Source organism: Bradyrhizobium sp. 45 (assembly GCF_023073155.1).
Classification (GTDB): Bacteria; Pseudomonadota; Alphaproteobacteria; order Rhizobiales; family Xanthobacteraceae; genus Bradyrhizobium; species Bradyrhizobium canariense_D.
Genome location: NZ_JADPIX010000010.1, coordinates 1 through 55,510, shown reverse-complemented (window position 1 = coordinate 55,510; position 55,510 = coordinate 1). Strand labels below are relative to the sequence as shown.

56 protein-coding genes and 3 pseudogenes (1 of these 59 cut by a window edge) are annotated in these 55,510 nt (G+C 62.4%); 34 read left to right on the top strand and 25 right to left on the bottom strand.

Annotated features, from left to right (window positions below):
- Positions 1-91, bottom strand: partial view of a POTRA domain-containing protein gene (locus tag IVB42_RS01880; RefSeq protein ID WP_247384034.1) — the 5' portion only. Its footprint begins 1,706 nt before the window's first position; the window shows 91 of its 1,797 coding nt (coding positions 1-91); its start codon is at positions 89-91; its stop codon lies beyond the left edge, outside the window.
- Between the two features lie 130 nt (positions 92-221).
- Here IVB42_RS01880 and IVB42_RS01875 point away from each other — a divergent pair, with 130 nt between their 5' ends.
- Together IVB42_RS01875 and IVB42_RS01870 are read left to right on the top strand one after the other, a co-directional pair.
- Positions 222-1,508 (top strand): FecR family protein, encoded by a 1,287-nt coding sequence (locus IVB42_RS01875; RefSeq protein WP_247398500.1) that lies wholly within the window; start codon positions 222-224, stop codon positions 1,506-1,508.
- Between the two features lie 59 nt (positions 1,509-1,567).
- Positions 1,568-4,306: an EAL domain-containing protein gene (locus tag IVB42_RS01870; protein WP_247398497.1), complete on the top strand. Its 2,739-nt coding sequence runs from the start codon at positions 1,568-1,570 to the stop codon at positions 4,304-4,306.
- A gap of 388 nt (positions 4,307-4,694) precedes the next feature.
- Here the strand turns inward: IVB42_RS01870 and IVB42_RS01865 are convergent, their stop codons facing one another.
- The 6 genes from IVB42_RS01865 to IVB42_RS01840 form a co-directional block, all read right to left on the bottom strand.
- Complete coding sequence (locus IVB42_RS01865; protein WP_018454881.1) at positions 4,695-5,429, bottom strand: hypothetical protein; 735 nt, start codon at positions 5,427-5,429, stop codon at positions 4,695-4,697.
- Positions 5,426-5,842 carry a phage holin family protein gene (locus IVB42_RS01860; RefSeq protein WP_018454880.1) on the bottom strand — a complete coding sequence of 139 codons (417 nt, stop codon included), beginning with the start codon at positions 5,840-5,842 and terminating at the stop codon, positions 5,426-5,428. Before IVB42_RS01860 ends, IVB42_RS01865 begins: the two co-directional genes overlap by 4 nt.
- Positions 5,839-6,438, bottom strand: a complete 600-nt coding sequence (locus IVB42_RS01855; RefSeq protein ID WP_247296978.1) for a hypothetical protein — start codon at positions 6,436-6,438, stop codon at positions 5,839-5,841. Before IVB42_RS01855 ends, IVB42_RS01860 begins: the two co-directional genes overlap by 4 nt.
- A 92-nt stretch (positions 6,439-6,530) precedes the next feature.
- The gene (locus IVB42_RS01850; protein ID WP_018454878.1) at positions 6,531-7,514 is read right to left on the bottom strand and encodes a DUF3618 domain-containing protein; all 984 of its coding nucleotides are present in this window, start codon (positions 7,512-7,514) and stop codon (positions 6,531-6,533) included.
- Positions 7,515-7,968: 454 nt separating this feature from the next.
- Positions 7,969-8,154, bottom strand: a complete 186-nt coding sequence (locus IVB42_RS01845) for a hypothetical protein (protein ID WP_018454877.1) — start codon at positions 8,152-8,154, stop codon at positions 7,969-7,971.
- A gap of 261 nt (positions 8,155-8,415) precedes the next feature.
- Entirely contained in the window at positions 8,416-8,676 is a 261-nt protein-coding gene (locus IVB42_RS01840; RefSeq protein ID WP_247384045.1) for a hypothetical protein, read from the bottom strand.
- 262 nt (positions 8,677-8,938) lie between these two features.
- Here IVB42_RS01840 and rocF point away from each other — a divergent pair, with 262 nt between their 5' ends.
- The 4 genes and pseudogenes from rocF to IVB42_RS01820 all read left to right on the top strand — a co-directional run bounded on the left by rocF (position 8,939) and on the right by IVB42_RS01820 (position 12,276).
- A complete protein-coding gene (gene rocF, locus IVB42_RS01835) occupies positions 8,939-9,916 on the top strand; it encodes an arginase (RefSeq protein WP_026232832.1) in 978 nt (325 codons plus the stop codon).
- A 161-nt stretch (positions 9,917-10,077) separates the two neighbouring features.
- Positions 10,078-11,348 (top strand): annotated as a pseudogene (soxC, locus tag IVB42_RS01830) (sulfite dehydrogenase).
- On the top strand, positions 11,335-11,877 hold the full coding sequence (locus tag IVB42_RS01825) for a cytochrome c (RefSeq protein WP_247361409.1): 543 nt from the start codon (positions 11,335-11,337) through the stop codon (positions 11,875-11,877). Before soxC ends, IVB42_RS01825 begins: the two are co-directional and overlap by 14 nt.
- 102 nt (positions 11,878-11,979) lie before the next feature.
- A complete protein-coding gene (locus tag IVB42_RS01820; RefSeq protein ID WP_247469649.1) occupies positions 11,980-12,276 on the top strand; it encodes a hypothetical protein in 297 nt (98 codons plus the stop codon).
- Positions 12,277-12,282: 6 nt separating this feature from the next.
- Here the strand turns inward: IVB42_RS01820 and IVB42_RS01815 are convergent, their stop codons facing one another.
- Complete coding sequence (locus IVB42_RS01815) at positions 12,283-13,497, bottom strand: mandelate racemase/muconate lactonizing enzyme family protein (protein ID WP_085350649.1); 1,215 nt, start codon at positions 13,495-13,497, stop codon at positions 12,283-12,285.
- Positions 13,498-13,664: 167 nt separating this feature from the next.
- Here IVB42_RS01815 and IVB42_RS01810 point away from each other — a divergent pair, with 167 nt between their 5' ends.
- Positions 13,665-13,853, top strand: a complete 189-nt coding sequence (locus tag IVB42_RS01810; RefSeq protein WP_247296981.1) for a hypothetical protein — start codon at positions 13,665-13,667, stop codon at positions 13,851-13,853.
- A 152-nt stretch (positions 13,854-14,005) separates the two neighbouring features.
- On the opposite strand, the gene IVB42_RS01805 is transcribed toward IVB42_RS01810, so the two are convergent.
- Positions 14,006-15,292: a divalent metal cation transporter gene (locus tag IVB42_RS01805; protein ID WP_018454868.1), complete on the bottom strand. Its 1,287-nt coding sequence runs from the start codon at positions 15,290-15,292 to the stop codon at positions 14,006-14,008.
- Positions 15,293-15,561: 269 nt separating this feature from the next.
- Complete coding sequence (locus tag IVB42_RS01800; protein WP_018454867.1) at positions 15,562-15,747, bottom strand: hypothetical protein; 186 nt, start codon at positions 15,745-15,747, stop codon at positions 15,562-15,564.
- 250 nt (positions 15,748-15,997) lie between these two features.
- On the opposite strand from IVB42_RS01800, the gene IVB42_RS01795 reads away from it, so the two are divergent.
- The 5 genes from IVB42_RS01795 to IVB42_RS01775 all read left to right on the top strand — a co-directional run bounded on the left by IVB42_RS01795 (position 15,998) and on the right by IVB42_RS01775 (position 18,390).
- Positions 15,998-16,234, top strand: a complete 237-nt coding sequence (locus tag IVB42_RS01795) for a hypothetical protein (RefSeq protein ID WP_204511901.1) — start codon at positions 15,998-16,000, stop codon at positions 16,232-16,234.
- Between the two features lie 450 nt (positions 16,235-16,684).
- On the top strand, positions 16,685-16,876 hold the full coding sequence (locus tag IVB42_RS01790; RefSeq protein WP_247469647.1) for an SANT/Myb-like DNA-binding domain-containing protein: 192 nt from the start codon (positions 16,685-16,687) through the stop codon (positions 16,874-16,876).
- Positions 16,877-16,986: 110 nt separating this feature from the next.
- Entirely contained in the window at positions 16,987-17,163 is a 177-nt protein-coding gene (locus tag IVB42_RS01785) for a hypothetical protein (RefSeq protein WP_198293354.1), read from the top strand.
- Positions 17,164-17,703: 540 nt separating this feature from the next.
- Positions 17,704-17,925 carry a hypothetical protein gene (locus IVB42_RS01780; RefSeq protein WP_247410233.1) on the top strand — a complete coding sequence of 74 codons (222 nt, stop codon included), beginning with the start codon at positions 17,704-17,706 and terminating at the stop codon, positions 17,923-17,925.
- A 195-nt stretch (positions 17,926-18,120) separates the two neighbouring features.
- Positions 18,121-18,390: a hypothetical protein gene (locus IVB42_RS01775; protein WP_247410232.1), complete on the top strand. Its 270-nt coding sequence runs from the start codon at positions 18,121-18,123 to the stop codon at positions 18,388-18,390.
- Here the strand turns inward: IVB42_RS01775 and IVB42_RS01770 are convergent.
- Both IVB42_RS01770 and IVB42_RS01765 read right to left on the bottom strand, forming a co-directional pair.
- On the bottom strand, positions 18,384-18,590 hold the full coding sequence (locus IVB42_RS01770) for a hypothetical protein (protein WP_085361080.1): 207 nt from the start codon (positions 18,588-18,590) through the stop codon (positions 18,384-18,386). The genes IVB42_RS01775 and IVB42_RS01770 overlap by 7 nt on opposite strands.
- Entirely contained in the window at positions 18,587-18,787 is a 201-nt protein-coding gene (locus IVB42_RS01765; protein WP_018454858.1) for a hypothetical protein, read from the bottom strand. The genes IVB42_RS01770 and IVB42_RS01765 overlap by 4 nt, the downstream gene beginning before the upstream one ends.
- 474 nt (positions 18,788-19,261) lie before the next feature.
- On the opposite strand from IVB42_RS01765, the gene IVB42_RS01760 reads away from it, so the two are divergent.
- Both IVB42_RS01760 and IVB42_RS01755 read left to right on the top strand, forming a co-directional pair.
- The gene (locus IVB42_RS01760; protein WP_247361426.1) at positions 19,262-20,038 is read left to right on the top strand and encodes a DUF4261 domain-containing protein; all 777 of its coding nucleotides are present in this window, start codon (positions 19,262-19,264) and stop codon (positions 20,036-20,038) included.
- Positions 20,039-20,421: 383 nt separating this feature from the next.
- Positions 20,422-20,802, top strand: a complete 381-nt coding sequence (locus IVB42_RS01755; protein WP_346015392.1) for a DUF1629 domain-containing protein — start codon at positions 20,422-20,424, stop codon at positions 20,800-20,802.
- 261 nt (positions 20,803-21,063) lie between these two features.
- On the opposite strand, the gene IVB42_RS01750 is transcribed toward IVB42_RS01755, so the two are convergent.
- On the bottom strand, positions 21,064-21,501 hold the full coding sequence (locus IVB42_RS01750; protein ID WP_247361429.1) for a hypothetical protein: 438 nt from the start codon (positions 21,499-21,501) through the stop codon (positions 21,064-21,066).
- Positions 21,502-21,539: 38 nt separating this feature from the next.
- Between IVB42_RS01750 and IVB42_RS01745 the strand changes: the two genes are divergently transcribed.
- The gene (locus IVB42_RS01745; RefSeq protein ID WP_247361431.1) at positions 21,540-21,854 is read left to right on the top strand and encodes a hypothetical protein; all 315 of its coding nucleotides are present in this window, start codon (positions 21,540-21,542) and stop codon (positions 21,852-21,854) included.
- Positions 21,855-22,342: 488 nt separating this feature from the next.
- Here IVB42_RS01745 and IVB42_RS01740 read toward each other — a convergent pair whose 3' ends face one another.
- Positions 22,343-23,461, bottom strand: coding sequence for an acyltransferase (locus tag IVB42_RS01740; RefSeq protein ID WP_247361434.1), 1,119 nt, complete (start codon positions 23,459-23,461; stop codon positions 22,343-22,345).
- 592 nt (positions 23,462-24,053) lie between these two features.
- Here IVB42_RS01740 and IVB42_RS01735 point away from each other — a divergent pair.
- Positions 24,054-24,536: pseudogene (locus IVB42_RS01735) on the top strand (transposase); the annotation flags it as partial.
- A gap of 261 nt (positions 24,537-24,797) precedes the next feature.
- On the opposite strand, the gene IVB42_RS01730 reads toward IVB42_RS01735, so the two are convergent.
- The 3 genes from IVB42_RS01730 to IVB42_RS01720 form a co-directional block, all read right to left on the bottom strand.
- Complete coding sequence (locus IVB42_RS01730; RefSeq protein ID WP_247369599.1) at positions 24,798-26,336, bottom strand: FAD-dependent monooxygenase; 1,539 nt, start codon at positions 26,334-26,336, stop codon at positions 24,798-24,800.
- A gap of 244 nt (positions 26,337-26,580) precedes the next feature.
- A complete protein-coding gene (locus tag IVB42_RS01725) occupies positions 26,581-26,925 on the bottom strand; it encodes a response regulator (protein WP_085384639.1) in 345 nt (114 codons plus the stop codon).
- An 81-nt stretch (positions 26,926-27,006) separates the two neighbouring features.
- Entirely contained in the window at positions 27,007-27,207 is a 201-nt protein-coding gene (locus IVB42_RS01720) for a hypothetical protein (RefSeq protein ID WP_247361438.1), read from the bottom strand.
- Between the two features lie 352 nt (positions 27,208-27,559).
- Between IVB42_RS01720 and IVB42_RS01715 the strand changes: the two genes are divergently transcribed.
- From IVB42_RS01715 to IVB42_RS01695, 5 genes and pseudogenes are all read left to right on the top strand, one after another.
- Complete coding sequence (locus IVB42_RS01715; RefSeq protein WP_085384722.1) at positions 27,560-27,859, top strand: hypothetical protein; 300 nt, start codon at positions 27,560-27,562, stop codon at positions 27,857-27,859.
- Positions 27,860-27,921: 62 nt separating this feature from the next.
- Positions 27,922-28,347 (top strand): annotated as a pseudogene (locus IVB42_RS01710) (GNAT family N-acetyltransferase).
- Positions 28,348-28,581: 234 nt separating this feature from the next.
- Positions 28,582-29,850 (top strand): CoA transferase, encoded by a 1,269-nt coding sequence (locus IVB42_RS01705; RefSeq protein WP_247469644.1) that lies wholly within the window; start codon positions 28,582-28,584, stop codon positions 29,848-29,850.
- Between the two features lie 185 nt (positions 29,851-30,035).
- Complete coding sequence (locus IVB42_RS01700; protein ID WP_247361443.1) at positions 30,036-31,265, top strand: acyl-CoA dehydrogenase family protein; 1,230 nt, start codon at positions 30,036-30,038, stop codon at positions 31,263-31,265.
- 9 nt (positions 31,266-31,274) lie between these two features.
- Positions 31,275-31,820, top strand: coding sequence for a flavin reductase family protein (locus IVB42_RS01695; RefSeq protein ID WP_247361445.1), 546 nt, complete (start codon positions 31,275-31,277; stop codon positions 31,818-31,820).
- Positions 31,821-31,845: 25 nt separating this feature from the next.
- Here the strand turns inward: IVB42_RS01695 and IVB42_RS01690 are convergent, their stop codons facing one another.
- Positions 31,846-32,772, bottom strand: coding sequence for an NAD(P)-dependent oxidoreductase (locus tag IVB42_RS01690; protein WP_247469642.1), 927 nt, complete (start codon positions 32,770-32,772; stop codon positions 31,846-31,848).
- A 177-nt stretch (positions 32,773-32,949) separates the two neighbouring features.
- Here IVB42_RS01690 and IVB42_RS01685 point away from each other — a divergent pair, with 177 nt between their 5' ends.
- From IVB42_RS01685 to IVB42_RS01660, 6 genes are all read left to right on the top strand, one after another.
- Entirely contained in the window at positions 32,950-33,933 is a 984-nt protein-coding gene (locus IVB42_RS01685; RefSeq protein ID WP_027566680.1) for an ABC transporter substrate-binding protein, read from the top strand.
- 78 nt (positions 33,934-34,011) lie between these two features.
- The gene (gene ilvD, locus IVB42_RS01680) at positions 34,012-35,706 is read left to right on the top strand and encodes a dihydroxy-acid dehydratase (RefSeq protein ID WP_247469641.1); all 1,695 of its coding nucleotides are present in this window, start codon (positions 34,012-34,014) and stop codon (positions 35,704-35,706) included.
- Between the two features lie 115 nt (positions 35,707-35,821).
- On the top strand, positions 35,822-36,667 hold the full coding sequence (locus IVB42_RS01675) for an ABC transporter ATP-binding protein (RefSeq protein ID WP_247361452.1): 846 nt from the start codon (positions 35,822-35,824) through the stop codon (positions 36,665-36,667).
- Positions 36,664-37,449, top strand: coding sequence for an ABC transporter permease (locus IVB42_RS01670; RefSeq protein ID WP_247361454.1), 786 nt, complete (start codon positions 36,664-36,666; stop codon positions 37,447-37,449). The genes IVB42_RS01675 and IVB42_RS01670 overlap by 4 nt, the downstream gene beginning before the upstream one ends.
- Positions 37,446-38,213: an ABC transporter permease subunit gene (locus IVB42_RS01665; RefSeq protein ID WP_247361456.1), complete on the top strand. Its 768-nt coding sequence runs from the start codon at positions 37,446-37,448 to the stop codon at positions 38,211-38,213. The genes IVB42_RS01670 and IVB42_RS01665 overlap by 4 nt, the downstream gene beginning before the upstream one ends.
- A gap of 36 nt (positions 38,214-38,249) precedes the next feature.
- The gene (locus tag IVB42_RS01660) at positions 38,250-39,296 is read left to right on the top strand and encodes a peptidase M29 (RefSeq protein WP_247398468.1); all 1,047 of its coding nucleotides are present in this window, start codon (positions 38,250-38,252) and stop codon (positions 39,294-39,296) included.
- Here IVB42_RS01660 and IVB42_RS01655 read toward each other — a convergent pair.
- The 5 genes from IVB42_RS01655 to IVB42_RS01635 are packed head-to-tail and all read right to left on the bottom strand — an operon-like array spanning position 39,293 to position 45,017.
- Entirely contained in the window at positions 39,293-40,285 is a 993-nt protein-coding gene (locus IVB42_RS01655) for a 3-hydroxybutyryl-CoA dehydrogenase (protein ID WP_247469640.1), read from the bottom strand. The genes IVB42_RS01660 and IVB42_RS01655 overlap by 4 nt on opposite strands.
- A 3-nt stretch (positions 40,286-40,288) precedes the next feature.
- Positions 40,289-41,377: an NAD/NADP-dependent octopine/nopaline dehydrogenase family protein gene (locus IVB42_RS01650; RefSeq protein WP_247361463.1), complete on the bottom strand. Its 1,089-nt coding sequence runs from the start codon at positions 41,375-41,377 to the stop codon at positions 40,289-40,291.
- The gene (locus IVB42_RS01645; RefSeq protein ID WP_247469639.1) at positions 41,374-42,897 is read right to left on the bottom strand and encodes a long-chain-fatty-acid--CoA ligase; all 1,524 of its coding nucleotides are present in this window, start codon (positions 42,895-42,897) and stop codon (positions 41,374-41,376) included. Before IVB42_RS01645 ends, IVB42_RS01650 begins: the two co-directional genes overlap by 4 nt.
- A 2-nt stretch (positions 42,898-42,899) precedes the next feature.
- Complete coding sequence (locus IVB42_RS01640) at positions 42,900-44,189, bottom strand: acyl-CoA dehydrogenase family protein (protein WP_247469638.1); 1,290 nt, start codon at positions 44,187-44,189, stop codon at positions 42,900-42,902.
- A 12-nt stretch (positions 44,190-44,201) separates the two neighbouring features.
- Positions 44,202-45,017 carry an alpha/beta hydrolase gene (locus tag IVB42_RS01635; RefSeq protein ID WP_247469637.1) on the bottom strand — a complete coding sequence of 272 codons (816 nt, stop codon included), beginning with the start codon at positions 45,015-45,017 and terminating at the stop codon, positions 44,202-44,204.
- A 196-nt stretch (positions 45,018-45,213) separates the two neighbouring features.
- Between IVB42_RS01635 and IVB42_RS01630 the strand changes: the two genes are divergently transcribed.
- From IVB42_RS01630 to IVB42_RS01615, 4 genes are all read left to right on the top strand, one after another.
- Entirely contained in the window at positions 45,214-45,975 is a 762-nt protein-coding gene (locus IVB42_RS01630) for an SDR family oxidoreductase (protein WP_247469636.1), read from the top strand.
- A gap of 43 nt (positions 45,976-46,018) precedes the next feature.
- A complete protein-coding gene (locus IVB42_RS01625; RefSeq protein ID WP_247452905.1) occupies positions 46,019-46,855 on the top strand; it encodes an enoyl-CoA hydratase family protein in 837 nt (278 codons plus the stop codon).
- A gap of 93 nt (positions 46,856-46,948) precedes the next feature.
- Positions 46,949-49,300: a bifunctional salicylyl-CoA 5-hydroxylase/oxidoreductase gene (locus tag IVB42_RS01620; protein ID WP_247469635.1), complete on the top strand. Its 2,352-nt coding sequence runs from the start codon at positions 46,949-46,951 to the stop codon at positions 49,298-49,300.
- Positions 49,301-49,355: 55 nt separating this feature from the next.
- Complete coding sequence (locus IVB42_RS01615) at positions 49,356-50,606, top strand: flavin-dependent oxidoreductase (RefSeq protein ID WP_247369609.1); 1,251 nt, start codon at positions 49,356-49,358, stop codon at positions 50,604-50,606.
- A gap of 10 nt (positions 50,607-50,616) precedes the next feature.
- Here the strand turns inward: IVB42_RS01615 and IVB42_RS01610 are convergent, their stop codons facing one another.
- Complete coding sequence (locus IVB42_RS01610; protein WP_247361477.1) at positions 50,617-51,072, bottom strand: cupin domain-containing protein; 456 nt, start codon at positions 51,070-51,072, stop codon at positions 50,617-50,619.
- Positions 51,073-51,101: 29 nt separating this feature from the next.
- On the bottom strand, positions 51,102-52,277 hold the full coding sequence (locus IVB42_RS01605; RefSeq protein WP_247384078.1) for an ABC transporter substrate-binding protein: 1,176 nt from the start codon (positions 52,275-52,277) through the stop codon (positions 51,102-51,104).
- 249 nt (positions 52,278-52,526) lie between these two features.
- Between IVB42_RS01605 and IVB42_RS01600 the strand changes: the two genes are divergently transcribed.
- From IVB42_RS01600 to IVB42_RS01590, 3 genes are all read left to right on the top strand, one after another.
- Positions 52,527-53,045 carry a MarR family transcriptional regulator gene (locus IVB42_RS01600; protein ID WP_204511875.1) on the top strand — a complete coding sequence of 173 codons (519 nt, stop codon included), beginning with the start codon at positions 52,527-52,529 and terminating at the stop codon, positions 53,043-53,045.
- Between the two features lie 145 nt (positions 53,046-53,190).
- Positions 53,191-54,882 (top strand): benzoate-CoA ligase family protein, encoded by a 1,692-nt coding sequence (locus IVB42_RS01595; RefSeq protein WP_247335200.1) that lies wholly within the window; start codon positions 53,191-53,193, stop codon positions 54,880-54,882.
- A gap of 12 nt (positions 54,883-54,894) precedes the next feature.
- Entirely contained in the window at positions 54,895-55,359 is a 465-nt protein-coding gene (locus IVB42_RS01590; RefSeq protein WP_247469634.1) for a RidA family protein, read from the top strand.
- The last annotated feature ends 151 nt before the right edge of the window (positions 55,360-55,510 follow it).

Here is a 55,510-nt window from a genome sequence, read left to right as displayed (position 1 = left end):
CGAGATGCCGCTTCCCAACGCGCGCGACTCGCTTGTCCCCGTAGTTTGACGGAGATGCGCCCGTGAAGCGGTAAGGGTTCGTTAGCCACATGATTTTTCATAGTTTTTTATGGTCAACGAATGGTTAACGCGACCGCTCCGGTGGCCGCTTCCTGCTAATCCTATGTTGAGTGATTTCGGATACCCCTCAAGGCCGGCTGTAACGGGGACTGAGGATCGTCATGCTGAGCAAAATTGGAATGCGGTGCGCCTTGGCGGCTGCGCTGATCCTGGGAACGGCCTCCGTCGCATCCGCCGCGGACGAGGGCGTCTGGTCGGTCGGCAAGGCCAGCGGCGAGGTCTGGGTCGCCACCAGCGGCGCGCAGCAGGTTTCGCTGGACCAACAGGAGGCACTCAAGCCCGGCGATACCATTCGCACCGGACGAAATGGCCGCGTGCTGCTCGTCCGCGGCGAGGAAACGATCCTGATCTCTCCCAACTCGGTGGTGGGTTTACCGACCGAGAGCAAGGAAGGCCTTTCCACCACCATCATCCAGCAGGCAGGTTCGATCCTGCTCGAGGTCGAGAAGCGCAAGGTCAAGCATTTCGAGGTCGAGACGCCCTATCTCGCCGCTGTCGTCAAGGGAACGCAGTTCAGCGTTACCGTGAATGCGGGCAGCACCAAAGTCGGCGTGCTCCGCGGCCAGGTCGAGGTCTCCGACTTCAAGACGGGACAGATCGCCCAGCTCCTGCCGGGGCAGGCCGCCACCGTCTTCGAGCATGGCAAGCCCGGCCTTTCTCTCAGCGGCTCCGGGACCTTCAATCCGATCGAGCACGGCAAGCCGCGCGCCTCGAGCATCGAGCGCGTCCCGGTGCCGAAATCAGGCCTGTCGGCCCCGCGCAACGCAGCGAACGGCCATGCGATCCACGCGCTCGGTCCGATCGACAAGGGCGCCAAGGCGGCCGCCGCGCTCAAGCCATCGCAACAGGCGGCCGGAGCTCACGCGCCCAAGGGCGGTGCTGCGAAGGCTGATGCTGCAAAGCCCGGCGTCGTGCGCATCTCGAGTTCGCTGGGGGAGGTCAAGCTGAACGTCCACAAGGTCACGCACGGGCTCGCCCACGGCGGCGGTGCCCCCGAACAGGGGCGCAACGCGCACGCCAGCACCGAGACGGTCTGGGGCGACTCGAAAGCGGGCACAACGGCATCCAACGGCACCGCCCAGACTGCGGTGACCACGAGCAGCGGCGTGACGGCTGGCACCAGTTCGTCGGCTGCGAGCACGACAATAGCCGCCACCACGGCCGGTGCATCCAGCGACGGCTCTGGCGGCGGCAACGGAGACTCCGGTGGCAAGACCAAACCGGACAAGGGCAAATCCGGTAACGGCAATTCCGGCAGTGGGAATTCCGGCAATGGTAACGGCAACAACGGCGCCACCGGTAACGGCCGGGGTAACAACGGCAACGGCAATGGCGGCGGCAACGGCAGCAATGGTCACGGCAATGCCCTTGGCCACAACAAGCACTGAGGCGATGTCTTAGGGGATGAGGGGGCGCACCTGCGGAAGCGGGTGCGCAGGAGGATCGGGTGGGACGCTTTCGGCCGCATATTCTTGTCGTGACAGCGCTGGCGATCGTGCTGTCCACGGGGTGGCATGGTGCGCTTCGCAACGCGCTGACCGACCTGCGGTTCGCCTGGCAATCGCGTGCCGCGACCGGCAATGTCGTCGTGGTGGCCATCGACGCGCCCTCGATCGATCAGATCGGGGTGTGGCCCTGGCCGCGCCGGCTGCACGCGGAACTGTTGCACAGGTTAGAGGCCGCGGGGGCGCAGGACGTCGCTTTCGACGTCGATTTCAGCTCGCCATCCGATCCGGCCTCCGACGAGGCTTTCGTCAAAGCGCTGCGTGAGGCCGGGGGCTCGACCATCCTGCCGTCCTTCAAGCAGCCCGCGCCGAATGGCGGCGCAGCTCACATCAATCGCCCCCTGAAGCCGTTCGGCAACCAGTCGTGGCCGGCGCTGGTCAATGTCGCGATCGAATCCGACGGGCTCGTTCGCCGCTATCCGTTCGGCGAGAAGCTCGGCGAGGCCGTGATGCCGTCGATGGCCGTCGTGCTGGCCGGGCAGGACGCCAATCGGCGGCCGCCTTTCCTGATCGATTTCAGCATTCGGGCGAACTCGGTTCCGAGTGTCTCCTATGTCGACGTGCTCCGCGGCGAAACCGCCGCTCTGGACAAGCTGAGAGACAAGAAGATCATCATTGGAGCGACGGCGCTCGAACTCGGCGACCGCTTCAGCGTTCCGAATGGCCGCATCATCTCCGGACCCATCCTCCAGGCGCTGGCAGCGGAATCGATCCTCCAGAACCGGATGCTGCGCTGGACCTCCGATACCGGGATGATCCTGGGTCTCGCTGGGATCTGCCTGCTGATGGTGTATTCGTGGCGCCGCTTCGGACCGGGAATTCGCGCCGCAATCCTGATCTCGGCCGGGGCGGTTTTCGAGCTGCTGGCGGTCCTCGTGCAAGCAAGATGGCCCTTCATCATCGACACATCGTTGTTCCACATCGCGATTGTGGCTTATCTGACGGCGATCGCACTCGACGAAATCGATTTCCGCGGTCTCTTGGGGCGCATCGCCGAAAGCCGCTTTCATCGTATCGCGATGTCGCTCGGCGATGGCCTCGTTTGCACCGACGAAGGTCAGCTGATCACCGTGTGGAATCCCGGCGCCAGTGCGATCTTCGGCTATATGCCCGCCGAGATCATCGGCCGCCCGTTCGAAACGCTGTGCGCCGTGTCGGTGGACGGTGACGCGAGGCCGTCCATGCGCGACGCCGCGCGCCAGGCCCTCCTGGTCCCTGGCGGGGCGGTCGTCGTCGAGTTCGAAGGGCGGCGCAAGAACGGTGAAACTTTCCCGGTCGAGGCGAGCTTCTCGGGCTGGCAGGGAACGGACGGCTTCCAGTACGGAGCCATCCTGCGCGATATCTCGGTCCGCAAGCGTGAGGCCGAACGCGTCAGATATCTCGCCGAGTACGACGCGCTGACCGGTCTTGCCAACCGCAACACGCTGCATGCAGGGCTGGTCGGCATGATCGCGGATGCGGGGCAGCGCCCTTGCGAGGTCGCGCTGCTCGTGATCGGGCTCGACGGCTTTCAGAGCATCAATGACATGCTGGGTCATTCCGCCGGAGATCTCGTGCTGCAGGCGGTCGCTGGTCGCCTGAGAGCCGAGGCGTGCGGCGCTGTCGTTGCCCGGCTTGGCGGAGACGAATTCGCCATTGCGCGTAAAGGCGCCGATGGCGACCCGCCAATCGCAGAGTTCGCCGAGCGCATCGCGCGCGCCTTCGAAGCGCCGCTTGCGACCGGCACGCGGCAGCATCGCGTCAGAATCAGCATCGGCGTCGCCATCCATCCGGAAGGCGGGCACAACGCCGACGATCTCCTGAGCAATGCCCATCTCGCTCTGAGCAAGGCAAAGCTGACCCGGCGGGGCAGCCATGTGATCTTCGAGAGCGCGATCCGGGAGGAGCTGGAGAACCGGCTGACGCTGGAGAGTGAATTGGCGCTTGCCGCCGATCGCGGCGAGTTCGAGCTGTTCTACCAGCCCCAGGTTCGCCTGGTCGACGCCAGCCTGGTCGGGGCCGAAGCGCTGATCCGCTGGCGGCATCCCGTGCGCGGCTACGTTTCGCCAGGAGAGTTCATGCCGGTGGTCAATAGCTCGGCCCTGTCCGAGCGGATCGGAAACTGGGTGATGGAGAACGCCTGCCGGCAGGCACGCGCCTGGGAATTGTCCGGCGACAGAGTGCGCGTCGCGATCAATTTGTCGCCCTCGCAGTTGCAGTCCGGCGATCTGGCGCATTCGGTTGCGGGGATGCTCGAAGCGACGGGGCTCACACCGTCGCTGCTTGAGCTCGAGGTTACCGAGGACATCCTGCTTCATGATGAAGCGCGCGTGCTCGACATGTTCAAACGCATCCAGCAGCTCGGCGTCCGCGTCCTGTTCGACGATTTCGGCACCGGCTATGCAAGCCTGAGCTATTTGAAGAAGTTTCCGCTCGACGGGCTCAAGATCGACCGGTCGTTCGTGTTCGGTCTGCTCGCGGACTCCGACGATGCCGCGATCGTCGGGTCGACCATCGGCCTCAGCAAACAGCTCGGATTGACAGTCGTGGCCGAAGGCATCGAGAACCGCGCGACGGCCGATTTCCTGGTGAGCATGGGATGCGAGGAAGGTCAGGGTTATTTCTTCGGCCGTCCGATGCCGGCGGAAGCATTCGAGCGGCAATTCCTCGCAGCCGAGTGCGCCGCCGTCAGTGCCGCCTGAACACTTGAGCTTCGATGCAGGTTCCCGCGACATCGCTCAAGTCGCAGGACGGCCGCTGACGGAAAAACCGGAAAGCTGATCGATCTTCCGTATCTGGCCTATCGGCGAAGTGTCGGCCCCTCCCAAGAGGTCCGCTTATCAGGGCATGACGGACCAGAGTTGCTGACGTTGAGATCTTGGCATTGTGACCACAAGCGGTCGTCGCGATGACCAGGAGCTGTTCTTACCGACAGCGCACAGCATCCCCGAAGCGGATCTACTGCTACGAGGAGCGCTGATGACGAATCGGGGAGCGCGAGCTGGGCACCTGGATGATGCACTGATTTACGCGGAATAATTCGGAAGAGTCGCCGCAGACGTCGCGACGACTCTTCGTGGCCACAGCACATCAGGACGACTTGGCCCTTTCACGGGCTGCTTCGACTGCATCCATCCCGGTCTGCCTGATTCGATCCAGAGCCTCGCCGCCGGTATCGGAGACCTCTGCTAACAGCGTGTCGGAGTTTTCGCGCAACGCCTGCGAGACGGCACCAACACGGCTGTTCAGGTCGGCCTTCACAGCATCGCTGGTCTCTCCGACATACTCATTCTCAATGTCGGTGGTTCTAAATGCCCCTGCGACTGCGGCGCCAATGGCCAAGCCGACGACGCCAAGCACCAGCGGTTGCTTTTCGAGCACATCAGACAATGACGACTTTGCTTTTGAGACGGCTTCGCCGCCCGGAATCTGGTCGCGCACTTTAGCGAAGCCGTCCCGCGCCATCTCTAGGCCGTCCTCGAACTGAGCCCTCATCTTGTCCGCGGTTCCTGACAGAACGCCGGATGCAGCGTCCTTAGCTGACTGCAACGTGTCTTCGCCATCGAGGGACCCTATGTGATCCATTTCGGGCGCCGTGGGCGGCGCCGCAGTGCGCTGGATCGCCGATGCCGCAGTCCGCATCGTGCTCACCCCGCCATCGACCACACCGGACGCGGCGGCCGCCGTCGACCGAGCTGCGCCCTTGATCCTGTCGTCACCAGCCATAAGCCACAGCGCGCCGCCTCCAATTAGAACGGCGGCAAGGGGATTTTCCTTGGCCGCTGCGACCAGATTGTCGAAAAAGCCGGTTTGCGTGCTCCTCATCGGACCATTCCCTTCACGGTGTCCTTGTCCTTTTCCAGCTGCCGGATGGTCTCCCGCGGCGCAAGATTACGGGCGTCCATCCGATTGATGCCGACCGCAAACAGCACGCCCGCAATGGCGCCAGCGAGGATCGCGGATGTCAGGTAGGAAAGCGGTTGCGACCATCCCGCGGAGATCAACGCCGCCGACAATGCGAACAGCGCCATCACAATGGCGGGGGTCACCAGAAGGGCGCCACCGGCAATGAAGCCTGCTGCTCCCGTTATCTTCTGCACTCTGTCGCTGAGTTCAGCCTTGGCCAAGTCGATTTCGTTCTGGAACAGCTTGGCGAACTGCCCCATCGCGTCCGCTACAAGCGTGGAGATGGTCCGAAGATCGTTCTGGCTTGTCTTGATATCGTGCTGAATGGTCATGATACGCTGCCGCCTTTGAAGGACGTCGTTCGCTGCGGATTGTTGCCGGATACCGATGAGCCCTGCATGGAAGCCTGCCCGGCTCCCGTGGAAGACGTGCTTCCGCGCCACGTGTCGCCCTGCGTCGACGACGTTCCACTACTCATCCCAGGTCGCGATGAAGGCGAGTCACCGCCGGAGGCCTTCAGGAAACGGACGGCGGCGAAACCGGCGAGCACCGAAACGCCAAGGAAAGCGGCAGGCTGACGCTTTGCGAAATCGGTTGCGCCATCGAGGAGATCGCGGAAGCTGCCGTTGCGGATCTTCTCGGCGGTATCTTCAACATAGTCCGCGGCGGAGTTGATGCCGCGGGCGGCAAAAGGCACATCGCTCTCGAAGGCGCGAGCCGCTTCCCGAACATTGCCGGCAAGTCGCTCAATGAACTCGGCTCCAGTCCGCTGCTGCTCGCGTGCCTGGCCGCGAATCTGGTCCATGGTCCCCGAAGCGAGGTCCTTGGCCGCATCCCCGGCTTCCTTGAACTTGTCCTGGGCGATGTCAGCGGTTGCCCGGAAGGCCTCGTCGGCCCGCTGCTTCACAGTCGCTCCAGCCTCCGCCATTTGGTCCTTCAGGTTCTTCGGAGAACCCGCGTTCCGATCTTCATTTGAATTCGTGCCTCTGCTCAGGTCTAGATCGCTCATGGTGTGTTCCTTCAGGTATTGGAATTGCGGGAGGGATTGAAAGCGGCTCCGACGACGTCGTCGGCGGCTGTCTTGAGCGAGTCAGCGAGGTTCTGAGTCATGCGGCTGGCATGCTCACCGAGGCCGGCCTCGGCGACTCTGCTTGTTGCCGCGTCGGCTGCCGACATTGCGGCATCTTTGGCGGCGTCAAATCCGGACTGAGCGGCCTCGGCGGCGGCCCGCTTCACGCCGTCGCTCGCCTGGCTCATGGCCTTGGCTTCAACCTTGGTTTCCGGAAGAGCGGCTGCGATAATGGCTCCGATCGCCACCCCAAGACCGGCGATTAGCGCGGCATTATCGCTAATGATCGCGCGAGCTTGTTCGGGCGCCCTTCCGGCAGCGTCCTTAGCTGCGGAGGCACTGTCCTTCGCCGCATCCACCCCGCTCTTGAGCTTTTCGCCAATCGTCTCGGCGGCCTGGGAGGCCCGTGCGCGTAAATCCGCCGCGAGACCGGCAGTCGAATCTTGCGCCTCGTCGGCCATGCTCGCGGCCTGATTGCGGGCGGAAGATAGTTGATCCCTGAGATCGCCTTGCATGGCGCGCGCTCGATCCGCCATGTCCTCGAAAACCTCGTTCGCCTTGTCCATCGCAGGGCCGGAAACCTCGGCGGCGCGGTCTCGCACGGTTTTCGAGGTGAGCGCCAAGCCGGCACCGATCATCAAAAGCGGCAAGGGGACACCACGCGCCAAGCGTAGGAGTGGAACCACCACGGCGGTCCCGGCGGCCACGCTCCACATCGGGTTGTCCATAACTTGCTGTTTCAGTCCGTCCACCCAGCTCTTTGTCGTGTGGGTGACATAGTCGGATACTTCCGACTTGATGTGCTGCGGCGACACCTTATGGCGGATGTCCTCGGCCGTCTCCGAGACCTGCTCTTTCAGCCGATCGACCGTAGCGGCCAACTCAGCGCGACTTCGCTCGGACTCACGCCTCAATTCTTCCACGGACCGCGTCATCACATCCCTCTCTCGCTTTTCGGATTTCTTGTATTCAAACTCACGGTTTTTTGAATTGTTCCTATGAGCCGCTTCGCAGTGGATTCGATCCACAGAGCGCACCTGGGATGGGCGAGAGCGCGACCTGATCTTCGTCAAAGTCGAGACCGCAATACAACTCAGGAGCCATTAGCGGCAGCTGCGATAGGAGTAGATATCAGCCAACGGGCGCAGGTGGCCTTATGGTCTACCCCACGTGCGGCCCGGGGCGTCGACCGTCGTCCGTGGTGTGCACCGCTACTGCAAGCCCTTCTTGTCATAAGCAGCAATTCTGGTGCCGAAGAGGATCGAAAGAGCCGGAGCTGTGATTGAGGACCCAACTGGCTGAGCGCCAGGAACGAACCAGCTGAACGACAGCCGATCTCCGGTCAGGAAGAGTGGCGCACATGAGCTCTGGACGATCGCCCAGCGGCATCTAGTCAGCTTCTGGACTCGCCGGATCGGGGGCAGAAATCTGCAGTCCCGCCTCGTTGAGAGCATCCGCAATTTGCTTCGCGAGCAGCTTGGCTTCTTCAATTCCTATTTTTGCGTCTGGGTAATGTGCAAAAAATGCGCAAATGGTCGTGGAGATAATCGTATTCACCTGGTGCGGATCAATCATTCTACGGCACTCGAAAATGCCGCTGCTTATCGCGCGACAATTAGGATGAGATCAGTGAGGAAAAGTCCGGCTCTCATTGCGATGATGATCCCAATCGCGGCAGGTCCGCCTCTTTCTGCGGTGACCGAAAGGGACACGCCTGCTGGGTGTTTCTGAAAGAACGCAATCCCACTCCCAGAAGCGCTATTTGCCCCCAACGCTAAAGACGTTGTGCGGAAGCTCTCAGGCGCCAAGCCGAAGTGGGGCAAGTTTGATGTCTTTCTAGCGCCGACGTGCCACCGCGACGCCGAACAGGAAAGCAACGAACAGGCTGGCAAGCGGTGCTTCGCGCGTGATCGCGGCGACGGTCGCGAGGGGTTTTCCGGGCTTGCGCGCGTCGTCGATTGCGGAGGTCATGCGGTCGACAGCTGCGTGCAGGCCACCTGCGACTTCACCGATGGTGCGGGATACGTCCGTCGCGACATCAATGGCGCGCTCGGCTATGCCGGGATGTGAGGTGGACTGCGGGATCTCCGTGCTCAAGTGCGCGACCTCCGGGCTGATCAAGTGACGGAGGCCGATACCTTTGGCTATCCGCGCGAGCGCTCGTTCTGAACAGCGCATGACCTTTGGCTATCCGCGACAGGCGCCGTGGTTTTACGGCGGGTACCGGCCTTGCATGAGCAATTCGGCGCGCGGGCTTTTGTTCCGAGACGATGCGCCCCCCGCGCCGACCGCCCCCGTGAAACGACGGATGCGAATCTCTGTTAGGCTGGCTCAAGCTTGCTGATCTCAGGAGACAGCTGTGACCGACAGGACCACGACGGATCGAGCCCGGCGCATCGCCTTGCTCGGCGCTCCCATCGACATGGGGGCTTCGCAGCGCGGTACCCTGATGGGCCCTGCGGCGCTCCGCACCGCCGGCCTTGCGACATTGCTCGAGAGCCTGGATTTCGAGGTCGTCGATTACGGCGATCTCTCGGTGGCCGAGCTCCGGGACCTCGCCGACAGGCCCCCCGACAAAGCCAATCACTACCGCGAAATCCAGCGCTGGACACGCGTGCTGAGCCGCAGAGGCTACGAGATCGCGAAAACCGGCGCGCTGCCGATTTTTCTCGGCGGCGATCACACGTTGTCGATGGGATCGGTGAATGCCATGGCCCGTCACTGGCAGGAGCGCGGACGCGAGCTGTTCGTGCTCTGGCTCGATGCACATGCCGACTACAACACGCCGGAGACGACGATCACCGCCAACATGCACGGCATGTCGGCGGCATTCCTGTGCGGCGAACCCGGCCTCGACGGATTGCTCGGCGATGACCCCCGTGCTCCGATCGGTCCCGACCGGCTCGACTTGTTCGGCGCGCGCTCGATCGACAAGCTCGAAAAGGAGTTGATGCGCACGCGCCGGATCAGGGTTGTCGACATGCGCCAGATCGACGAGTTTGGCGTCGCCGTGCTGATCCGCCGCGTCATCGAGCGCGTCAGGGCCAGCAACGGCGTCCTGCATGTTAGCTTCGACGTCGATTTTCTCGACCCCTGCGTCGCACCCGGCGTGGGCACGACGGTGCCGGGCGGCGCGACCTATCGTGAGGCGCATCTGATCATGGAGCTTCTGCACGATTCCGGCGTGGTCGGATCAGTCGACATCGTCGAGCTCAATCCGTTTCTCGACGAGCGTGGCCGCACCGCGCGCACCGCGGTCGAACTGATCGGCAGTCTGTTCGGCCAGCAGATCGCCGACCGGCCGACCCCGAGCAATGCGATCGCGCCGGGCGAGTGACGGACGAGCCGTTTGTGCATTGCGAAGAAGAGAACTGCCGTCGCCGCCACCGGATTTAGATCAGTCCAGATGGAAATCGCCTGTTTTTGAAACAGGTGCGAATTGCAAATGCTCGTCGCAGAATGTTTCATGCGGGTCGCGCTTCAGCCGAGGATCCGCAAATGAGCCGCACGTTCGATGCCGACGACAAACCCGCGGGGACGACTCGCCGCCGCTTTCTGCGCGGCGGTGCTGCGGTGGCGGGTGGTACCGTCCTGGGCGCCCGCGCATCGGTTGCCGCCGAGACCGACAACCTTCCACCCAACATTCCCGAATGGATGAAGGCGCCCGGCGAACCGATGGGAAGCCAGCCCTACGGCGCGCCGTCACCGTTCGAAAAGGGCGTCGTCAAGAACATCTCGAAGACGCTCAAGCAGTACATCTCGGCCTCCAGCCGGACGCCATTGCAGGAGCTCGATGGCATCATCACGCCGAACGGACTGTTCTACGAGCGTCATCATGGTGGCGTTCCGACCATCGATCCGGCCCAGCACCGGTTGATGCTGCACGGGCTGGTCGAGCGCCCGCTGATTTTTACAATGGACGATCTCAGGCGTTTCCCGTCGGAATCGCGCGTCCACTTTCTCGAATGCTCCGGCAATCCCGGCTACAGCAAGCCTTACGGCAAGACCGCGTCGGACCTTGTAGGTCTGGTCAGTTGTGCAGAATGGACCGGCGTCAGCCTCAAGCTGGTGCTCCAGGAGGCCGGATTGAAGCCGGATGCCAAATGGATCGTCGCCGAAGGTGCCGACGCGGCTGCGCTGACGCGCAGCATCCCGATCGAGAAATGCCTTGAGGACGCCATGCTGGTCTACAGCCAGAACGGGGAGCGGCTGCGTCCGCAGCAGGGCTATCCGCTGCGGCTGTTCCTGCCGGGCTTCGAGGGCAATATGAGTGTGAAGTGGCTGCGGCGCCTGCATGTGACTGCGGAGCCGGTTTACTCGCGCGAGGAGACCTCGAAATACACAGACCTGCTGCCGGACGCACCGCGCGTGAATTTTCGTTCTACATGGAGGCGAAGTCGATCATCACGCGGCCTTCGGGCGGCCAGCGTCTGAACGGGTCCGGCTTCCACGAGATCACCGGTATAGCCTGGAGCGGGCATGGCAAGATCGCGCGCGTCGAAGTGTCCGTCGACGAGGGAAAGAGTTGGCAAAGCGCGCAATTGCAGGAGCCGGTGCTGACGCGAGCGTTGACGCGCTTTCGCCTGCCCTGGCAGTGGGACGGCAAGCCTGCCGTGATCCAGAGTCGTGCTATCGACGAGACCGGCTACGTGCAGCCGACGCTCTCCGAGTTGCTCGCGGTGCGCGGCGAGAACTATTTCTACCACAACAACGCGATCTGGCCTTGGCGCATCGCGGCTGACGGCGAGGTGACCAATGCGCTGGCGTGAGACTTGCGGCATTGCTGTCGTCATCGTGCTGTGTGCGTTCGCGAGTGGCGCGCAGGCGCAAGCCCCGTACGGCCTCGGACGGCCCGCGACGGCTGCGGAGATTGCGGGCTGGAATATCGATATCGGACGCGACGGCAGCAATCTGCCGAAGGGAAGCGGCTCGGTGAGCCAAGGGCGCGAGGTGTTCGCCCAGCAATGTGCATCATGCCATGGCGACAAAGGCGAGGGCGGGCTCGGTGACCGGCTCGTCGGTGGGCAGGGCACGATCGCAACGCCAAGGCCGATCCGCACGGTCGGTAGCTATTGGCCGTATGCGCCGACGCTGTTCGACTACATCCGCCGCGCGATGCCGCAGAACGCGCCGCAATCGTTGAGCGATGAAGAGGTTTATGCGGTGTCCGCGTACATCCTGAACCTGAATGGACTGGTCGGAGCGGATGCGACACTCGATGCCAGATCGCTTGCGGCGGTCAAGATGCCGAACCGCGACCGGTTCGTCGGCGACGCGCGGCCGGATGTGAAACACTGAGCGCCTTGGGGCGATCAGGTTCCCGTATCGGCCTGGAACTTGCCTTGGCCAAGGGCGGAACTCGCAGGACGCGATTGCATTAACCTGTGAGAGGAAAAGCCTATGGATTCCACGATGGCAACGGATCGCTTCGCAAACTCCATGTCCTCAGCGCTTCGCCATCCCGGCGTAATCGCGTTGATTGTGGCCGCGGTGACGATTGCTGCGATGCTCATCGTCGATCACGGACCATGGAATCGCGCCAAGACGCAGCCCGCCCACGTTGCGATGTACGCAACCACGGGTGAAGCCGCGCGCGCCGCTGGTGCCAAAATTCTCCCGACCGAACCGCACTCCCCGATCGAGCCGGAGCGGCCGGGGCCGAAGACGTCCCCAACCGTCAATCCAGTGACGCCGTAAGACGCTCTAGCCCTTCCGGCCGTAGTTGAGCAATCCGCCGGTGGTCTTCGGCGGATGCGCGCGCAGGGCTTCCTCGTTCGGATCGGTGCCCCAGCCGGGCCGGTCCGGAATGACCAGATGGCCGTTCTGAATGTCGGGCTCATGCGTGAACAGTTCGCGGTCCCACGCCAGGCGATCGATGTCGATCTCCATGATGCGCAGGTTCGGCACGGCGGCGCAGAAATGCGCGTTCATCATCGAACAGAGATGGCCGTAGAAATTGTGCGGGGCAACGTTGACTTCGAACGCTTCCGCGGCGGCTGCGATCTTCATCGACTGCCAGACGCCGTTCCAGGGCGTGTCGATGATCGCGACGTCCATGGCCTGCTCGCGAAAATAGGGCAGGAATTCCCGCAAGCCCAATAGCGTCTCGCAGGACGAGATCGGATGCGGGCTTTGCCTGCGGATGTAACCGAGCGCTTCCGGATTGAAACTGTCGATCTCGATCCAGAACATGTCGAGGTCCGCGATGGTGCGCAGGATCTCCAGATAGCCCTCCGTCTTGGCGTTGAAGTTGCAGTCAAGCAAGATGTCGACGTCGGGGCCTGCACCGTCCCGGATCGCTTCCAGATGCATGCGCAGATCGCGCAGGATTTTGCGATCGACGTTGATCTCGGGAGCGAAGGGCGAGCCGAAGCCCGGTCGCCAACCGGTCGGTTTGCCGTCATCATAGGAGAAGATGTTGGTTTTGAGCGCGGTGAACTTCTTCTCGCGGACCTCGCGTCCGATTGCCTTGACGCCGTCGAGGTTCTCGATCGGCGGCTTGTACCAGGACGGGTGATTGATCCGCCACGTTGCGCAATGCGACCAATAGACCCTGACATGGTCGCGGATCTTGCCGCCGAGCAGTTCGTAGCAGGGCACACCAAGACATTTCGCCTTGGCATCGAGCAGCGCATTCTCGATCGCCCCGAGCGCCTGCGCCACCACGCCGCCGGCGGCGGGACGCGTGGCCGCGAACAGTTCGGCGTAGATGCGCTCGTGCCGGAAAACGTTCTGCCCGACGACGCGGGCAGACAGGCGCTGGATCGCAGCACCGACGCCGGGCGAGCCGAAGCCCTCGTCGAACTCGCTCCAGCCGACGATGCCGTCCTCGGTTGTCAGCTTGACGAAGTGGTAGTTTCTCCAGCCGGCGTCGCAGGCGAGAATTTCGAGACTTGTTGCTTTCGACGATTTGGTCATGTCGCTCCCTGTTGCCCGGCTGGGCTTTTTTCTTTGGCGGGCGCAAGCCCGGGTCCAGCCACGATTGTTAGGCTAACGGCCTTGCGCAGTGAAGCCTGGCGAGGTGTGCAGGGAAGCCCCTTCCGAACGTTCTATTGGAAAACGCGGGGAATCCGGTGGGGACAGCCATGATCTTGCCCGGGATCGTCCTGAAAAGGCGCCATGCTCTGACGTTTTTGGCCACAATCGGGATCGATCTTCCGGCCATGAGATTTCTGGCTGTGATTACGATCCTGGCGCTGCTCACGATGAGTGGAGCCGCCATTTCCGATCAGTTTCTGACGGCCGATCAGCACGTCGCGCACGGGGTGGAATAGCGCGGCGGCGTATACGTTTTTGTCTTGGGGGAGACAGCGATGCTTTCGATCGACCAATTCCTGCGCTTCATCAGCGTGCCGGCTGTGTTCGCGGCCTTCATCATCGCCTCGCAGATCTCGGCAGTCTTGTCGCAAGGCTAGTCAAAGGCTAGTCAGCCCATCAATGACGAGCCGAGCAGGGCGAGCACAGCCAGCGCCATCAACGCGGTGCCGAGCCAGCCCAGCGCGACGAGCCATGACCGGCCCTTGAAGCGACCCATGATCGCCTTGCTCGAGACGATCAGCATCATCATGGCCATGATCGGAACGGCCACGATGCCGTTGAGCACGGCGCTCCAGACCAGCATGTGGATCGAGTCGATGCCGGTGAACCCGAGACCGAAGCCGATGATGGTGGCGGCGGCGATGATGGTGTAGAAGCCGACCGCCTCGTCGGGCTTCGCCTCCAGCGTCGCGCGCCAGCCGAAGATCTCCGCCACGCCGTAAGCGGCCGAGCCCGCCAGCACCGGAATTGCGAGCAGGCCGGTGCCGATGATGCCGATCGCGAACAGGGCGAAGGTGAAATCGCCGGCGAGCGGCCGCAGCGCCTCGGCGGCCTCCGTCGCCGAGTTGATGTTGGTGACGCCATTCGCGTGCAGCACCGAGGCGGTGGTGAGGATGATGAAGAAGGCGATGCCGTTGGAGAGCAGCATGCCGGAGAGGGTGTCGGCCCGGATGCGCGCCAGCTCCGGACTGCCGCCGCGCTTCAGCTCGCGCAGCGGCTTGTCGCGCTTGCCCTGGTTCATCTCCTCGACCTCCTGCGAGGCCTGCCAGAAGAACAGATACGGGCTGATCGTGGTGCCGAGCACGGCGACGACCATCATGAAATAGTCGGCGCTGACATTCGTCTTCGGCCACACCGCCGCGAGCAGCGCCGTGCTCCACGGGATCTTCACGGTGAAGGCGGTCGCGACATAGGCGAACAGCGCCAAGGTGAGGAATTTCAGCACCGGCGAATAGCGCCGATAGGGCAGGAACACCTGCAGCAGGGTCGAGCCCGCCGCGAAGATCAGCGCGTGCTCGTGGTTGAGGCCGCCGATCACCAGCGAGAGCGCCTCCGCCATCGCCGCGATGTCCGCGGCAATGTTGAAGGTGTTGGCGGCGACCAGCATGGCGACGAGCGACAGCACCGCCCAGCGCGGCGCGATCTGCATGACGTTGGCCGCCAGCCCCTTGCCGGTGACGCGGCCGATCCGGGCGCTGACGAGCTGGATCGCGATCATGAACGGCGTGGTCAGAAATACCGTCCAGAGCAGTCCGTAACCGAATTGCGCGCCGGCCTGCGAATAGGTGGCGATGCCGGACGGATCGTCGTCGGCGGCCCCGGTGACGAGACCCGGCCCCAGCCTCTGCAACAGCGACGGTGCGGATTTCGTGGGGCTGACGGCATCGTCGGTCATGGCAGGAGGGGTCTCGGTCGGGGCGCGTCCTTCACAAATGCTAATGAGGGAACAAGGTTCCCGGGCTGCGGGTAAGGCGCGCCTCGCTGATTTCTGAAAAAGCTAATTTTGTTTGACTCGTCGGGCAAAACACCTGTATAAGTGCATCATCGAAGAATACCCGGTGCAGCGTTGGCACGCATTCCGAGCGCGACCGGACTGCGATGGCCGGCCAGTGCGCAACCCGCGCACCGGCGAGACGTTTGTCTCCTGAGCGCGTGCGGTCGGGACTATTTGATGCTGACGAACATGCCCCAGGCGCCGGCCAGCGCGGCGCCGGCAAAGACGATCAGCGGGTTGTTGCAGAACGCACTGCCATAGGTGCACATGGTGACGCCGAACGAGCCGATCTCGTGATGGCTCGCGGAGTAGAACAGTCCCGACAGTACCAGCAACGCGGCGGCGACGTAATACATCGATGATCTCTCCGGCCCTTGCCCGATTGCGTTGGTCGCAAGGGACATTGTCCAGCATGGCGCGAACCAATTGCATCCTGGCGAACCCGCCCTGCTGCATTTGAACTAAAGTCGACCAATCCCGGGAGATGCCGTCCCAGCGGGCCGCAATCTGAACGTGCGATCGGGGCCAGAACATCTGCGCGGGAACTGTTGGACGCGCTCTCCATTAACGAACACGAACAGTCGGACCAATCGAGGGGAGTGGCCCATGGGCACCGAGCGGATGCACCCTCCGCGCTACTGGCGGATGCGGGCGGAAGAATTTCGCACCAAGGCGGACAATTGCGAGTACCCCGAGACGCGGGACGTGCTGCGCAAGGTGGCGCAAAATTACGACGAACTGGCCCGCCGCGCCGCGCGCATCTGCACCGTCGAGAGCCTGGACGAACTGCGGGGGGGGCGCCAACAGCAAGCCGGTTTGATCGTTCAGGGCAAACCCGCTTGATGGTTCACGACGAAGCCGATGATCGGCGGGCGCGATCATGGGGCGTCTAGGCCGTCGCTTCCATCAGAAGCGCTGCCCGTGCGATTTGGAACGAATGTCCACTTTGGTACTTAGGAACTCAGTCCTCCAACGAGGGATGAGATGAGCAGCGAACAGCAAGCAGGCCCGGCAACGAGGCCGGATCAGCATTACAAGCCGGGGCCGGCGTGCCCCAAATGCGAGAGGGGCACGCGCTGCCTGACCTCGATCTTCGACGTGAGGCGCGATTGCTCGATCCTGATCTATCGGTGCGATTCGTGCCGCGAGGACGTCTGGATTTGAGCGCGCGCCGTCGTCGGCCCATCTGCGGGACGCCCCGTCGGAGATCTCATAGCAATCTCGGATAGGAACTTCGCGGGTTTCGCCCGCTTGTCGCCTGCATCGACCACGCAGGCGAGACAGCTTCTAATCATGCAATCACGCTACCCGTTGTTGAAGAAGTGGACAGCGGAAGAGCACGAGCGGCTGAAGGCGTTGGCCGAAGCGGGCTCGCGGCCGGACGAGATCGCCGGCGAGCTTGGTCGCAGGGAAGCGGCAGTGAGGGTGCGCGCCTGGCAGCACGGCATGGCGCTGCGCCTCGTCACGCAGAAGCGCGGACCCTGAAGACCGGCTGGGTCGAAGGCGGGCATCCCGCCCTGTGTTCACTTGTGAACGGTCCTCAATCGTCTCTCGACGACGTACTCTGCGAATGGGCAGCAACACGGGAGCTTGTCATGCTCACCCGCGAGGACTTCGAGACGGATCTCGACCGGCAGAAAATGCACCAGCTCGATGCAAGCCAAACGACACGACAATTGCTGCGCCGTTCGCGGGAGCAGATCGCGGCATCGATCTCACTGCTTCAGCAGCAAGTTCCGAAGATCTGGCACCCTCAACCTCCAGAACGATAGAAACCTCTTCCGCCGTTCCCGCGTTTGCGCGCATGGCGGATCAAGACACCAGGCAGCGGCCGATTTGTGCTGCGTGCAACAAACCCATGACATTCATCGACGCGGTGAGTTCACCGGACGGCGCGATGGCCATCTTCCGGTGTTCCGGCTGCAACAAGCTGTCTTGGGAGAAGCCCAGCAAGATCAAAACTAGGCCGTCGAAAAGAAACGGCCCCAGCCCGGGGGGCGAGCTGAGGCCGTGGGGGGCGCCGGTCGTGCATCCGGACCGACGCACCGATAACCCTTTGGCCCGAGGAGCTGTTCCTATTTCAGGCGACCATGGACATGGCGCGGCCCGATGAAACACGCCTGAAACAGTGCTGAAACCAGATAGTCTCGAACGTCCCGCCGGCTGCGTCCGACCAACCTAGCGAAAAGGAGATCATCATGATCCAGGTTGGTTCGAAGGAAGAAGTCGCGTTTTTGCTGGCGCTGTTCGGCACCCACACCCAGCCGGTCAAGCGGCCGGCGAAATCGCGGCAGGCGTGAGGCGCTGATCCCATGCCAGGCTTGGCCGAATGCCAGAGCCTCTTGCGGCTTCTGATCGCAAGGGGCGACCCGAAGGCCATCCCGCTCGCGACAGGCGCCATCGATCAATATCTGAACACCGCGCCGGTGTGCATGCGCGGCCGTGGCCTGCGCGTGCTCCAGCGCGACGCGCTCGACCAGCATGGCACTGCGGTCGGCGTGCAGCGCTCGTTCGCGGAAACGGTGGATGCCTAAATCGTCGGGAAGCTTGCGGAGGAGTGAGGGGGCCGAATGTCGTTTCGCCCGTGTCGCTTCCGGCTTCCTGAAGAGGCACGAACGCGGCAGGAGGGAACCGGGAAGTTCCCGGAACCCATTGATCCCCCGTAGATTTTTTTGCGGCTCCAGAAACCCTTTGTCCGCTTCGGACCTATTAGGGCAAAGGATGCTGCAATGCCCCGATATTATTTCGACCTGCGCGACGACACCGGTGTAGCGCTCGACGAGGAAGGCTTGGAGCTGGCCAGCTGGCGCGCCGTTCAGGCGGAGGCCGCCAAGTCGGTCGCGGACATGGCGCGCGATGCCATCCTCTCCGCGCCTGCCGCGGGCGGCAGGCAGACGATGGCGATCGACGTTCGCGATGCCAGGGGTCCCGTGATGCAGGTCAAGTTCTCGTTTGCGATCGAGACCTTCAGGACGCCTGCGGTATCACGCGATCATTGACGCGTGAGAACGCCCGGCGGGGATGACTCGGGCTCGAGCACGGCGATCTTGCGGCCGAGCTGCCAGACCTCGACCTTGCCGTGCCGCGTGAACTGCTGCGCGAAGGTGAGGGCGATCGCATCCGACGCGGCCTCGAACGCTTCGGCGGAGCGGAACACGCCGTTGTCGCCGACCAGGTAAGCGCGATATTGCTGGGTCATGTCGGCGGCCTCAGCCCCGGCGATTGCAGCCAGGCGGCAATATGCATGGCGGTCTCGTCCTGCCGCGCCTGGCGCAGCAGCATCTCGCGGCGGCGCCCCGGCGCGAGCGTGCGCGCCTCCTCGCGCAGCCGCGCGGCCTCCGCGGCGAGCCGTTCGTCGAGTGTCGTGGTCTGCTTGAATCGTCGTCGCTTCTGCATGCACGTCTCCCTCGTTCGCGTGGGGCGGGAGCGCTGTTGGGCGTTCTCATCACCGGCAGATGCCAATGGATAAAGCTTACAGCCGTCGTCTGAGAAGAAGACATATCATATGATATGTCGGTGGATTAAATTGCGAGAGCAGGTTCAGTGGTTTGAGCGGGTTACTCAACTTGAGGCAATGTTCACTTTTGGACAGAGGCGAGCTCAGCTCGGGCGGGAAGGGACGCGCCGGATGATCAGCGTGGAATGTGTGGTCTCTGCGCCGGCTCGAGCGCTGCCCAGCTCAGTGCAGCAAAGCCGATGTCATCGTCACGCGCGAGAAGATTTCAGAACAACGTGCGTGTGGCTCGCCACCCGATGCGGGCGAGAGGATGAGTTGACAGTGTTCGCGTTTGTTCTAGCAAGGCAAAAATTCACCTCGGGGCGAAGAGCAGTGTATCTGATCTCGCTCCCAAAATTTGTGCGGGGTAGCCGATGAGCAATTCACTGCTCGCTTTGGTCCTTTTGGACACGCCGGCAACGCCGGACATGGCGGCGCTTGCGAAGGCCCTCCGCGCCCGACATCCTGAACTGGCAACTGAGGTTGCAGAGCATGGAGACGCGCAACAGGCTCAGGCAAACTCGTCGCTCATTCGCTGTGGCAACGAGCTTGTTGCCGTCATGTCGATGCCGGCGCCCATTCCTGACGATCTCGGCTTGTGGTCGCGCGCTTCCACGACATGGCCGCAGGCCAAGGCGGCCGCGGCGCGACATCGAGGGCATCTGATCGTCTCTGTGCTTGGCCAAAATCAGCGTCCGTTGCCCGCCGCTCGTCTCACGACTGCCGTTATCGGCGCATTGATTGCGACGGTGCCGGAATGTTGCGCTGTTGTATGGAATGGCAAGGTCGCACGATCCGCCGATCTATGGTTGGACATGTCCAGCCGATCGTTTGCGCCGTATCCAGACTATCCTTCCTCACTGTGGGTGGACATATTGCCGTTCCGATCAAAGACAGGCATCGGAGCGGTAACGATGGGGCTGTCAGCATTCGCTGAGCGTGAAATCGAGTTCGAGACCCACAAGCTGACACTTCCCACGCTGGTCAATAAGGTGGACGGTCTTGCCGTCTATCTGGTTGAGCACGGGCTTGTGGTCAAAGACGGCGATACGTTTGGTCGCGACTCGCGCGAGCGCTTCTCGGCTCGTTATCAGGCCTCCGATCGATTCGAAGGCTTGCCCGTTCTTTTCTGTACCGATGGTTCGGCATAATTGACTGTAACGATACGCGGAGAGAGTTGCGCGCGTCCCATTCAGGATACGTCATTTGACACGTCGGGCAAAACACTGGCAGAATGGCATGATCGAGATGAATTTGGATCGAGCCCGCGGGGGTTGCCGCGGGCTTTTTTGTTGGCAGTTGATGGCCGTTCTTCGTCGTGCCCCGATGGGCATGATGTTCAATGGGACGTAGTCATGGGCGCGGATAGGGCAGTTTCTATTGCGAAACGACCCAGAGCGCGAAACCACAGCTTTTACGAAATGGGTCCCTACTACAGCGTGGGAGGCAAAGGGGGTATTGGCTCGAGGACGAAAGTATCCTTCCTCCGTACAGGGTATTCCGTCTGCCGGCTTCTACCGCGCCTGCGCGGTTCGTGTTTGATAAATCGGCTGGCAGCTCGCCAATTGACCTGGAGCCTTACTACGGCTGGTGGCTCATTTCGGGTCGGACAAAAGCAGTATTGGAGTGGCTTGATCCGGAGGCCTTTGTGTTTGTGCAGTGCACGGTGCGAGTGCCGCATGGTAGCTACGATGGCCCGGACTATTGGCTCTGCGATGTTGTTCGCGTCCTTGATGCACTTGATGAAGCGCAATCGCGTTTGACCATCCGAACTGAGGACGATCCTCGCTCCCTCAAATTTGGAAAGAAGGTCTACTTGACCATGCTTGGCTCCAAGCTGAGGCTGCAGTCGGCAAAGCGCATATCTTTCGTATGGCTCATAGCGAGGCTGACGTCGTATGCGATCAAGACATGAAGGATGCCTGCAAGTCGGCCGGTCTGATGCATAGTCAGTGCAGGCCATACTAAACTGTCGGGGCAGCTTAATCCTGGGGACACATACCGTGCAGATTAAGCTACCCGAAACGGACCTCAAATCAGCCCAGAGCCTCCTAACCATTGAACTCAAGGATGGTAGCGGCCAGCACGTGGGCCAATACTTCTTCGGAAAGGGACACGGCCGAACGGTTTTCCTGTTCGGCAAGTACAAGGGCGCCTTCAAAACGCACGCTGAGTGTCAGGCCTTCGTCGACGGCGTTCTTGCAGTGCTCTTCCCCTGAGAGTGGGTAGCAGCGACTGCCCTGAAAGGAGTGGAATGCTGGCGAAGGAAGCTCGCCGAAGCGGAGATACCAGATCGATAGAGGTTTGACATGATGCCTCCAGAACAGACGGGTGCGAACCCTTTACTGCGCGACCACACCCTTGACGCCCACATGGCGGCTTCTTCGACCTTGGTCTTGGAAAGGTCGAGCTCGCGGATCGGGTTGCCATTGGGCGCGAGAAAGGCGATCAGATCGAGGAACGCGGCCTCGGCCGCCCTGATCTCGCCTATGCGCGGGCGCTTGCGGTCGTTGAGTTCGACGCCGCCCAGCTCGGTCACAGCCTCGCTTGCGTCTGCCGGCGGCGCCTGATCGGCCCGCATCTCCGGAGGCTTGGCGTTCGTCTTCGCGTTCATGGTTGCCTCTCGTGGGATTAGAGGAAGTCACCGCCGAAATGATCTTCGAGCTCGTTGTCGCGGCGGTCGTAGATCACCAGCGTTTTGAGTTTCTTGGGCCGGACTTACTTCTGACCAGCAGCGGATCGACGCGATTATCCAACGACGACGTGATGAAACCGGCGCGCATCGAATGTCCGGAGAAGGCCGCCTCGTCGAGGCCGGCGGCCACGATCGGGCTTCGCGATCCGCGCGACGGATCTGTGGGACTGGGCGCCGACGGGGCCGTGTCAATCGACTTCGCCGAAGACCGAGCTGCCATTGGCCGAAAGGCGGGCAATCTCGCATCGATCGTCAAGGAGAGCTGTTTGTAAGTCCGCCCCATGGCAACACCTCCAGATGGAAGTGTTGCACTTCGTTTGTGAACTCAGGAGACCTTTCCGCCTCGAGATAGGCCCGCACCGCGGCCATCGGGTCGACGAAAGCGCCAGGAACCACTAGTCTGCAACGTCAGTCGAGGATCTCACCGGGACCGCCCTCGGAAAGAAAATAGCCGTGAGGTTGCCGATCAACAAAGGACTCGATCTGACGCCTGCGCAGTGGACTGCAGCTGGTGCCGGGCTTTTTTAGTGGTCGTGGCTCGAATACTTGTCTTCGAAGGCTACATCCCGCGAAACTGGGCGATAATCCTGGTCATCATTGGATTTGGTGTGCCGCCCGCTTTGATCGGCTGGCCCAGGAAACGCACGATCTCCCAGGCTCAATGAGGCGGAGGCAGGCCACCGCCGCCGGCTGGAGTCCGTTAAGGGCGGACCCATAGCAGACCTCAGACATAGCTGCCCCTGAGGTAGCGGACAGGATTTCAATGCGTATGCGGCGCCGCCGAACCCGTTTTAGATCGCACGATGTAGGCCTTCCGCAGTCGTAGAAGCGGTTTCTCGAAGAACTCGAATGACAGCCCCGCCAACGGTGCGAATGCCGCGAAAAGCACGCTCGCAGCTGGGAGTGCCCACCAAAAATTGGCGTCTTGGCCGGCACGGTCTTCGATGAGGGGTATCGAGACTTCGCGCAGGAAAAAATGCAGGAGATAAATCGAATATGACCACTCTCCGACCTTGCGAAGGCAGAGATCAACCTTTGGAGGAACGCTTATTCCTGAGTTGTCGTACCACGCCACGAAACTGCCAAAGGCGACGGCCTGCGCCGACGGTATTATTATCCACAATGCTGAGGGAGACGGATAGGCCCCATCGAGGTTGAAGAAGCCGCCCTTGGCATCGAATATTTGCCAGAAGACCAGGAACAGCAGCCCACACGTGAAAGCCAAGATGCGACGTGCCTTTACGCCAAGTCCAGCCGTTGCGAAGAACATGCCCATAAGAAATTGGTCGATCGCCCCGACAATGGTCCAATACGCCACGAGCTGGACCTCTCCGTATTTTACCCAGAGGAGCGCACGCAGGCAGAGGCTTAGACAGATGCCGATGAGTAGGGCACAAGGCCCAAAGCGGTTGCTCAGCGCAAGTAGGTACGGGAACAGCAGGTAGAAGTGAAATTCGACCGTGATTGACCACGCTCCGTTCGGCAATGTCGGCAACAGGACTCCGCGCCAGATCTGATTAAAGTAAATTGGAGACCCAACGTGAAGCTTGCTAAGAATATACCAAGCGACCAAAGACCCGGCGAGCAGAGGTACTAATCTTACTGCTCGACTCCAAAGAAACGCGGGATAGTTGATCGCTTGCCCGTTGACCAGCTTGGCGAATAGGTAGCCACTCAGTGTCATGAAGAGCCCAACGCCAACGTGGCCCTCTTCCACCAGCGCGAAAGGGAACGGCGGCACGGTCGAGAACGGCACCGGAAATTGAGTAGTTAAATGGGTGAAGTGCCACACGAAAACGAGGTAGGCCGCCAGAGCTCTTATGTGATCGAGGCGAGAAAAATATAAGCCACTGCTGGATTTCATGAAATCACGAACCATGCTCGGTCTAAATTGACCAGATATGCTAGGACCAAGTCTTCGGTCTGAGCCTGGAGTGCGGCGTTCCGATAGATGACAATCTCGGACTCGTCAGCCCTGCGAACTATCAACTTCGCCGTCGAGAAGCAAAGCGGCACGCCGAGTTCGTGGGCAACGTCTCGTTAGGCCTGATGCAGAGGCCGGGATCGGCCGACGTGCCGATAGTGTCGTTTTTCACGCGATCGCTTTTGCTGTTGAGGTCTTTGAAGGCGCTGCGACTTCATTTTTGTGATCAACCTAGACGAGCAATCCTTCCAGTTTCATAAGGAGCGGTTCTGCCATGGGCAATTTCTCTCAGAATGGATTGTTTGGTTAGCAAAGCCTTAGTGGAACTGATGATCGTTTAAAGTGGCCGGCCGCAGGGACGCGAGTTCGCATTGGGCCGCCTTCATGGTCCTCTGGTCGCCGAATGCGCCCGTGGAAGATGCGTTGACTGCTTGGTCGCCGGTGAGCATTAGTTGCGCCTCCTCGTATGGATTAAAGGCCGCGCCGGTCGCAAGGCCGTTCGCGTGATCTCAGGGGCCATCGGCGAGCTACCGCGTATGTCTGCTCAATGAAGCGCTTTGTTAAAAGGGCAGATCGCGAGCAAAGCATGCTGTTTCCGGCATCGCTCGATGACTATGTGACCGTGGATAATCCAGTGCGGCGGTCGACGTGTTCGTCGAGAGTCTAGATCTCGGCAAGCTCGGGTTCATCGGCGTCCAGCCATGGGCCGACCCAGCCATCACCCGGGTACGATGCTCAAGCTTACATCTACGGCTATCTTAATTAGGTTCCGTCGAGCTGACGCTTGGAGCGGGAATGCCAGCGCAATATCGAGATGATCTGGTTGACTGGCCAGCTGGCGCCGGATTTCAAGACGATCTTTAAGTTCCGCAAGGACAATGGCAAGGCCATTCGTGAGGTCTGTCGCGAGTTCGTAGCGTTGTGCCGAAAGCTTGAGCTGTTCAGTGCGGCGGGCATCGCCATCGACGGGTCAAAATTCAAGGCCGTCAATTCGCGGGACAAAAACCTCGCAGGGGCCAAGATGAAGAGGCATGAGCACGGAAGCGAAAGGGCGTCTAAATCGCGTTGAAGCAGGTAGGGGCACCGGATGGCCACAATGGATCGCCGATGGGCTAGCATATGAATCGGAAAGGCCGGCTCTGGAATTTGGCTTGCCCGGAAACGCAGCCGCACCGGAAGCCGACGAGCGGCGCAACATCCGAATCTTGAGTCGGGTTGCAAAAACCTGATACTCAACAGCCTGCGGCGAACCGCGGGCTGTTTGTTTCGGCGGCGGGTGCACTGCTTCTCGTTACGCCGCAGGCGCCCCGAACCACCTCGTCAGCGCGTCCGCAAGTCCGTGATGACTTTGATCTCTCACCCAGGCCACGTGCCCGTCCGGCCGCACCAGCACGGCGCTTGGTACTGCGACTTGTCCGATGTTCGGAAGCTCCCAGGCGCCGTCGTGTTCGACATCCACTGTTTTGATGCGATCAGCCCATGGTGCGGTATCGAAGCTATTCTTCTCGCCAAAATTGAACAGCAAGCCCCGCGCGTCGTGCAGCAGCGTGAATAGTCGCAGCGGACGCCCTTCGACTGTCAAATCGAGATCGGGGATGCGGCGCCCGAGCAGTGCGTGTCCTTTGCCGAGATCATAGTGCACGTCGAGCCCGCTCATCATCGCGCCAAAACGCTTACGCGGCTCGTCCATGCCGAGCAGTTCGGAGACGACCTCACGCGCGGCCTTGAGGCCGTCCTCGCCGCGGCGGAGCAAGGCGATTTGCGCCATGGTGTTGCGCAAGGTCCGCGCGCCGACGGGATGGCGCTCGGCATGGTAGGTGTCGAGCAGGGTTTCGGGCGATAGGCCCTTGACCACTTGCGCGAGCTTCCAGCCGAGATTGACGGCGTCCTGCACGCCGGTGTTGAGGCCTTGTCCGCCGACGGAGTGATGGATATGCGCGGCATCGCCGGCGAGCAGCACGCGTCCGCTGCGATAGGACGCGGCCTGCCGTGCCGCATCGGTGAAGCGGGAGATCCAGGACGGGTTTTGGAGCCCGAAGTCGGTGCCGTATACGGCGACGAGGGCTTCGCTGAGATCGCGGGGGCCGGGCGCGCCCGTGCGATCGAGCGTCGCTTCGGTCACGACCACCAGCACGCGCCCACTCGCGGTCTTGCTGAGGCCGTGAAAGCCGAGCGCGTCGTGGCGCAGGCCCCATTCCGGCTCCACTCGCATCTCGACTTCGGCCATGAGGTTGCTCAGCGTCGGACCTGTGCCGATGAAGTCGATGCCGGCGGCCTTGCGCACCAGGCTGCGGCCGCCGTCACAGCCGACCAGATAGTTTGCGCGCAAGGTCTCGCCGCCGGAGAGCGTCACGTCGATGCCGGTCTCGTCCTGCGCAAAACCCGTCACCTCGCGGTTGCGATAGATCGGCACCGCGAGCTCGCTGACCCAGTCAGCCAGGATGCGCTCGATGTGGCTCTGCCGCAGGGCGAGCCCGTAAGCGTGGCGGGTGGGGAGGTCGCTGATGTCGAGCCTGGTCCAGGCGAAGCCAGCGAGCTGGGTGATCTGTCCTTCGCGCAGGAAGCGATCCGCGACGCCGCGCTGGTCGAGGATCTCGATGCTGCGCGCGTGCAAGCCGCCGGCGCGCGTGCCTGTTAGCTCCTGGTCGGCGCGCCGTTCGACCACGGCGACGTCGACACGCGCGAGCGCGAGCTCCGCGGCCAGCATCAAGCCGGTCGGGCCAGCGCCGGCGATCACCACCGCGTGGTCTTTCACTTGGTCTTGCGCGTGGCGGGCGCCAGCCCCTTTGGCGTGGCCGCGCTTCCGGGACGTCGGAAGCAGTACAGGCATGTGATGACCCTTGGTGTTGAATGGTGCTCGGGTCGAGGGTTCTACGGCAGGGTCGGGGGCTTGAAGCAAGCCCGTTGCACACCACATATCTGAGTGGGGAGAGAGAATCCTTTGTCCGCGTTCGCCGCGTTGACACGTCGGGCAAAACACCGGCATAATGCCATCATCGAAAAAGAGTTTGGTTCAACCCGCGCGGACGCGATCCGCTGCGGGTTTTGTTTTGCGTTTTCTGGGCTTGCGACCTTCAGCAGATGCCGGTGGTCCGCTGCATGGTGCTGGCGAGTTCCTCGAACGAAAACGGCTTTCTGATCATGGGAAGGCCGTCGCGCCGGGGTTCACGCCCGGACAATTGCAGGATCTTCAGTTCCGGGCGGTCTCGCCTGGCCCGCTCGGCCAGTTCATGACCGTCCATGCCAGGCATGTTGATGTCGGTAATGAGGATGGAGATATCCTGGTTCTGCTTGAGCCGGTCGAGCGCATCGTGGCCGCTCCGGGCGCTGATGACTTCGCAGCCGAGATCTTCCAGCATGTCAACGATGACGTCGAGCACGCTGGGATCGTCGTCAACAACCAGTACGGTATGGCTCATCGCACAACGTTCCTTCTGAAGGAATAAACGCGGCCGCCGTGGCGTAAGTTCCGGCGAGATGCGCCCCGTCTGCGGAGCGGCCTAATCGTCCTTCGACAAATCGCCGGGCTTGGTGGGAAGGTCGATGGGGCCGCCCTCGCCATTCACGAGATCGCAGTCCTTGTCCTCCATGTCGCCGGCGTCCTCAACGACGGCTTCCTGCGTGTCCCGCTCCTTGTCGCTGCGCGGCTTTCGTCCAGGAAGATTTGGCGACGTGTTTTGTGAGGTCGTCTTGAGTGTCATCTGCCGGCCCTCCTGATCGCCTAACGCGGCTTAAGCGAATTCGTTCGTTTGACACGTCTGCGAAAACACTGGCAGAATGGCATCATCGAAACGAGTTTGGTTCACCCGCGCGGAAAGCTTCCGCCGCGGGTTTTTTCGTCTCGATCGAGATCGGACGGCCGCGGCGCGTTGCGGCCACGCACTCGTCGAACCTGGTGCGCCGCCGGCCGTACCATTGCTGGCCGCGTACGCGCGAACGTGCCGGCCCACGGCGCTGGGCCAGTGCTCGCGCCGCTGCGGTCTCCGGAGCCAATCTGGTTGTCTCCTACTTCGCTACGCGCGGCTTCGAGAACTTTGAAAGGATCATCAAGCGGTGAAGATGACAGATGATGAAGTCAGGGCGATGGTTGCCGAGATGCTGGCTGAGCAACATAGGCTTCAGCAGGCGAACTTTGATGCCATCGTATTGCGGACGGTGGCATCGGTGCTGGCGTCTTTCGGAATTGATAATGACGATCGAAAGGAGCTAAGGGCGGATTTTCAGCATCTGCGCCGATGGCGAACGAGCGTCGAGCAGGCGCAGAGCTACACGCTCAAGGCCGTGATTACGGTGATCGCCACCGGTCTGATGGGTGTGGTTGGGCTAAGCGTCAAGGTCGTGCTCGGCAAGTGAGTCTCAGCCGCGACGACATTGCTGCATTCCACTCACGTCGTCCTTACCCAACGGACCGTCTCATGCACAGAATTCGCATCGTCGATGCATCCGATGGCGACATCGCCGATACATTGGTTGACCTTCACCGGTTGACGTACTTCAATGCGGCTCCCTTGCCACAATTCAAGTTAGGGGCGTGGTGGCTTGCCTATCACGGCGCTGAGCCAGTAGCCTTCGCCGGTATCGTGCCGTCAACGCACATTCGAAATGGCGGTTATTTCTCCAGAGTCGGTGTGTTGCAGCGGCACCGGGGACGTGACCTCCAGTGCAGGCTGATGCGGGTGATCGAGGCAAGGGCACGGCGTACTGGACGGGACAGCATCGTCCCGGATACGACGGACAATCCGGTGTCTGCCAATAATTCATCCGGGCGGGCTATCGGCTCTTCGAACCCCATGTGCCCTGGGCTTGGCCGCATACGGTACTGGCGAAAGTGGCTTCGCTGAACGAGGAGCCAAGTTTCCCGTGGTGCGGAACGCGATTCACGCAACGCAAAAATGGTTCGCGCGAGATGAAGCGAAACACGGAACGTTCAAGGCCCGGCAGCTTGACAGCTGCCGGCCCTGTTTGCGTATTGAAGCGATGCGGGCGAAGGACTTGCGAAGTCCGCGGTGCCGGGCTTTAAGTTTGCTCCTGCGGAAAATTCGGCAACGATAAGCCGATGTAAGGGAGCGCCGTCGATGCCCACCAAGCCTCAATTGCCGGAACGTTCGTCGCGGGCGACGGGCGCGCCTACCGCGCTCGATGGTCTGCTGGTCGTCGATTTCACGCGTGTGGTTGCCGGCCCGGCCTGTACGCAGACGCTTGCTGATTTCGGCGCGCACGTCATCAAGATCGAGAATCCAGACGGAGGCGATGACACGCGTGCGTATGAACACGCCGAGATCGGTGGAGAGAGTGCTGCCTATCTGAGCCTCAATCGCAACAAGCGTGGCATCACGCTCGACCTTACCGTGCCGGAGGCTCGTGAGATCGCGCTGGATTTGATTCGCCAGGCCGACGTGGTCGTCGAGAACTTCTCCAGCGGAGTCATGAAGAAATTTGGCCTGGACTATGAAACTGTTGCGCCGCTCAATCCGCGGCTGGTCTATTGCTCGATCTCCGCCTACGGGCGCACCGGGCCGTTTGCATCGCGTCCCGGCTTTGATCCGATCACGCAGGCGGAAAGCGGCTTCATGTCGCTCAACGGATTTGCCGATGGCCCGGCGGTTCGCACCGGACCGCCCATCGTGGACATGGCGACGGGGATGTCTGCCTGCAACGCCATCCTGATGGCGCTGTTGGCGCGGGATCGGCTCGGTCGCGGCCAGCATGTCGAGGTCGCCCTGTTCGACGTCGCGATGGGCATGACCGGTTTCTATGGCATGGCCTATCTGATCAACGGCGAAAATCCCGGTCGGTTTGGTAATTCGCCGAGTGGCTCTCCTACCGTCGGCGTGTACGAGGCCTCCGATGGACCGCTTTACATGGCCTGCGCGAACGACCGGCTCTATCGCCGGCTCGTTGTTGAGGTGCTGAACCGGCCCGATCTCATCACCGATCCGCAGTTTGCAACGCGCAAAGCCCGCTCCGAGCACAAGGAACTTCTGCGAGCAGCCATCGCGGAGGTCTTTGCAAGCGATACCCTCGAGAACTGGATGGCGAAGATGAAGCTGGCCAATATCCCGGTCGGCTATCTCCGGACGGTCGAGGAGGGGTTCAATGCACCGGAGGCGCGAGAGCGCCATCGCTTGAACCGGATTCCACATCGTACGGCAGAGTGGGTCCCGAACATCGAGCCGCCGATTACCATGAGCTTGACCGGCTCGATTGATCCTGTGGCTGCTCCATTGCTGGGCGAGCATACGGAGCAGGTCTTGCGTGATACGCTCGGTTACGACGAGCGTCGGATATCGCAGTTCACCCAAAAGGGCGTTTTCGGGTCGGGCAAACCCTCGACGTCGGGCTGAGCCTGAAGGGCGATCCTACAGGCCAGGCCTCGCGCGGCTGGCGGACCATCGCTTGGCAATGCCGCCACCTTCGCTGTATCGCATCCTTCCCGCGCCTGTTCAGGACGGCCATACTCAGACAGCGCTGCCCCGGCTTGATTTGGCAAGGGTCTCGCCGCATAAATGCATGAAAGCGAGGGATACGAATGGCGCCTGGTCAAGAGCGGAGCGTGGGCCGGCCCGCAGCGGCGCAATCCGATGAACCTGCCCATGCGGCAATGATCGCGAAGGCCCGGGCGCTCGTCCCACGGCTGCGCGAGCGAGCGGCCCGGACAGAGGAGTTGCGGCATCTGCCGCCGGAAACGGAGAAGGATCTGCACGACGCCGGCCTGTTCCGGATGCTTCAGCCTAGGCGCATTGGCGGCGCCGAGCTCGATTATGTCGCCTTGATCGATTGCGCGGACCTGCTCGGACAAGCAGACGCCTCGGTGGCCTGGAATCTGGCCAATCTGGCGAGCCATCATTGGATGCTCGGCATGTTCGAACCGACGGCGCAGGATCTGGTCTGGAGTCGTGATCCGGACACGCTGATCGCGTCCTCGTTCATTTTTCCGGCCGGACGTGCCACGCGAGTTGAGGGCGGATACCGGCTCCACGGCAGCTGGCCGTTCTCCTCGGGCGTTGCCTCCTGCGCGTGGAACATGCTTGCAAGCGTCGTCTACTCCGACGATGAGGCAGACGGCATCGAGTATCGGATATTTCTGCTGCCGAAAGCCGACTACAAGGTCCTCGACACCTGGAATGTCGCGGGGCTGCGCGGGACCGGGTCCTGCGACGTGGAGGTCAGGGACGCTTTCGTGCCCGACGACATGACGGTCGCGGTCGGCGATCTTGACGGCGGTCCGACTCCGGGAAGCAAGCTCAATCCCAACCCGCTGTATGAGCTCCCCGTGTTCTCGCTGTTTCCCTACGTCCTCTCCGGCGTCGCGCTGGGGAACGCGCAGGCGTGTCTCGACGATTATGCGGAGGTCGTCCGTCATCGCATTTCTACCTACAACCACGCCAGGCTGAGCGACTTTCAAAGCACCCAGATCAAGATCGCCGAGGCCTCGGCGAAGATCGATGCTGCACGCTTGATCATGCGCTCGGCCTGTCTGAATGCCATGGAGGATGCAAGGCGGGGTCATATCCCCGATATGGCGACCAAGACCCGATATCGGCGCGACGGCGCTTTTTCAGTAAACTTCTGCACGGATGCGGTGTCGATGCTGTTTGCCGCGAGCGGAGCACGGGGCCTGTTCACGACGGGCGCGTTGCAGCGGCAGTTCCGCGATGCGCACGCGATCAACTCGCATCTCGCGTTCAATTTCGATGCGGCCGGGACCAATTATGGACGCGTGGCGCTGGGGCTGCCGTCCGAGAATCTCACGCTGTGAGGCCGGCCGATGAATGATCTGCCGAAGCAGCCGGCCGTTCCCGATCCGGCCAACGAACTCGCGAGCGACAGCTCGCCGATCGATCCCCGTGATTTTCGCAGCGCGCTCGGCACCTACGCCACGGGGGTGACGATCATCACGGCTGCGGCTCCTGATGGCAAGCCCTATGGCCTGACGTGCAATTCGTTCGCCTCGGTCTCGCTGAATCCCCCGCTGGTTCTTTGGAGTCTGGTCGTCTATTCCTCTAGTCTAACCACCTTCCAGAACGCCAGTCATTTCACGGTCAACGTTCTTGGCGTTTCGCAACAGGCGCTTGCGAGCAAATTCGCCAAGTCGTCTGATGACAAGTTCACCGGTGTCGGCTGGACGCCGGGCCTCGGCAACGCGCCGGTGCTCGCCGAGAGCGTCGCCAATTTTCAATGCCGCTCGGTCAATCGCTATTACGGCGGCGACCACGTGATCTTTCTCGGTGCGGTCGAGGCCTATACTTACAATGCGAAGGAGCCGCTGCTCTTCGCGCGCGGCGCGTTCGGCCGATTTCTCGCCGACGGCTAGCACAAGCAGTCACAGCCAGCGTGCTTCACTTCGCGCTCGACGGTTCAGCGCTCCCGGCCGAAAGCTGGTAGATTTCGAGCGCATCCGCGTCCGCGCCTCGCGCGGCCTTGGCGAGCCTGAAAAGTTGTCCTGCGAGCGAGGCCATGGGCACCGGCGTCGACGTCGACTGCGCGACGTCGACGACGGTATCGAGGTCCTTGAGCATCGTAGCGATATGACCAAGCGGCGGTGAGTGTATGCCCTGGACCATCCGCGGCACAAACAGCTGCAACGGAATGGAGTCCGCGAAGCCGCCGGCGAGGGCTTCGGGTAACCGGTTGGCATCGATTCCGGCGTTCACGGCAAGGCGTGTTGCCTCCGCAAGAACGGCCATCGCGCATCCGACGATCACCTGGTTGCATAGCTTTGTGGTCTGGCCGGCGCCGGTCGGGCCCATGTGGGTGAACCTGCGTGCCATGGCGAGCACGTAGGGGCGGACCCGCTCGATATCGCCTGCTTTTCCGCCGGCCATGATGGCAAGCGTGCCTTCCTCGGCCCCCTTGGTACCACCGGACACCGGCGCATCGATCCAGCCCGCGCCGTTCGCAGCTAACAATCGCGTTGCAAGGTCTCGTGCGGCGTCAGGATGGATCGACGAGAAGTCGACCACGAGCTTGCCCGCGCCGGGCGCAGTTGAGATGCTCTCGGGCCCGAAGATCACCTCTTCCACGGCAGCCGCATCCGTCACGCACATGAAGACGATGTCGGAGCTCTCCATCAAGTCGCGGGGGGTGGCTGCGCGCCTGGCACCCGCCTCGACGAGCGCGGCCGTCTTCCCTTCGGAACGGTTCCAGACAGTGACCTGATGGCCGGCCTTGAGCAGGCGCCGGCTCATCGGTGTCCCCATCAGCCCAAGGCCGAGATAGCCGAGCCGCTCGACGCCCTGCGGGTTTGTCTTGCTCGCTTCAGCCAAAGGTTGCCTCCATCTGTTGCTCCGCGACGCCGCGCGGTCGCTGCACTACCATACATGGCGTATCCCACGACGAAACCGCAGGGCCTGCATGGCTTGCTTGATTGTTTGAACCATGAAACATTTGCCACGGTCGGGTTGGATGGCGCCGGTCGGCGCCTGGGCAGCGGAGTGGGCACGATGCGAACCGTTTCGAAGTGGATCCTGGCTTTGGGGGCGGCAGCGGCCGTGAGCGCGAGCGCAGGCTCGTCATGGGCACAGCAGACAATTCGCGTCGGCTGGACGATTCCGGCCGAAGAATCCAAATACTGGATGATGCGCCGCCCGGCTGAGTTTCCCAACATCGGCAAGGCCTACAACATCGAATGGACCCAGTTTCAGGGCACCGCTCCGATGACGCAGGCCTTGGCGGCCGGCGCGCTGGATTGCGCGACCCAGGCGCCGCTGTCGCTCGCCAACGGCGTGGTTGGCGGCAACCTCAAGGCCTACATCGTGGCGCAGCATGTCTTCGAGAAGGCCGGTGGTTTCTCGGTCTACTGGGCTGTCATGGACGACTCCCCGATCAAGACGATCGCCGATCTCAAAGGCAAGACGGTCGGAATCTCCGTGATCGGCGGTGGCACCCAAGGCCCGTTCAATCTGTTGCTGAAGCAGAATGGCATCGATCCGGCCAAGGACATCAAGCTGGTCGAGGTCGGCTTTGCCGTCTCCGAAGATGCGTTGCGGCAGGGCCGCGTCGATGCGGTCAACATGAACCAGCCATTTGCCGCGCGCGCGGAGGCAAAGGGCGGCACGCGCAAACTGTTCTCGCTGTCGCAGGCGATGCCGAACATCGTGCACATTCTGGAAGCCTGCCGTGCCGATTTCGTCGACAAGAACCCGGAACTGGTGAAGGCTTACGTGCGTGACATTACCTCTGGCATGAAGAAAGCGCTGGCGAACCGCGAAGAGACGTTGAAGGTCGTCAACGAAGTCCTGAAAGCACCTATTCCGGTTCTCGAGACCTATCTGCTTAAGGACAACGATTTCGGCCGCGATCCGGGCGCGGCACCGAATTTCCCCGCGATCCAGAAGATGCTGGACATCTACGCGGAGACAGGGATGCTGCCAAAATTGGATGTCGCGCAATTCAAGCATTCGACGATTGTCGCTCCGCTGCAATAGGCGATCGGGCGAATGAACCGAGCGAGAACGTCGCCGCGTCCAGGATGATCCGGGACGTTGCATGAAGAAGATGCACGTATGAAGAAGCTCCGATCTCGGATCACGACGGATGGCCTCGACCGGGCTCCGCACCGCGCGTTCATGCGCGCCATGGGGCTCGACGACGCTGCGATTGCCAAGCCGATGGTCGGCGTCGTCAGCATGAAGGGCGAGCAGACGCCCTGCAACATGACGCACGACTTTCAGGTCGCAGCGGCCAAGACCGGTATCGAAGAGGCCGGCGGCACGCCGCGCGAGTTTTCGACCGTGTCGGTTTCCGACGGTATCAGCATGAATCACGAAGGGATGAAGTTCTCCCTTTTTTCGCGGGAGCTGATTGCCGACTCGATCGAAGCCGTCGTCCATGGTCTCGCCTACGATGCGCTGATCGGATACGGCGGATGCGACAAGACGCTTCCCGGCGTGATGATGGGCATGGTCCGGTGCAACGTCCCGTCCATTTTTATCTATGGCGGCAGCGCGCTGCCGGGCCGCATAGACGGGCGAACCCTCACCGTGCTCGACTCCTACGAGGCTGTCGGCAGCTTCATGACCGGAGAGATCGACGGCGCCACGCTCGAGCGGATCGAGCGCGCCTGCCTGCCGACCATCGGCGCGTGCGCCGGCCAATTCACTGCCAACACCATGGGGATGGTGTCGGAGGCGATGGGCCTCACCATTCCCAATGTGTCGATGGTGCCGGGTGTCTATGCCGAGCGCGCGCAGATATCCAGGCGGGCCGGCCGCCTCATCATGGAGATGCTGGAGCGCGGTGGGCCGTTGCCGCGCGACGTCGTGACGCGGAAATCCCTGGAAAACGGTGCGGCGATCGTGGCTGCCACGGGCGGTTCGACCAATGCTGCGCTGCATCTGCCGGCGATCGCGAACGAGGCCGGGATCGCATTCACGATCGACGATGTCGGCGAGGTTTTTGCCAGGACGCCGCTGATCGGAAACCTGCGGCCTGGAGGCAAATATACGGCGAAGGATGTCTACGACGTCGGCGGCGCTGCCGTGGTGATCCGGGAGCTGATCCAGAGCGGGCATATTGATGGCAGTTGCCTGTCGATCACGGGCCGTACGCTTGCCGAAGAATATAGCGCCTCCAACGCTCCTGACGGAGAGGTCGTTTACGCGGCTCGCGCGCCGATCATGCCAGATGGCGGTGTGGCAGTGCTGAAGGGAAACCTCTGCCCTGATGGCGCGGTGATCAAGGTCGCGGGGCTGAAGAGCCAATTGTTTGAAGGTGTGGCGCGCATCTTCGAAGACGAAGAGGCTTGTGTCGCAGCGGTTCGCGAACGCAGCTACAAGGCGGGCGATGTGCTCGTGATCCGCAACGAGGGACCGGTCGGCGGCCCCGGCATGCGCGAAATGCTCGGCGTCACCGCGCTGATCTATGGCCAGGGCATGGGCGAGAAGGTGGCCCTGATCACGGATGGACGGTTCTCCGGCGCCACCCGCGGAATGTGCGTGGGCTATGTGTCTCCCGAGGCCTTCATCGGCGGTCCGCTGGCGCTGGTACGCGATGGCGACAGGATCCGGATCGATGCCGCGAACCGGCGGATGGATATGCTGGTCGACGAGGAGGAACTCACTGCTCGCCGACACGATTGGAAGCCGCGTCCGCCTCGTCACCGTGCAGGCGCGCTAGCGAAATATGCCCGATTGGTTGGCCAGGCACCGGGCGGGGCCGTCACACATGAGGGGCCCGCAGAATGGCCCTGGTTCGGATGACGCGGCGAACCTGCCGGAAACAGCCACTGGTCTGGCAAGTTTCTTGCTAAGCTCGTGTCGCTGGCGGATGTTCAGCAAGCCTGTTGCGCAGGGTTCGCGAACGAAGTGAGACGGGATGAAGGTAGTGCCTTCGAGATCGAGCGAATGGGTGAGACCGGTGACGCCGCAAAAACCGGCTTCTGCAATCATCGAGATCGAGAGCGTCTCCCAGGTATTTCAGACCTCGGCGCGCAAGGATCATGTGGCGCTATCGGACATCTCTCTGGCGATCGAGGAGGGAGCCTTCGTCTCGATCCTTGGTCCGTCCGGCTGCGGCAAGTCGACATTGCTCTACGTTGTCGGCGGCTTCGTCAGCCCAACCAGCGGCTCTGCAAAGATCAGGGGACGGATAATCACGGGACCAGGGCCGGATCGCGGTCCGGTATTCCAGGAGTTCGCGTTGTTTCCGTGGAAGACCGTGCTGGGCAATGTGATGTATGGCCCTCGCCAGCAGGGCGTGCCCACCACCGAGGCGGAAGCGCAGAGCCGAGCTCTTATCGAAATGGTCGGGCTCAAGGGCTACGAGAATTTCTATCCCAAGGAGCTGTCCGGCGGCATGAAGCAGCGCGTGGCACTGGCTCGAACGCTGGCTTACCATCCTGAGGTTCTGTTGATGGACGAGCCTTTCGGCGCGCTCGATGCTCACACGCGAACGCGCCTGCAGAACGATCTGTTGAGTATCTGGGAGCGTGATCGCAAGACGGTGCTGTTCGTCACCCATTCGGTGGACGAAGCGGTTTTCCTGTCGGACAAGGTCGTGATGATGTCGAAATCCCCCGGCCGCATCCGTGAGGTGATCGACATCGATCTGCCGCGGCCGCGCCGCCGCAGCGAGCTGCTGCTCGACACTCGCTACCAGAAATACGTTGTCGACATCGAGCGGATGTTCGACGAGGTCGAAGATACGGGATCAGCGTCATGACATCGCTGACGGCCCTGGCCAAGCGTACCGCCCCGGTGTTTGCCTGCATCGGGCTTCTTGCGGCATGGCAGGTTGCATCACTCGCGCTAAAGAACGACAGCTTTCCGACGGCGATCGAGGCAATCCGCGCAATCCCGGACATCCTCGGAGACAAGGAAGCGCTGATCAACATCCTGGCCTCGCTCCGCCGCATGGCGGTCGGGTTTGGCATAGCGGTATCGGTTTCGATCCCGCTCGGCCTGTTGATGGGCCGCAGCCGGGCCGTCGCGGCCTTCTTCAATCCGCTCCTGATGGTGATCTACCCGGTGCCGAAGGCCGCCTTGATGCCGATCATCATGCTGTGGCTCGGCGTTGGTGACATCACGAAGACGCTGGTGATCTTCCTCGGCGTCAGCCTGCCCGTGATCTATCACAGCTTCGAGGGCGCCAAGGCGGTGGAAGAGAAGATGCTATGGTCGGGCGCGGCGATGGGGCTTTCGCCTGCGCAACGGCTGGTCCGGATCGTACTGCCGGCGGCGCTGCCGGAAATTCTGACCGGTTGCCGCACCGGACTCGTGCTGGCGCTGATCACGATGATCACCAGCGAGATGATCGCGCGTCAGTCCGGCGCCGGCAACATCCTGTTCAATGCACTCGACATGGGCCAATACGACACCGTCTTTGCGATGATCATCATCGTCGGCGCGATGGGAATCTGCCTGGATGCAATCTTCGAGCGGGTCCGCGCAAGGCTGGTGCGCTGGTCTGAACCGCAGTTCGATATGCCGCTGAGCTTCTCATGATGCCGCAGCTTCGCTCCACCAGCATCATCCTTGGGCTCGCGCCGATTGTGCTGGTGATCGCGCTGTGGCAGGGCCTTGTGTCATTTGGCTTTGCGCCTGCGGTGTTGCTGCCGCCGCCGGGATATGTCTTCGGCAGGTTGCTGCAGCAACTCGTGACATGGTCGTTTCAGCAGGAGATCGCGGCGACCCTGATCCGGTTGTTTGCCGGCTTCGCGATTGCGGTCGTGCTCGGTGTCAGCTTCGGCATCGCGGCCGCCGCCAGTCCGGCTATCAACGCCGTGGTCCGGCCGATCGTGCGCGTGCTCGCGCCCTTGCCCAAGGTCGCGCTCTATCCAGCATTGCTGCTGCTGCTCGGCTTCGGTCATGGATCGAAGATCACCCTGGTCGCGGCGGATGCACTCTTTCCCATTTTGTTGTCTACTTATTACGGCGCTTCAACGGTGGAGCAGAAGCTGATCTGGTCGGCCATGGCGGCGGGAACGCCGCGCTATCAGATCCTGTTCAAAGTGGTGCTGCCGGCCGCGATGCCGTCGATCCTGACCGGTTGCCGGATCGGCCTTGTCATTTCCTGCATCGTGGTGTTTCTGGCGGAGATGATCACGTCGAGCGACGGGCTCGGACATGTGCTCGTCACGGCGGCCCGGACCTTTCAGGCCGTCGACATGTTCGTGCCGCTGATCACGATCTCGCTGTTGGGCCTGATCCTCAATGGTCTGCTGGGGGCAGTGCGCGCGTATCTGCTGCGGGGTTTCCCCGAAGCATGAACTGACGAAGAAGAAACAGAAAGACGGGAGTAGGCCATGCTGGCTGATCGCATTGAGGCAAAATGGATCGACGCATTTTGCGAGATTTTTGAGCGATGCGCCGTCAAGGCCGGCGATACCGCGGCGATCCTCTCGGAAACCCAGTCACGTGCGTTGAATGTTCACCTGGCGGAGCTCGCGCTGCTGCGCCTGGGCGCGCGACCGTTTCACGTGGTCATGCCGACCCCGCGTAACCGGAATATCGTTCCGGTTCGCTCGACAGGGGCGAGCGAGGCGATCCAGCGGCTCGGCCCGGTCATCACGGCGCTTCAACAGGCCGGCTTTGTGGTGGATTGCACCATCGAGGGCCTGATGCATGCGGTGGAGACACCCGAGATCCTCAAAGCCGGCGCGCGCATCCTGGTGATCTCCAACGAGCATCCCGAAGCGCTGGAGCGGATGGTGCCGGATTCCGCGCTCGAGAAGCGCGTTCGCGCGGCGGCGAAGATGCTGCGCGGGACCAAGCGGATGCGGGTGACGTCAAAAGCCGGCACGGCGCTCGACGTCGATATGGTCGGCGCGTCCACGGTCGGCGTTTGGGGCTGGACGGACAAGCCCGGTACGCTGGCGCATTGGCCCGGGGGCATCGTCGTCAGCTTCCCCAAGAGCGGAACGATCAACGGCACGCTGGTGATGGCGCCCGGCGACATCAACCTGACCTTCAAGCGTTACCTGACCTCGCCGGTGAAGATGACACTGAGGGACGATTATGTTGTCGAGCTGGAAGGCGAGGGCACTGATGCCGCAATGATGCGTGCCTATCTTGCCGCCTGGGGCGATCGGGAAGCCTATGCGGTCTCGCATGTCGGGTTCGGCATGAATCCGGGTGCGCGCTACGAGGCGCTGTCGATGTATGACCAGCGCGACACCAACGGCACCGAAATTCGCGCTGTCTCCGGCAACTTTCTGTTCTCGACCGGTGCCAACGAATTCGCTGGCCGCTACACGGCGGGTCATTTCGATCTGCCGATAATGGGGACGACGATCGAGCTCGATGGCGTCGCGGTGGTGCGTGAAGGGGTGCTTCAGAACGTCTTCGGCTAGGTCCGATCGAGCACAGGCGGGCGAGCCAGGTCAAAGTGCCGGAGCAGGTCGACCATGGCCTGAAGCCGTTTTGCTCGATAGGCGTCGACGTCCATGCCGGAATAATCGAGAAAGCCTGCGCCCGTGCGCAGGCCGATCCGGCCTTCGTGCATGTTGCGGCTAATGACGTCCGGTGCGCGATAGCGGTCGCTGCCGAGTGCGCCCTCGAGATAGCGGCTGGCGTAGTACAAAATGTCGCCGCCACCCCAATCGATGAATTCGAGCAGCCCAAGCACGGCGTAGCGGAAGCCGAAACCGTAGCGGATCGCCTTGTCGATCTCCTCGGCGCTGGCGACGCCTTCTTCGACCATGCGCGCGGCCTCGTTCATTGCCAGCGCCTGGATGCGCGGGACGATGAAGCCGGGAGACGCTGCGCAGACCACCGGCACCTTGCCGATGCCTTCGAGTAGCGCCTTGACCTCCTCGATGATGCCTGGATCGGTGGCCTTGCCTGGCGAAACCTCGACCAGCGGAATCAGATAGGCCGGATTGAGCCAGTGCACATTGAGGAAGCGGCGAGGATTCACGATCGCGCCTGAGAGATCGTCGACGAGGATGGTCGACGTCGTCGATGCGATGATCGTATCGGGGCCGACTTGTTTTGAGGCCGCCCCCAGCACGTCCCGCTTCAGCTCGACGATCTCGGGGACCCCTTCGAAGACTATTCCCGCATCGGACAGTGCCGCCGCGCTCTGGCTGGCGGGCACCACCGAGACCCGCGCGATCAGCGGATCGACATCCGCCTCGGTCAGTAGCCCCAGCTTCGCCAGGTTGGCAAAGGTCTTGCTGACTTCGCCGAGCGCATCTGCCTCGAGCCTGGCGAAATCTTCGGCTGAACGGGCCTTGATGTCGATCATCGTGACCATATGCCCGGCATATGCAAACGCGACGGCGATGCCGCGGCCCATGCGGCCGGCCCCGAGACAGGCGATTGTGGCTCGGTTGGTCATCGATCAAAATCCCTTGCGAAGAAGCGTCTGCAAAGCGGCCTTGTCGAGATTGCCGAGGCCCAGCGTCTCGAGGGTTCGGCCGCCTTGCGTAAAATCCTCACCGCAGATTGCGCCACCGATGGCCAGAAATCCCTTGGCCAGCGGCGTAGCCACGCCCGCGAGGCCGGCGACAGAGACCAGCAGCGATAGCCCAAGCCGCAAATCCTCTCTCATGTAGCGGTGCTCAGTCAGCACGATCTGCTCGCGCCAGTCGCCGGAATCGGTCAGCCGGTCGTGCGAGCCGCGGCCATACATCCAGATCTCGCCTTCCTTGGCATAGTGATGGGTGAGCGGAAAATGCGGCGCGCCATACCCGAGCGCCTCACGCACGGCCATCCGTTCGGCATCGAGCGCGTCGGTGACACGGCGAATCGCGGCTTGCGTTCCTTCCTTGTGGATGTCCCACTTCTCGAAATGCTCGATCGGGCCAGCATTCATCACGATCAGCGGCGGATGGATAATCGGGCCTGCGTTCATGAGCGCACCGGAGAGAGCATCTCCGCACGGCTCGACCGCGCCGGGGAAAGCCTGTCCGATCACCTCAAGTGCGCGCGGCGCCTGATCGAGCGGGAAAACGCCGACCGGCAGTCGCTTGGCGCGGATGGTGATCGCCACCTCGAATGGTCCGTGCTTGCGGGTCAGCCAGGGCAAGGTCCCGGTTTCGGCAAAGCACGCCTTGGCGTGGTTGCCGGCATCCCGCGCAGCCTGGGCGAAGATCATCGAGCCGAACGTGGCCGGCGGCAGAAACACGACCTGTCCATCCCGCAGATGTGGAGCAAGCAGGCGCGCGATATCAGTCTGCGCGAAGGCGGGGGCGGGGCACAGGATCAGCTCTACGCCGTTGACGGCCTCGGCGATGCCGGTCGTCACCAGCGCCAATTTCACGTCGTGACGGCCGTTATGATCCTTCACCAGGATGCGCGAGCCGGCGGCGCGATGTGCTGCGACTTGATCTGCGTCGCGGCGCCAGAGCCGGACCTCATGTCCCGACAGCGCAAAATCCCCCGCGGCCGCGAAAGAGCCGTTTCCCCCACCCAGAACCGCAATCTTCAAGATGCTTCTCCTTGCGTGCGCGATTGCGCATCAAGCTGTTTCAGCAGGAAATGCTGGACCTTGCCGAGCGCTGTGCGCGGCAGGTCCGTGACGAAAATGATGTCGCGCGGAACCTTGTAGCGGGCGAGCTGGGCCTGGAGATGCACTTTCAACGCGTCTGCTTCCAGTCGACCGCCGGATCGCGGGATCACATAGGCGATGGGCACTTCGTCCCAGCGTGGATCGGGCCGGCCGATCACGGCGCATTCGCTGACATCGGGATGTTCGAGCAGGACGCGTTCGACCTCCGCCGGATAGATGTTCTCGCCGCCGGAAATGATCATGTTCTTCTTGCGGTCGCGCACCCAGAAATAGCCGTCCGCGTCGCACAGGCCGATATCGCCGGTCCGATACCAGTCGTCGTGCAGCGCATCGCGCGTGGCGTCCGCATTGCCCCAATATTCGAAGAACACGTTGGGGCCGCGCACCGCGATCTCCCCCGGTGCGCCCGCCGGCACCTCGTTGCCGGCCTGATCAATCACTTTCGCTTCGCAGCACAGGCCGGCAAGTCCGGTCGAGCCCGCGCGCGAGAGATCGCCACCAAGCCGGGTGTAGACTGCAATGGGGCATGTTTCCGTCGAGCCGTAGACCTGGAGCACCGGGACGCCACGCGCGACGAAACGGTCGATCAGATGCGGCGGCACGATGGTCGAGCCGGTCGCGACGGCTTTGAGTGACGAAAGGTCGGTCGTGGTCCAGGCGGGATGCTCGCTTACGGCCTGGATGATCGCCGGCACCATCACGGTCAAGGTCGGCCGCTCCCGTTCGATGGCTGCAAGCGCGGTGTCCGGCGTGAAGCGTGCGTGAACCGTGACCATCGCGCCCAGCTGGAGCGCCGCCGTGGTTTGGATGTTGAGGCCACCGACGTGGAAGAACGGCAGCAGCGTCAGCACATGGTCATCGGACGTCATGTTGTGCATGTGCTGGCTCATGACGCCGTTCCAGAACAGCGCTTCTTGGCGCAGCACCGCGCCTTTCGGTCGTCCGGTCGTTCCCGATGTGTAGACAATGAGGAGCGGGCAGGAGAGATCGGTGTGCGGGTTGCGGCCGGTGCCCCGGCTCCGAGCCAACAGGTTTTCGAACGTCGTGCCGTGAGGCGGTTCGAAATCGAGCCCGACAATTGCAGTGCCCTCGAGTTCGGCAAGAATTCCCTCAAATGCCTGCTCGAGCACCAGGACCTTGGCGCCGGCATCATTGAGGATGAAAAGCTGCTCGGCGATCGCCAGACGCCAGTTCAGGGGCACCAGCATCGCGCCGAGCCGCGCGCAGGCATAGAGCAGAACCAGATAGTCCGGCCGGTTCAGGCTGAGGATGGCAACGCGGTCGCCGCGGCCGACGCCGAGCTCCTGCTTCAATGTCGCCGCCGTCCGCTCGATGCGTGCCGCGAACGCTGCATAGCTCAACCGTTCGCCTTCGAAGGCAATGGCTGTCTTGTCTGGCGCGAACGCCGCGTTGCGATCGATCAGACTGCAGAGATCCACCGTCAGTCGTCCGTTTCGCCGGGCTCGTACAGCGCTTCGCGCCCGATCCGGTCGAGGCAGAGCTCGGCGGTCCAGGGCAACATCAGCGAGCCGCAGCGGCTGTCGCGATAGATCCGCTCGAGCGGCAGCGAGCGGAGCATAGCCTGACCGCCACAGGTGCGGATCGCGAGCGCGGCGAGCTCATTGGCGCCCTCCATCACCGAATATTGCGCGGCATAGGCGCGCAGCACCTGCTCCTTGCTCGGGTTGGCGCGCGCCTCGGTGACCGCCTGGAACCAGATTGCCTTGATCTGCTCGAGCTTGATCTGCATCTGCGCGACCGCAATCTGCTTGGTCGGATACATCCTGCGCTTGACCGGCGGCATGCCCGGTACTTCGCCGCGCAAATATCGCACGGTGAAGTCATAGGCGGCTTGCGCAAGGCCCATATAGGTCGGCGACAGCGTCAGGAACATGTGCGGCCAGCGCATCGCGGCCTGGAAATAGACACCCCGCGGCATCAGCGCCGAATCTGCCGGCACGAACACGTCCTTGAACAGCAGCGTGCGCGAGACCGTTCCGCGCATGCCGAGCGGATCCCAGTCGCCGACGACCGAAACGCCTTCCGATTTTGCAGGGATGGCGAGGTAAAGCGTATTGCGGCGCGAAGCCTTTTCGCCTTCCGCGATCTCGGTGCAGAGAACGCCGTAATAGTCGGCATGGCCGGAGAGCGATGCAAAGATCTTCTTGCCGTTGACGATCCAGCCGCCCTCGATCGGCCTTGCTTGCGTGCCGAAAGCGACGCCGCCTGCCGCTGCCGCACCGCCCTCCGAAAAAGGCTGCGAATAGATCGCGCCGTCCTCGACGATGCGCTTGTAGTGGACTGCACGCCGCCCCTCGTGCTCGTTCCGGGTCTCTGCATCCATGTCGAGATCGTCGGCGAGCGGGCCCGACCACAGCGTCGAGCAGACATGCATGTTCCATGTGAGCGCAGTCGCGCCGCAATAGCGGCCGATTTCGGCTGCCGCGAGTGCGTAAGTTTGATAATTGGCCCCGAGCCCGCCATGCTTCTTGGGGACGGCAATACCGAGCAAGCCGACACGATGCAGGTCGCGATAATTCTCCGACGGGAAGATCGCCTCGCGGTCGTAAGTCGCTGCGCGGCCGGCGAACACGCTTTGGCCGATCTCGCGCGCCCGCGCGATGATGCCGGCCTGCTCGTCGCTCAGTCGGAATGCGACAGGATCGAAGATCGGCGCATCCAGCGCGACCTTGTCGGTTGCGCCGATGGTCTTGCTGACTTGCATGGTCATGGCGCAGTCATCCTACGTGTTGATCGCGACGGAGTTCAGGAACCGGCCGAGGGCCTCGTCAAAGGCATCGGGGCGCTCAAGGTTTGCAAGATGGCCGACACCGGCCAATTCGACATACTCGGCAGATGGAATGTAGGTCGCCGTCTTCGCCATCATTGGGGCTGGTGCGTTGTTGTCCTTGGAGCCGGACAGCAGCAGCGTCGGGATGGAAATGTCCTTGAGGGTGCTGCGTTGGTCGAAGCCAATCAACGCCAGCATCATGGCGCGATAGGTCGCCTCGGGCACGCTTGCCATGCACTCGCGTGCAAGCTCCATTCCCTTGGGATCAGGATCGTCGCCCACCAGTTCCTTCACTAGAGAGGGCGCCAGCGACTTCATCGTTTCGCCGCGATCGAGCGGCCCCAGCCGTGCGGCGATAAACGATGTCTGCCAATCGCCGTCGGCCTTGCCGAAGGCGGGGCTGGTCTGCGCCAGCACGACCGCGCGCGCCGGTTTCGCGGATTGCACCAGCCATTGCTGAACGATCATGCCGCCGATGGAATGCCCGACCAGAATTGGCTTGCTCGCACCAAGCTGCTCGATGAATCGCTGAAGCGCATCCGCCAGGGCAGCAATGCTGACGCTGGCGAGCGGCGCCGATCCGCCATAGCCCGGCATGTCCCATGCAATCGCGTGAAAGCGGTCGCCGAATGTGGCAAGCTGCCTCCGCCAGGCCCGTGCCGCACCGCCGATGCCATGCAGGAAAATCAGAGGTGTCCCGCCCGGATCGCCCGCGGCTTCATAGGCGAAGCGGCCGTCCTTTGTTATCATTGGCGCAGGCTGCGACACGCGACATCCTTTTGCTCGGCCCTTCGATGCTAACAGGCCTGTGAGGGATGGGAAGAGATAATTTTATACTTAAAGCAATTTTCGGGCCGCTCTTCGGCGTGCGGTTGTTCGCGGGGCGAGTGAGCTTCGTTTGCAAAAGTTTGAAGGTTAAAATATATCGGGAAGAGCGATTAGCTGAATGCAAGGAAGCCAGCGCATGTCCGGATTACCGCATTCGCCGCACGCGCTGGTGACCGGGGGCGGTCGCGGCATCGGTCGCGCCATCGCAGCAGCGCTCGTCGAGGCCGGTGCCACGGTGACTGTCCTTGGGCGGAACGCTGCGACGCTTGAAGAGGCTGTTAGCGCAGGGGCAGCGCATTTTGCGGCCGTCGCCGACGTCTCGGACGAAACCTCAATGAAAGTCGCCATCGCTGAAGCGAGCGCGCGGAAGCCGATCGATATCCTAATCGCCAACGCGGGAAGCGCCGAGTCCGCGCCGTTCTCCAAATCCGACAGCGCCCTGTTCGCGCGCATGATGGACGTCAATTTCATGGGCGTGGTCCATGCTGTCAGCGCTGTGCTGCCCGGGATGAAGGACCGTCCCTATGGTCGTATCGTCGCGATCGCGTCCACGGCGGGGCTCAAGGGATACGCCTATGTCAGTGCTTACACCGCGGCCAAGCACGCTGTGGTCGGTCTCGTGCGGTCTCTCGCTCTCGAGATGGCCGGCAGCAACGTGACCGTCAACGCGGTGTGTCCCGGTTTCACCGACACCGATCTCGTCGCCGGCAGCATCGAGAACATCATGAAAAAGACGGGGCGCAGCCGCGAGCAGGCCATTGCCGATCTCGCGAAACATAATCCGCAAGGGCGATTGATCTCTCCTCGCGAGGTCGCGGATGCCGTGCTCTGGCTGTGCGGCGAGGGCGCCGGCGCAATCACCGGGCAGGCAATCGCTGTTGCCGGTGGTGAGATTTAGCGCGCATGGCAAAGGTGCGGAGCAAGGAAGCCAAGGAGATCGTATGAGCAGACCAGCCAATCCCGTGACCTTACCGCTTGCGGACTATTCGCCGCAGCACTTCCTGCTGGCCGTCGTCGATGGTGTTGCAACCGTGACACTCAATCGTCCGGAACGAAAGAATCCGCTGACCTTCGAGAGCTATCGCGAACTGACCGATTTCTTTCGCGCCTGCGCGTTCGACGATGCGGTCAAGTCCATCGTCATGACCGGCGCCGGCGCCAATTTCTCGTCCGGCGGCGATGTGTTCGAGATCATCGGGCCGCTCGTGAAGATGGACACCAAGGGGCTGACGGCGTTTACGCGGATGACCGGCGATCTCGTCAAAGCGATGCGGGCCTGTCCGCAGCCGATCGTTGCCGCGGTTGAAGGCATCTGCGCCGGCGCGGGCGCGATCATCGCGATGGCATCGGACATGCGGCTTGCGGCGAGCGGGGCCAAGGTCGCGTTCCTCTTCAACAAGGTGGGCCTTGCCGGTTGTGACATGGGCGCCTGCGCGATCCTGCCGCGGATCATCGGACAGTCCCGCGCCTCCGAGTTGCTCTACACCGGCCGGTTCATGACTGCGGAGGAGGGCGAGCGCTGGGGCTTCTTCAGCCGCCTCGTCACCCCGGAGCAGGTGCTGCCCCAGGCACAAGTGCTCGCCAAGCAAATCGCGGAGGGACCGACCTTCGCCAACACCATGACCAAGCGGATGCTGGCCATGGAATGGGCGATGTCGGTGGAGGAGGCGATCGAGGCGGAGGCTATTGCTCAGGCGCTGTGCATGACGACGGCCGATTTCGAACGGGCCTTCGAGGCTTTCGCCAATAAGGTCAAGCCGGTCTTCAGGGGCGACTAAGCCGGGCTTTGCCGGCAGCCTCTGCAATGGGGACTTGCGCGAGATTATTTTAGGCTTAAAATAGTTTCGGCGGGTTGAATTGGCGAGGCTCCCATGAAAGTCGCGATCATCGGTGGCGGACCTGCGGGTCTCTACGCTGCAATCCTGCTCAAGAAGCAGCGACCGAGCGCCGAGATCGCGGTATACGAGCGCAACCGCGCCGACGACACCTTCGGCTTCGGCGTGGTGTTCTCGGACGCCACGCTCGATAATTTCGAGAAGCACGACCTTCCGAGCTATCGCCGCATCACCCAGGAATTCGCCTACTGGGACGACATCGCAGTGCACTTCCGCGGAACGGTCCATCGGGTCGGCGGCAACGGCTTTTGTGGCTGCTCGCGGCAGAAGCTGCTCCTGATCCTGCAGGCGCGCGCGCGCGAACTGGGCGTCGTCCTGAATTTCGAAGCGGACGTCGAAGACGAATCCCGCTTCGCCGACGCCGATCTCATCCTGGTCGCTGACGGCATCAACAGCCGCTTCCGCGACAAATACGTCGATCATTTCGAGCCGGAAGTCGACCTCCGGACCAACAAATTCGCCTGGATGGGCTCGACCAGGCCGCTGGATGCCTTCACCTTCATCTTTCAGGAGACGGAGTGGGGTCCGTTCATTGCCCATGCCTATCAATATGAAGCCGGACATTCGACCTGGATTTTTGAGACTGATCCGGAGACGTTTGAACGCGCCGGGCTGACAGGGCTGAACGAGACCCAGTCGGCTACGCGAATGGCGGAGATCTTCGGCTGGTTCCTCGATGGGCACCAATTGCTCACCAACCGCTCGACGTGGCGCAACTTCCCAATGATCCGCAGCATGCGCTGGGTCAAGGACAACATGGTTCTGCTGGGCGACGCCAAGGCGAGCGCGCATTTCTCGATCGGCTCGGGCACCAAGCTCGCGATGGAAGACGCGATCGCGCTGGCTGACGCAATGGACAAGGCGCCCAGCATCAAGGCGGCGCTGGACGTCTACGAGCACGGCCGCCGCGAAGAGGTCGAGAAGACGCAGCACGCCGCTGACGTCTCGCTGGTCTGGTTCGAGCATGTCGACCGATTCTGGGATTTCGATCCCGTGCAGTTCGCCTTTGGCGTGATGACGCGCTCGAAGGCGATCACCTATGACAATCTGAAACTCCGCGCTCCCGACTTCGTGGCTGAAGTCGATAAGTCGTTTGCCAGGCAGGTTCGCAACAGCGGTTTCGAAGTCGACACCGAGAAGCCGATGGTGCCGCTGTTCCAGCCTTTCCGGCTGCGCGAGATGGAGATCGCCAATCGCGCCGTGGTGTCGCCGATGTGCATGTATTCCGCGAAGGAGGGCGTGCCGACGGATTTCCACCTGGTGCATTATGGATCGCGCGCGATCGGTGGTGCCGGCCTGATCTTCACGGAGATGACCTGCGTTACCCGCGACGCCCGCATCACGCCCGGCTGCACAGGATTGTGGAATGACGCGCAGGAGGCGTCCTGGCAGCGCATCGTGGATTTCGTCCATGCCAATTCAGCCGCAAAAATCTGCCTGCAACTGGGGCACGCCGGGCGCAAGGGTGCGACCAAGCTGATGTGGGACGGCATGGACCGTCCGCTGGACGAAGGCGGCTGGGAGGTGTTTTCGGCATCGCCGCTGCCCTATTTCCCCGACAGTCAGATTCCGCGTGAGCTCGATCGGGCCGGCATGAACGTAGTGAGAGATGCTTTCGTCGCGGCGGCCGAGCGCGGCGAACGCTGCGGCTTCGACATGCTCGAATTGCACTGCGCCCACGGCTATCTGCTTGCGAGCTTCATCTCGCCGCTGACGAACACCCGCACGGATGAGTATGGCGGCTCGCTCGAAAACCGCCTGCGCTTCCCGCTCGAGATCTTCGAGGCGCTGCGGGCCGTATGGCCGTCGCACAAGCCGATGTCGGTGCGCATTTCCGCGACCGATTGGGCCGAGGGTGGCATCGGCGGCGACGACGCGGTGGCGATCGCGCGGGCTTTTGCCGAAGCCGGCGTCGATCTCGTCGACGTCTCGACCGGGCAGACCGTGCGCGATGCGCAGCCGATCTATGGGCGCATGTTCCAGACCCCGTTTTCCGACCAGGTCCGCAATGAGGCGCGCGTGGCCACCATGTGCGTCGGCAACATCACGACGGCGGACCAGGCCAACACCATCCTGGCTGCCGGCCGGGCGGACCTGGTCGCGCTCGGGCGGCCGCATCTGGTCGATCCCTTCTTCACCATGCGGGCGGCGGCCTGGTACGGGGCGGACGACGCGTTCTGCCCGCCGCAATATCTTCCCGGAAAAGATCAGATTTTCCGCAACAGCGTGCGCGACCGGCAGGATCTCGAGGAGCTGAGAATTAAGGCTAAGCCCAAGACCCGGGCCGAGCTCAAGGCGGAGGCGACGAAGCCGCTTGCGGCGGAGTGACCGCCCGTGCGAATTTGGCCGCGTTGCCTGGTGTGTACCGAGTGGAGTGAGGGCGATGAAGGCGATTATCGTCGGTGGCGGTATCGGTGGTCTCACCACCGCGTTGATGCTGCGCTCGCGGGGCCTCGCTTGCGAGATCTTCGAGCAGTCCGACACCATCCGCGAGCTTGGCGTCGGCATCAACACGCTGCCGCATGCCATGCGCGAGCTGGCAGGCCTTGGTCTGCTCCAGCAGCTTGACGATGTCGCGATCCGCACCGACCAGCTCTATTACCTCAACCGTCACGGCCAGGAAGTCTGGCGCGAGGCCCGCGGCATCGACGCCGGCCACGATGTGCCGCAATTCTCGATCCACCGCGGTCGACTTCAGGGCGTCATCCATCGGGCTGTCGAGGAGCGGCTCGGGCCGGAGGCCATCCACACTGGCTGCCGCCTCGGTGCCTTCACGCAGGACGAGAGCGGCGTCACCGCTTACTTCTTCGACCGCTCAGGCGCGCACATCCATACCGCGCGCGGCGACATTCTAATTGGTGCCGACGGCATCCATTCGCGGGTCCGTGACACGCTCTTCCCGAGCGAGGGGCCGCCATGCTGGAACGGCCTGATGCTGTGGCGCGGTGCGCGGGATTGGCCACTGTTCCTTACCGGCAAATCGATGATCGTGGCCGGTGGCCTCAACGCCAAGGTGGTGATCTATCCAATCGCGGAGGGATCGAGCCCGGCGAGCCGTCTCACCAACTGGGCGGTGCTGGTGAAGGTCGGCGAGGGCAATGCCCCGCCGCCGCGGAAGGAAGACTGGTCGCGGCCGGGCCGGCGCGAGGAGCTGATGCCGCATGTGGCGCGCTTCTCGGTGCCCTACGTCGACGTGAAGAGCCTGATCTCGGCCACGCCCGAGTTCTACGAATATCCGACCTGCGACCGCGATCCGTTGCCCTATTGGTCGTCGGGCAGAGTTACGCTGCTCGGCGATGCCGCGCATCCGATGTATCCGGTCGGCTCAAATGGCGCCTCGCAGGCGATCCTCGATGCGCGCTGCCTCGCCGACGCACTGGTGCGCGCCGAGCATCCGCGCCAGGCATTGCTTGAATACGAGAAGAAGCGCCTGCCGATGACCGCGGATATCGTCCGCTCCAACAGGCGTGGCGGTCCCGAGGGCGTCATCGACGCCGTCGAGCAGCTCGCGCCTGATGGTTTCGACAATGTCGACAACGTGCTGAGCTATTCCCAGCGCGAGGCGATCGTGCGCGGCTATGCCACCAAGGCTGGCTTCGCCGCAGTGCCGGGACTTGCGGCGGTGCGGGCTTAAAGATGCCCTGCTAGCCGCCGGGAGGTGGCGGCAGGAAGTGGATGTTGAACTCGGCGGCCATCGCCACCACGTCCTCGGGCTTCTGTTCCTTCATGTTGTGGAGGCCCCAGAACAGGTCGAACAGCTTGCGGGTCGGTGACACCCAGAACAGCACCTTCGCGGTCTGCCCCGATTTGTTGAAGATGCCGTGCGGCACACCCATGCCGAGCCGGATCAGGTCGCCCGCGGTCGCCTGCGACTCGGAATTGCCGAGCATGAAATCGAGCTTGCCCTCCAGCATGTAGAGATATTCATCCTGGTCGGGATGGATGTGCGGCGGCACGAACGTGCCCGGTGGCAGCGTCGCATGCCAGGAGAAGCTGTGCTCCGTGTTGCTCTTCGGCACATAGGTCTGGCCAAGAATGTTCCAGGAGATGCCCTGGATACCCTCATTGGCCCGTGTAATGCCGGTGATTTCGCTCTTCATTGTGATCCTCCCTCAACGCGACGTGCGGCTTAGTTCGCCGCCTTGCAGTCCTTGGCGTAGCGGTCGCCGTAATTCTCAAAGACCTTCTGAACGATCTCGGTCTGGAACTTGCCGTCCGCGCGCTTGGCGACCTTGGTCAGGTAGAAATCCTGGATCGGATAACCATTGGTGTTGAACTTGAAGGCGCCGCGCAGCGAGGTGAAGTCGGCCTTTTTCAGAGCGGCCGCGACCGCATCCTTGTTGGAGAGATCGCCCTTCACGGCTTTGACGGCGCTGTCGATCAGCATCGCGGCATCATACGCCTGGAAGGCGTAGGTGCCGGGCACGCCGTTATAGGCGGCCTCGTAGGCGGCGACGAACTTCTTGTTCTGGGGATTGTCGAGATTGGGCGCCCAGTTCGCGCCGCCGAACATGCCGACCGCCGCGTCCTGCTGCGCCGGTAAGGTCGATTCATCCACCGTGAAAGCCGAGAGCACCGGAATGGTGTCGGCGAGGCCGGCCTGCTTGTATTGCTTGACGAGATTGACCCCGAGGCCGCCGGGCATGAACGTGAAGAGCGCATCCGGTTTCTGCGATGAAATCTTGGAAAGCTCCGGCTGGAAGTCCAGCGTGTTGAGCGGCATGTAGGATTCCTCGACGATCTCACCCTTGTAGTCGAGCTTGAAGCCGGCGACCGAGTCCTTGCCGGCCTGATAATTCGGCACCATCAGATACATGCGCTTGTAGCCGCGATCCTGCGCGACCTTGCCGAGGATTTCGTGCACCTGATCGTTCTGATACGAGGTCACATAGAAGAACGGGTTGCAATCCTTGCCGGCAAAAGTGGATGGGCCGGCATTGGGGCTGATCAGGAAGGTTTTCGATTCCGTCACCGGCCGGTGGATCGCCTGAAGGATGTTGGAGAAGATCGGGCCGACCACGAAGTCGACCTTGTCGCGCTCCAGAAGCCCCTTGACCTTGGTGACCGCTGCGTCCGGCTTCAATTCGTCGTCGACCACTACGACCTCGACTTCGCGGCCGCCCATCTTGCCGCCGAGATCCTTGACCCCGAGCGCAAAGCCGTCGCGAACCTGTTGGCCGAGTGCAGCGGCGGGTCCCGACAGGGTCACGATCACCCCCAGCTTGATCTTCTCCTGGGCGAGGGAAGGACTCACCGCGGTGCCAAGCAGCAAGGCGGCTGCGGCCAACGTCATTTGCGTCTTCATGATCTGTCCCCCGTGACAACAGGACTTGCGCTGCAAGCCGCTACTCCAATCCAAGTTTATGCCGATGATTGCTGCCGCGGCAAGCGAGCTCAAAGCGTCGTCATCCGGCGGGCAGCGGTGCATGCAAGTGGCGCGCCAATTATTTGAAGCCTAAAGAAATCGGCATGGGGTTGATTGTTGCGGCTTTACGCTTGCAGCCGGCGTCGATTTATTTGAAGCTCAAAACGTGGGGATCCGTGCCGGGCGCCAATGCCGGCCGTGAGTGACTGCATCAACATGCTCGATTCCGAGACCAAGGCCGTCGAAACTCCGGAGGATCACGCCGAAGAGCTTCGGCTGTGGCTGCGCCTCTTGACCTGCACGACCCTGATCGAGGGCGAGGTTCGTGGCCGGTTGCGGCAGCGCTTCGACGTCACATTGCCCCGTTTCGACCTGATGGCGCAGCTCGACAAGGCACCCGACGGCATGACGCTGTCCGACGTCTCCAAGCGCATGATGGTCTCGAACGGCAACGTCACCGGTCTGGTCGAGCGCCTCGTGGAATCCGGTCATCTCGACCGCCGCACGTCGGAGACCGACCGCCGCGTCCAGGTCATCCGGCTGACTAAACTCGGTCGCGCCGAGTTTCGCAGAATGGCCGCGGAACACGAGACTTGGATCGCCGATCTCTTCGCCGATCTGACGCCGAAGGATGTGCGCGAATTGATGCGGCTGCTCGCCAAGACCAAGGCATCGGCGCAGAAATCGGCCGCTCGCCGCCGGGCGTAGGTCCGCGGCTGAGGCACCACCAATCCCGTTGCCGCCGGAAAAAGCACGGGATGCCCAAAATCCGCTATTGCGCGAAATTGCTTTAAGCCTAAAATGTTTCCGAGTGAGTGCTGCCGGGTGCTTTCCATGCTGAAAGGAGCGTGCGATGGCCAACGCCGCCAAGGTTCAAATCTCGGGCTCGCATGACGACAATGCCGCGACAGCCCATGTCGATGCGTTCGCGCGGCAGCATCTTCCGCCACGCGAGCTCTGGCCGGAATTCATCTTCACACGACCGGAACTGCAATATCCGCCCCGCCTGAACTGCGTCAGCTATTTCCTAGACCGCTGGGTCGAGCAGGGACATGGCGACGCTGCCTGCGTGATCAGCCCCGCCGTCAGCTACACCTATCGTGAGCTGCAAACGCTCGTGAACCGCATCGCCAATGTGCTGGTCGGCAAGCTTGGTCTCGTCACCGGCGGGCGCGTGCTGCTTCGCTCGGCCAACAATCCGATGATGGTCGCGACCTATCTGGCGGTGATCAAGGCCGGAGGCATTGTGGTGGCGACGATGCCGCTGTTGCGCGCCAAGGAGCTGTCCTATCCGATCCAGAAGGCGGAGATCACACTCGCGCTCTGCGATGGCAAGCTCGCCGAGGAAATGGAGAAAGCGAAAGCCGCAGCCCCCAGCCTCAAGCGCGTGGTCTATTGGGGCACCGCCAGTGGCGACTCGCTCGAGGCGCTGATGGGGGATGCAAGTCCGGAGTTCAAAGCCGTCGATACTGCATCCGACGACGTCTGCCTGATCGCGTTCACGTCGGGCACGACCGGCGATCCCAAGGGCACCATGCATTTCCACCGTGACATGCTGGCGGTCTGCGATGGTTATGCGCGCAACATCCTGCGGGCGGAGCAGAAGGATCGCTTCGTCGGCTCTGCACCGCTCGCCTTCACGTTCGGCTTCGGCGGCGTGCTGTTTCCGATGCACATCGGCGCCTCCTTTGTCGTTCTGGAGAAGACGGCGCCCGACGACATTCTGAATGCGATCGAGCAGTACAAGACCACGGTCTGTTTCACCGCGCCGACCGCGTACCGGGCGATGATTGGCAAGCTTCCGGGCCGCGATATTTCCTCGCTTCGCAAATGCGTGTCCGCCGGCGAGACGCTGCCCAAGCCGACATTCGATGCCTGGCTAAAGGCGACCGGCATCAAGCTGATGGACGGCATCGGCTCGACCGAGCTGCTGCACATCTTCATCAGCGCGACCGAGGACGAGATCCGCCCCGGTGCGACGGGCAAGCCGGTGCCGGGGTATGAAGCGAAGATCGTCGACGATTCCGGCAATGATTTGCCGCCGGGCACGATGGGACGGCTCGCGGTCCGCGGGCCGACCGGATGCCGCTATCTCGCCGACGAGCGGCAGCGCAAATACGTCCAGAACGGCTGGAACATCACGGGCGACACCTATCTGATGGATAGCGACGGCTATTTCTGGTATCAGTCGCGCTCGGACGACATGATCGTGTCGGCCGGCTACAACATCGCAGGCACGGACGTCGAGGCGGCGCTGCTCACGCATCCCTCGGTCGTCGAATGCGGGGTCGTCGGCGCGCCAGACGAGGCGCGCGGCATGATCGTGAAGGCCTATGTCGTTGCCGCGCCGGGCGTAACGCCGGATGCCGAGCTCGTGGCTGCGTTGCAGGAGCATGTCAAACGCGAGATCGCGCCATACAAATATCCGCGCGCGATCGAGTTCGTGACGCAACTACCGAAGACCGAGACCGGCAAACTAAAGCGCTTTGCCCTGCGGCAACTGGCGCAGACCGCGGTGCCGTCCTCCGGCGTCGCGGCGGAATAGAAGGATAGAAAATTGTCAGTGACCACGCCGAAAGGCCCGCACCTCGCGGTGCTGCCGACAACAGCCGAGGATAAAACCCGCTCCAGGGCGCAGGTGCTCCAGCCGTCCGGTTGGCCGGTACCGAAAGGCTATGCCAACGGCATGGCCGCCGAGGGACGCATCGTCGTCACTGGCGGCGTCATCGGCTGGGATGACGAGGAGCGTCTCGCGGAGGGTTTTGTCGCGCAGGTGCGCCAAACCCTAGGCAACATCGCCGCGATCCTTGCGGAGGCCGGCGCGCAGCCCGAGCATCTGATGCGCCTGACCTGGTACGTCGTCGACATGGACGAGTACCTGACGAACCTGAAAGAGCTCGGCAAGGCCTACCGCGCGATCTTCGGCGCGCACTACCCGGCGATGGCGCTGGTTCAGGTCGTCCGGCTCGTCGAGAAGGCGGCGCGCGTCGAAATCGAAGCCACCGCCGTCATTCCGCGCTGAACCGACGGCTGGCCCAGCTCGTCTTTTTTAGGTTCGCCTTGGCGAGATCACCTAGCATTACAGTTGCTTTTGTTGCGGGCTTCTGAATCCATGGGCAACCATGATTCGAATGTCGTGGGCGCGGGCCGCGTCGGTTGAGGCGACGCTTGCG

Bases quoted from the DNA above. Each gene is read 5' to 3' on its own strand.
- IVB42_RS01875 (WP_247398500.1), top strand. From the start codon at position 222: ATGCTGAGCAAAATTGGAATGCGGTGCGCCTTGGCGGCTGCGCTGATC.
- IVB42_RS01865 (WP_018454881.1), bottom strand. From the start codon at position 5,429: ATGAGGAGCACGCAAACCGGCTTTTTCGACAATCTGGTCGCAGCGGCC.
- IVB42_RS01860 (WP_018454880.1), bottom strand. From the start codon at position 5,842: ATGACCATTCAGCACGATATCAAGACAAGCCAGAACGATCTTCGGACC.
- IVB42_RS01855 (WP_247296978.1), bottom strand. From the start codon at position 6,438: ATGGCGGAGGCTGGAGCGACTGTGAAGCAGCGGGCCGACGAGGCCTTC.
- IVB42_RS01850 (WP_018454878.1), bottom strand. From the start codon at position 7,514: ATGACGCGGTCCGTGGAAGAATTGAGGCGTGAGTCCGAGCGAAGTCGC.
- IVB42_RS01845 (WP_018454877.1), bottom strand. From the start codon at position 8,154: ATGATTGATCCGCACCAGGTGAATACGATTATCTCCACGACCATTTGC.
- IVB42_RS01825 (WP_247361409.1), top strand. From the start codon at position 11,335: ATGCGCTGGCGTGAGACTTGCGGCATTGCTGTCGTCATCGTGCTGTGT.
- IVB42_RS01820 (WP_247469649.1), top strand. From the start codon at position 11,980: ATGGATTCCACGATGGCAACGGATCGCTTCGCAAACTCCATGTCCTCA.
- IVB42_RS01815 (WP_085350649.1), bottom strand. From the start codon at position 13,497: ATGACCAAATCGTCGAAAGCAACAAGTCTCGAAATTCTCGCCTGCGAC.
- IVB42_RS01810 (WP_247296981.1), top strand. From the start codon at position 13,665: ATGATCTTGCCCGGGATCGTCCTGAAAAGGCGCCATGCTCTGACGTTT.
- IVB42_RS01805 (WP_018454868.1), bottom strand. From the start codon at position 15,292: ATGACCGACGATGCCGTCAGCCCCACGAAATCCGCACCGTCGCTGTTG.
- IVB42_RS01800 (WP_018454867.1), bottom strand. From the start codon at position 15,747: ATGTATTACGTCGCCGCCGCGTTGCTGGTACTGTCGGGACTGTTCTAC.
- IVB42_RS01795 (WP_204511901.1), top strand. From the start codon at position 15,998: ATGGGCACCGAGCGGATGCACCCTCCGCGCTACTGGCGGATGCGGGCG.
- IVB42_RS01790 (WP_247469647.1), top strand. From the start codon at position 16,685: ATGCAATCACGCTACCCGTTGTTGAAGAAGTGGACAGCGGAAGAGCAC.
- IVB42_RS01785 (WP_198293354.1), top strand. From the start codon at position 16,987: ATGCTCACCCGCGAGGACTTCGAGACGGATCTCGACCGGCAGAAAATG.
- IVB42_RS01780 (WP_247410233.1), top strand. From the start codon at position 17,704: ATGCCAGGCTTGGCCGAATGCCAGAGCCTCTTGCGGCTTCTGATCGCA.
- IVB42_RS01775 (WP_247410232.1), top strand. From the start codon at position 18,121: ATGCCCCGATATTATTTCGACCTGCGCGACGACACCGGTGTAGCGCTC.
- IVB42_RS01770 (WP_085361080.1), bottom strand. From the start codon at position 18,590: ATGACCCAGCAATATCGCGCTTACCTGGTCGGCGACAACGGCGTGTTC.
- IVB42_RS01765 (WP_018454858.1), bottom strand. From the start codon at position 18,787: ATGCAGAAGCGACGACGATTCAAGCAGACCACGACACTCGACGAACGG.
- IVB42_RS01760 (WP_247361426.1), top strand. From the start codon at position 19,262: ATGAGCAATTCACTGCTCGCTTTGGTCCTTTTGGACACGCCGGCAACG.
- IVB42_RS01750 (WP_247361429.1), bottom strand. From the start codon at position 21,501: ATGAACGCGAAGACGAACGCCAAGCCTCCGGAGATGCGGGCCGATCAG.
- IVB42_RS01745 (WP_247361431.1), top strand. From the start codon at position 21,540: ATGATCTTCGAGCTCGTTGTCGCGGCGGTCGTAGATCACCAGCGTTTT.
- IVB42_RS01740 (WP_247361434.1), bottom strand. From the start codon at position 23,461: ATGGTTCGTGATTTCATGAAATCCAGCAGTGGCTTATATTTTTCTCGC.
- IVB42_RS01730 (WP_247369599.1), bottom strand. From the start codon at position 26,336: ATGCCTGTACTGCTTCCGACGTCCCGGAAGCGCGGCCACGCCAAAGGG.
- IVB42_RS01725 (WP_085384639.1), bottom strand. From the start codon at position 26,925: ATGAGCCATACCGTACTGGTTGTTGACGACGATCCCAGCGTGCTCGAC.
- IVB42_RS01720 (WP_247361438.1), bottom strand. From the start codon at position 27,207: ATGACACTCAAGACGACCTCACAAAACACGTCGCCAAATCTTCCTGGA.
- IVB42_RS01705 (WP_247469644.1), top strand. From the start codon at position 28,582: ATGCCCACCAAGCCTCAATTGCCGGAACGTTCGTCGCGGGCGACGGGC.
- IVB42_RS01700 (WP_247361443.1), top strand. From the start codon at position 30,036: ATGGCGCCTGGTCAAGAGCGGAGCGTGGGCCGGCCCGCAGCGGCGCAA.
- IVB42_RS01695 (WP_247361445.1), top strand. From the start codon at position 31,275: ATGAATGATCTGCCGAAGCAGCCGGCCGTTCCCGATCCGGCCAACGAA.
- IVB42_RS01685 (WP_027566680.1), top strand. From the start codon at position 32,950: ATGCGAACCGTTTCGAAGTGGATCCTGGCTTTGGGGGCGGCAGCGGCC.
- ilvD (WP_247469641.1), top strand. From the start codon at position 34,012: ATGAAGAAGCTCCGATCTCGGATCACGACGGATGGCCTCGACCGGGCT.
- IVB42_RS01675 (WP_247361452.1), top strand. From the start codon at position 35,822: ATGAAGGTAGTGCCTTCGAGATCGAGCGAATGGGTGAGACCGGTGACG.
- IVB42_RS01670 (WP_247361454.1), top strand. From the start codon at position 36,664: ATGACATCGCTGACGGCCCTGGCCAAGCGTACCGCCCCGGTGTTTGCC.
- IVB42_RS01665 (WP_247361456.1), top strand. From the start codon at position 37,446: ATGATGCCGCAGCTTCGCTCCACCAGCATCATCCTTGGGCTCGCGCCG.
- IVB42_RS01660 (WP_247398468.1), top strand. From the start codon at position 38,250: ATGCTGGCTGATCGCATTGAGGCAAAATGGATCGACGCATTTTGCGAG.
- IVB42_RS01655 (WP_247469640.1), bottom strand. From the start codon at position 40,285: ATGACCAACCGAGCCACAATCGCCTGTCTCGGGGCCGGCCGCATGGGC.
- IVB42_RS01640 (WP_247469638.1), bottom strand. From the start codon at position 44,189: ATGACCATGCAAGTCAGCAAGACCATCGGCGCAACCGACAAGGTCGCG.
- IVB42_RS01630 (WP_247469636.1), top strand. From the start codon at position 45,214: ATGTCCGGATTACCGCATTCGCCGCACGCGCTGGTGACCGGGGGCGGT.
- IVB42_RS01625 (WP_247452905.1), top strand. From the start codon at position 46,019: ATGAGCAGACCAGCCAATCCCGTGACCTTACCGCTTGCGGACTATTCG.
- IVB42_RS01620 (WP_247469635.1), top strand. From the start codon at position 46,949: ATGAAAGTCGCGATCATCGGTGGCGGACCTGCGGGTCTCTACGCTGCA.
- IVB42_RS01615 (WP_247369609.1), top strand. From the start codon at position 49,356: ATGAAGGCGATTATCGTCGGTGGCGGTATCGGTGGTCTCACCACCGCG.
- IVB42_RS01610 (WP_247361477.1), bottom strand. From the start codon at position 51,072: ATGAAGAGCGAAATCACCGGCATTACACGGGCCAATGAGGGTATCCAG.
- IVB42_RS01605 (WP_247384078.1), bottom strand. From the start codon at position 52,277: ATGAAGACGCAAATGACGTTGGCCGCAGCCGCCTTGCTGCTTGGCACC.
- IVB42_RS01600 (WP_204511875.1), top strand. From the start codon at position 52,527: ATGCCGGCCGTGAGTGACTGCATCAACATGCTCGATTCCGAGACCAAG.
- IVB42_RS01595 (WP_247335200.1), top strand. From the start codon at position 53,191: ATGGCCAACGCCGCCAAGGTTCAAATCTCGGGCTCGCATGACGACAAT.